This is a genomic window from Nocardia sp. NPDC005366 (genome assembly GCF_040606855.1).
In the GTDB taxonomy this organism is placed as follows: Bacteria; Actinomycetota; Actinomycetes; order Mycobacteriales; family Mycobacteriaceae; genus Nocardia.
Map to the genome: position 1 here is coordinate 1 of NZ_JBEXFQ010000003.1, position 57671 is coordinate 57671.

53 protein-coding genes and 4 tRNA genes (1 of these 57 running past the window's edge) are annotated in these 57671 nt (G+C 67.1%); 23 read left to right on the top strand and 34 right to left on the bottom strand.

Annotation, left to right across the window (positions count from 1 at the left end; all coding sequences use genetic code 11):
• Positions 1–127 precede the first annotated feature (127 nt).
• From ABZS43_RS04360 to pdxH, 4 genes are all read right to left on the bottom strand, one after another.
• Positions 128–487, bottom strand: a complete 360-nt coding sequence (locus ABZS43_RS04360; RefSeq protein ID WP_355034387.1) for an FKBP-type peptidyl-prolyl cis-trans isomerase — start codon at positions 485–487, stop codon at positions 128–130.
• A 63-nt stretch (positions 488–550) separates the two neighbouring features.
• Positions 551–1855, bottom strand: coding sequence for a citrate synthase (locus ABZS43_RS04365; protein ID WP_355034388.1), 1305 nt, complete (start codon positions 1853–1855; stop codon positions 551–553).
• Between the two features lie 211 nt (positions 1856–2066).
• Positions 2067–3362 (bottom strand): MFS transporter, encoded by a 1296-nt coding sequence (locus ABZS43_RS04370; protein ID WP_355034389.1) that lies wholly within the window; start codon positions 3360–3362, stop codon positions 2067–2069.
• An 87-nt stretch (positions 3363–3449) separates the two neighbouring features.
• Complete coding sequence (gene pdxH / locus ABZS43_RS04375) at positions 3450–4178, bottom strand: pyridoxamine 5'-phosphate oxidase (protein WP_355034390.1); 729 nt, start codon at positions 4176–4178, stop codon at positions 3450–3452.
• Between the two features lie 120 nt (positions 4179–4298).
• Here pdxH and ABZS43_RS04380 point away from each other — a divergent pair, with 120 nt between their 5' ends.
• Entirely contained in the window at positions 4299–5447 is a 1149-nt protein-coding gene (locus ABZS43_RS04380) for a citrate synthase 2 (protein WP_355034391.1), read from the top strand.
• 151 nt (positions 5448–5598) lie between these two features.
• On the opposite strand, the gene ABZS43_RS04385 is transcribed toward ABZS43_RS04380, so the two are convergent.
• Positions 5599–6276, bottom strand: coding sequence for a hypothetical protein (locus tag ABZS43_RS04385; protein ID WP_355034392.1), 678 nt, complete (start codon positions 6274–6276; stop codon positions 5599–5601).
• 427 nt (positions 6277–6703) lie between these two features.
• On the opposite strand from ABZS43_RS04385, the gene serC reads away from it, so the two are divergent.
• The 3 genes from serC to ABZS43_RS04400 all read left to right on the top strand — a co-directional run bounded on the left by serC (position 6704) and on the right by ABZS43_RS04400 (position 10402).
• Positions 6704–7828: a phosphoserine transaminase gene (gene serC / locus ABZS43_RS04390; RefSeq protein ID WP_355034393.1), complete on the top strand. Its 1125-nt coding sequence runs from the start codon at positions 6704–6706 to the stop codon at positions 7826–7828.
• A gap of 343 nt (positions 7829–8171) precedes the next feature.
• Entirely contained in the window at positions 8172–9344 is a 1173-nt protein-coding gene (sepH, locus tag ABZS43_RS04395) for a septation protein SepH (protein ID WP_355034394.1), read from the top strand.
• 311 nt (positions 9345–9655) lie between these two features.
• Positions 9656–10402, top strand: a complete 747-nt coding sequence (locus tag ABZS43_RS04400; RefSeq protein ID WP_355034395.1) for a hypothetical protein — start codon at positions 9656–9658, stop codon at positions 10400–10402.
• Between the two features lie 49 nt (positions 10403–10451).
• Here ABZS43_RS04400 and ABZS43_RS04405 read toward each other — a convergent pair whose 3' ends face one another.
• Positions 10452–10769: a DUF2537 domain-containing protein gene (locus ABZS43_RS04405; protein ID WP_355034396.1), complete on the bottom strand. Its 318-nt coding sequence runs from the start codon at positions 10767–10769 to the stop codon at positions 10452–10454.
• A 31-nt stretch (positions 10770–10800) separates the two neighbouring features.
• A complete protein-coding gene (locus ABZS43_RS04410; protein ID WP_355034397.1) occupies positions 10801–11604 on the bottom strand; it encodes an RNA methyltransferase in 804 nt (267 codons plus the stop codon).
• Between the two features lie 128 nt (positions 11605–11732).
• Here ABZS43_RS04410 and ABZS43_RS04415 point away from each other — a divergent pair, with 128 nt between their 5' ends.
• Together ABZS43_RS04415 and ABZS43_RS04420 are read left to right on the top strand one after the other, a co-directional pair.
• Positions 11733–12938 carry a GNAT family N-acetyltransferase gene (locus tag ABZS43_RS04415; protein ID WP_355034398.1) on the top strand — a complete coding sequence of 402 codons (1206 nt, stop codon included), beginning with the start codon at positions 11733–11735 and terminating at the stop codon, positions 12936–12938.
• Positions 12939–13018: 80 nt separating this feature from the next.
• Positions 13019–13429, top strand: coding sequence for a YccF domain-containing protein (locus ABZS43_RS04420; RefSeq protein WP_355034399.1), 411 nt, complete (start codon positions 13019–13021; stop codon positions 13427–13429).
• Between the two features lie 15 nt (positions 13430–13444).
• Here ABZS43_RS04420 and ABZS43_RS04425 read toward each other — a convergent pair whose 3' ends face one another.
• The gene (locus tag ABZS43_RS04425; protein ID WP_355034400.1) at positions 13445–13882 is read right to left on the bottom strand and encodes a MarR family transcriptional regulator; all 438 of its coding nucleotides are present in this window, start codon (positions 13880–13882) and stop codon (positions 13445–13447) included.
• A 63-nt stretch (positions 13883–13945) separates the two neighbouring features.
• On the opposite strand from ABZS43_RS04425, the gene ABZS43_RS04430 reads away from it, so the two are divergent.
• Positions 13946–14185: a DUF2530 domain-containing protein gene (locus tag ABZS43_RS04430; protein ID WP_355034401.1), complete on the top strand. Its 240-nt coding sequence runs from the start codon at positions 13946–13948 to the stop codon at positions 14183–14185.
• Positions 14186–14197: 12 nt separating this feature from the next.
• Here the strand turns inward: ABZS43_RS04430 and ABZS43_RS04435 are convergent, their stop codons facing one another.
• Entirely contained in the window at positions 14198–16255 is a 2058-nt protein-coding gene (locus tag ABZS43_RS04435; protein ID WP_355034402.1) for a neutral/alkaline ceramidase, read from the bottom strand.
• A gap of 125 nt (positions 16256–16380) precedes the next feature.
• Between ABZS43_RS04435 and ABZS43_RS04440 the strand changes: the two genes are divergently transcribed.
• Positions 16381–16998, top strand: a complete 618-nt coding sequence (locus ABZS43_RS04440; RefSeq protein WP_355034403.1) for a TetR/AcrR family transcriptional regulator — start codon at positions 16381–16383, stop codon at positions 16996–16998.
• Here the strand turns inward: ABZS43_RS04440 and ABZS43_RS04445 are convergent.
• The gene (locus ABZS43_RS04445) at positions 16983–19922 is read right to left on the bottom strand and encodes an ATP-binding protein (RefSeq protein WP_355034687.1); all 2940 of its coding nucleotides are present in this window, start codon (positions 19920–19922) and stop codon (positions 16983–16985) included. The two genes, ABZS43_RS04440 and ABZS43_RS04445, sit on opposite strands and share 16 nt — an antisense overlap.
• Before the next feature lie 5 nt (positions 19923–19927).
• On the bottom strand, positions 19928–20980 hold the full coding sequence (locus ABZS43_RS04450) for a DUF3027 domain-containing protein (protein ID WP_355034404.1): 1053 nt from the start codon (positions 20978–20980) through the stop codon (positions 19928–19930).
• Positions 20981–20997: 17 nt separating this feature from the next.
• On the opposite strand from ABZS43_RS04450, the gene ABZS43_RS04455 reads away from it, so the two are divergent.
• From ABZS43_RS04455 to ABZS43_RS04465, 3 genes are all read left to right on the top strand, one after another.
• Positions 20998–21771: a glutaminyl-peptide cyclotransferase gene (locus ABZS43_RS04455; protein WP_355034405.1), complete on the top strand. Its 774-nt coding sequence runs from the start codon at positions 20998–21000 to the stop codon at positions 21769–21771.
• 144 nt (positions 21772–21915) lie between these two features.
• A complete protein-coding gene (locus tag ABZS43_RS04460; protein WP_355034406.1) occupies positions 21916–23817 on the top strand; it encodes an MFS transporter in 1902 nt (633 codons plus the stop codon).
• A gap of 51 nt (positions 23818–23868) precedes the next feature.
• A complete protein-coding gene (locus ABZS43_RS04465) occupies positions 23869–24456 on the top strand; it encodes a DUF2771 domain-containing protein (protein WP_355034407.1) in 588 nt (195 codons plus the stop codon).
• A gap of 187 nt (positions 24457–24643) precedes the next feature.
• Here ABZS43_RS04465 and ABZS43_RS04470 read toward each other — a convergent pair whose 3' ends face one another.
• Positions 24644–25069: a cold-shock protein gene (locus tag ABZS43_RS04470; RefSeq protein ID WP_355034688.1), complete on the bottom strand. Its 426-nt coding sequence runs from the start codon at positions 25067–25069 to the stop codon at positions 24644–24646.
• Between the two features lie 200 nt (positions 25070–25269).
• Between ABZS43_RS04470 and ABZS43_RS04475 the strand changes: the two genes are divergently transcribed.
• Both ABZS43_RS04475 and ABZS43_RS04480 read left to right on the top strand, forming a co-directional pair.
• Positions 25270–25512 carry a hypothetical protein gene (locus ABZS43_RS04475; RefSeq protein ID WP_355034408.1) on the top strand — a complete coding sequence of 81 codons (243 nt, stop codon included), beginning with the start codon at positions 25270–25272 and terminating at the stop codon, positions 25510–25512.
• 402 nt (positions 25513–25914) lie between these two features.
• Positions 25915–26535 carry a transglycosylase family protein gene (locus tag ABZS43_RS04480; protein ID WP_355034409.1) on the top strand — a complete coding sequence of 207 codons (621 nt, stop codon included), beginning with the start codon at positions 25915–25917 and terminating at the stop codon, positions 26533–26535.
• Positions 26536–26614: 79 nt separating this feature from the next.
• Here ABZS43_RS04480 and ABZS43_RS04485 read toward each other — a convergent pair whose 3' ends face one another.
• The gene (locus tag ABZS43_RS04485; protein WP_355034410.1) at positions 26615–26803 is read right to left on the bottom strand and encodes a hypothetical protein; all 189 of its coding nucleotides are present in this window, start codon (positions 26801–26803) and stop codon (positions 26615–26617) included.
• 117 nt (positions 26804–26920) lie between these two features.
• On the opposite strand from ABZS43_RS04485, the gene ABZS43_RS04490 reads away from it, so the two are divergent.
• A complete protein-coding gene (locus tag ABZS43_RS04490; protein ID WP_355034411.1) occupies positions 26921–29320 on the top strand; it encodes a helicase-associated domain-containing protein in 2400 nt (799 codons plus the stop codon).
• 17 nt (positions 29321–29337) lie between these two features.
• Here ABZS43_RS04490 and ABZS43_RS04495 read toward each other — a convergent pair whose 3' ends face one another.
• Entirely contained in the window at positions 29338–29859 is a 522-nt protein-coding gene (locus tag ABZS43_RS04495) for a hypothetical protein (protein WP_355034412.1), read from the bottom strand.
• Between the two features lie 289 nt (positions 29860–30148).
• Between ABZS43_RS04495 and ABZS43_RS04500 the strand changes: the two genes are divergently transcribed.
• On the top strand, positions 30149–30982 hold the full coding sequence (locus ABZS43_RS04500) for a hypothetical protein (protein ID WP_355034413.1): 834 nt from the start codon (positions 30149–30151) through the stop codon (positions 30980–30982).
• Here the strand turns inward: ABZS43_RS04500 and ABZS43_RS04505 are convergent.
• The 4 genes from ABZS43_RS04505 to ABZS43_RS04520 form a co-directional block, all read right to left on the bottom strand.
• A complete protein-coding gene (locus ABZS43_RS04505) occupies positions 30979–32373 on the bottom strand; it encodes a M1 family metallopeptidase (protein WP_355034414.1) in 1395 nt (464 codons plus the stop codon). The genes ABZS43_RS04500 and ABZS43_RS04505 overlap by 4 nt on opposite strands.
• Before the next feature lie 89 nt (positions 32374–32462).
• Positions 32463–33119, bottom strand: coding sequence for a LysE family translocator (locus ABZS43_RS04510; protein WP_355034415.1), 657 nt, complete (start codon positions 33117–33119; stop codon positions 32463–32465).
• A gap of 74 nt (positions 33120–33193) precedes the next feature.
• Positions 33194–33862, bottom strand: coding sequence for a DUF3239 domain-containing protein (locus ABZS43_RS04515; protein WP_355034416.1), 669 nt, complete (start codon positions 33860–33862; stop codon positions 33194–33196).
• A 40-nt stretch (positions 33863–33902) separates the two neighbouring features.
• A complete protein-coding gene (locus ABZS43_RS04520) occupies positions 33903–35561 on the bottom strand; it encodes a DNA repair helicase XPB (RefSeq protein WP_355034417.1) in 1659 nt (552 codons plus the stop codon).
• A 291-nt stretch (positions 35562–35852) separates the two neighbouring features.
• On the opposite strand from ABZS43_RS04520, the gene ABZS43_RS04525 reads away from it, so the two are divergent.
• On the top strand, positions 35853–36497 hold the full coding sequence (locus ABZS43_RS04525; RefSeq protein WP_355034418.1) for a LysE family translocator: 645 nt from the start codon (positions 35853–35855) through the stop codon (positions 36495–36497).
• A gap of 76 nt (positions 36498–36573) precedes the next feature.
• Here ABZS43_RS04525 and ABZS43_RS04530 read toward each other — a convergent pair whose 3' ends face one another.
• Both ABZS43_RS04530 and ABZS43_RS04535 read right to left on the bottom strand, forming a co-directional pair.
• The gene (locus ABZS43_RS04530; RefSeq protein WP_355034419.1) at positions 36574–37122 is read right to left on the bottom strand and encodes a dihydrofolate reductase family protein; all 549 of its coding nucleotides are present in this window, start codon (positions 37120–37122) and stop codon (positions 36574–36576) included.
• A 45-nt stretch (positions 37123–37167) separates the two neighbouring features.
• The gene (locus ABZS43_RS04535) at positions 37168–38346 is read right to left on the bottom strand and encodes a pyridoxal phosphate-dependent aminotransferase (RefSeq protein ID WP_355034420.1); all 1179 of its coding nucleotides are present in this window, start codon (positions 38344–38346) and stop codon (positions 37168–37170) included.
• Between the two features lie 176 nt (positions 38347–38522).
• Here ABZS43_RS04535 and ABZS43_RS04540 point away from each other — a divergent pair, with 176 nt between their 5' ends.
• Complete coding sequence (locus tag ABZS43_RS04540; RefSeq protein ID WP_355034421.1) at positions 38523–38738, top strand: hypothetical protein; 216 nt, start codon at positions 38523–38525, stop codon at positions 38736–38738.
• A gap of 57 nt (positions 38739–38795) precedes the next feature.
• Here ABZS43_RS04540 and sigJ read toward each other — a convergent pair whose 3' ends face one another.
• The 5 genes from sigJ to ABZS43_RS04565 all read right to left on the bottom strand — a co-directional run bounded on the left by sigJ (position 38796) and on the right by ABZS43_RS04565 (position 42716).
• Positions 38796–39713 carry an RNA polymerase sigma factor SigJ gene (gene sigJ / locus ABZS43_RS04545; RefSeq protein WP_355034422.1) on the bottom strand — a complete coding sequence of 306 codons (918 nt, stop codon included), beginning with the start codon at positions 39711–39713 and terminating at the stop codon, positions 38796–38798.
• 173 nt (positions 39714–39886) lie between these two features.
• Positions 39887–40978, bottom strand: a complete 1092-nt coding sequence (locus ABZS43_RS04550; protein WP_355034423.1) for a 3-deoxy-7-phosphoheptulonate synthase — start codon at positions 40976–40978, stop codon at positions 39887–39889.
• 85 nt (positions 40979–41063) lie between these two features.
• Complete coding sequence (locus ABZS43_RS04555; RefSeq protein WP_355034424.1) at positions 41064–41246, bottom strand: hypothetical protein; 183 nt, start codon at positions 41244–41246, stop codon at positions 41064–41066.
• 16 nt (positions 41247–41262) lie between these two features.
• Positions 41263–41736, bottom strand: a complete 474-nt coding sequence (locus tag ABZS43_RS04560) for a carboxymuconolactone decarboxylase family protein (RefSeq protein ID WP_355034425.1) — start codon at positions 41734–41736, stop codon at positions 41263–41265.
• A gap of 101 nt (positions 41737–41837) precedes the next feature.
• Positions 41838–42716, bottom strand: a complete 879-nt coding sequence (locus ABZS43_RS04565) for an oxidoreductase (RefSeq protein WP_355034426.1) — start codon at positions 42714–42716, stop codon at positions 41838–41840.
• Between the two features lie 126 nt (positions 42717–42842).
• Here ABZS43_RS04565 and ABZS43_RS04570 point away from each other — a divergent pair, with 126 nt between their 5' ends.
• The gene (locus tag ABZS43_RS04570; RefSeq protein WP_355034689.1) at positions 42843–44480 is read left to right on the top strand and encodes an AMP-binding protein; all 1638 of its coding nucleotides are present in this window, start codon (positions 42843–42845) and stop codon (positions 44478–44480) included.
• Between the two features lie 42 nt (positions 44481–44522).
• Here ABZS43_RS04570 and nbtS read toward each other — a convergent pair whose 3' ends face one another.
• Entirely contained in the window at positions 44523–45836 is a 1314-nt protein-coding gene (gene nbtS / locus ABZS43_RS04575; RefSeq protein WP_355034427.1) for a nocobactin biosynthesis salicylate synthase NbtS, read from the bottom strand.
• A gap of 273 nt (positions 45837–46109) precedes the next feature.
• Here nbtS and ABZS43_RS04580 point away from each other — a divergent pair, with 273 nt between their 5' ends.
• From ABZS43_RS04580 to ABZS43_RS04590, 3 genes are all read left to right on the top strand, one after another.
• A complete protein-coding gene (locus tag ABZS43_RS04580) occupies positions 46110–48569 on the top strand; it encodes a glycerol-3-phosphate 1-O-acyltransferase (protein WP_355034428.1) in 2460 nt (819 codons plus the stop codon).
• Complete coding sequence (locus ABZS43_RS04585; RefSeq protein ID WP_355034429.1) at positions 48566–50050, top strand: HAD-IB family hydrolase; 1485 nt, start codon at positions 48566–48568, stop codon at positions 50048–50050. The genes ABZS43_RS04580 and ABZS43_RS04585 overlap by 4 nt, the downstream gene beginning before the upstream one ends.
• Positions 50051–50187: 137 nt before the next feature.
• Entirely contained in the window at positions 50188–50625 is a 438-nt protein-coding gene (locus tag ABZS43_RS04590; protein WP_355034430.1) for a DUF6069 family protein, read from the top strand.
• 70 nt (positions 50626–50695) lie between these two features.
• On the opposite strand, the gene ABZS43_RS04595 is transcribed toward ABZS43_RS04590, so the two are convergent.
• From ABZS43_RS04595 to ABZS43_RS04630, 8 genes are all read right to left on the bottom strand, one after another.
• The gene (locus ABZS43_RS04595) at positions 50696–51415 is read right to left on the bottom strand and encodes a polyprenol monophosphomannose synthase (protein ID WP_355034431.1); all 720 of its coding nucleotides are present in this window, start codon (positions 51413–51415) and stop codon (positions 50696–50698) included.
• Between the two features lie 137 nt (positions 51416–51552).
• Positions 51553–51735: a hypothetical protein gene (locus ABZS43_RS04600; protein ID WP_355034432.1), complete on the bottom strand. Its 183-nt coding sequence runs from the start codon at positions 51733–51735 to the stop codon at positions 51553–51555.
• A gap of 171 nt (positions 51736–51906) precedes the next feature.
• Entirely contained in the window at positions 51907–52743 is an 837-nt protein-coding gene (locus tag ABZS43_RS04605; RefSeq protein ID WP_355034433.1) for a DUF3626 domain-containing protein, read from the bottom strand.
• A gap of 830 nt (positions 52744–53573) precedes the next feature.
• Positions 53574–53647: transfer RNA gene (locus tag ABZS43_RS04610), tRNA-Phe, on the bottom strand.
• A 58-nt stretch (positions 53648–53705) separates the two neighbouring features.
• Positions 53706–53779, bottom strand: a tRNA-Asp gene (locus tag ABZS43_RS04615).
• Positions 53780–53807: 28 nt separating this feature from the next.
• Positions 53808–53880, bottom strand: a tRNA-Glu gene (locus ABZS43_RS04620).
• Between the two features lie 114 nt (positions 53881–53994).
• Positions 53995–54660 (bottom strand): TetR family transcriptional regulator, encoded by a 666-nt coding sequence (locus tag ABZS43_RS04625; protein WP_355034434.1) that lies wholly within the window; start codon positions 54658–54660, stop codon positions 53995–53997.
• Between the two features lie 925 nt (positions 54661–55585).
• Positions 55586–55658: transfer RNA gene (locus tag ABZS43_RS04630), tRNA-Lys, on the bottom strand.
• Positions 55659–56541: 883 nt separating this feature from the next.
• Between ABZS43_RS04630 and ABZS43_RS04635 the strand changes: the two genes are divergently transcribed.
• Positions 56542–57507, top strand: a complete 966-nt coding sequence (locus tag ABZS43_RS04635) for an acyl-ACP desaturase (RefSeq protein ID WP_355034435.1) — start codon at positions 56542–56544, stop codon at positions 57505–57507.
• Between the two features lie 148 nt (positions 57508–57655).
• On the top strand, positions 57656–57671 hold the beginning of the coding sequence (gene dusB, locus ABZS43_RS04640) for a tRNA dihydrouridine synthase DusB (RefSeq protein ID WP_355034690.1). 1127 nt of this gene lie beyond the right edge of the window; 16 of the gene's 1143 nt are visible here — the first part of the coding sequence; it begins with the start codon at positions 57656–57658; its stop codon lies beyond the right edge, outside the window.

A 57671-nucleotide genomic window follows, 5' to 3' on the forward strand; every position in this document is an offset into this window, starting at 1 on the left:
CGCAAAACGCTCGACTGGGATACCCCAGCCGAGCGTCTGCGTGATCTACTGACCACCTAACACCAAGCGGTGTTGCGACGACCCCTAGAAACCGCTCTCGGGAGCACGGGCCGTTCAGATATCCGTATCAGGCCGCGTTGATCAGATCGATCACGAAGACCAGGGTCTTACCGGAGAGGTGGTGTCCCGCACCGGCTGCGCCGTAGGCGAGCTCCGGCGGGATGGTGAGCTGGCGGCGTCCGCCGACCTTCATGCCCGGAATGCCGTCCTGCCAGCCCTGGATGAGGCCGCGCAGCGGGAAGCTGATGGATTCACCGCGCTTCCACGACGAGTCGAATTCCTCGCCGGACTCGAATTCGACGCCGACGTAGTGCACCTCGACGGTGCCGCCGGGTACGGCTTCCTTGCCCTCGCCCTCGATGATGTCCTTGATCACGAGCTCGGTGGGCGCGGGGCCCGCCTGGAATTCGATCTCCGGCTTGGTCATTCGGCTATCTCCTTCGATAGATGATGATGTGCGGTCTTGAATCGTTGTTCGCCGCTTGGATTTTCAGCGGTTGTCGATACCGGCGTAATCGCGCGCGCCGTATCCGGTGTAGATCTGGCGCGGGCGGCCGATCTTCAGCGGCTCGCTGTGCATTTCCCGCCAGTGCGCGATCCAGCCGGGGAGCCTGCCCATCGCGAACAGCACGGTGAACATGCGGGTCGGGAAGCCCATCGCCTTGTAGATGACGCCGGTGTAGAAGTCGACGTTCGGGTACAGCTGACGGGAGACGAAATACTCGTCGGTGAGCGCGGCCTCTTCGAGCGCCTGGGCGATATCGAAGAGCTGATCGTCGCCGCCGAGCTTCTGCAGGATCGCGTCGGCGTGCTTCTTGGCGATCGCGGCGCGCGGGTCGTAGTTGCGGTAGACGCGGTGTCCGAAGCCCATGAGCTTCACGCCGTCTTCCTTGTTCTTGACCTTGCGGATGAACTCCTTGACGTCGCCGCCCTGGGCTTTGATGTCATCGAGCATTTCCAGCACGGCCTGGTTGGCGCCGCCGTGCAGCGGGCCCCACAGCGCGTTGATGCCGCCCGAAACCGAGGTGAACAGGTTGGCGTCCGAGGAGCCGACCAGGCGCACGGTCGAGGTGGAGCAGTTCTGCTCGTGATCGGCGTGCAGGATGAGCAGCATGTCCAGAGCGGCGGCGATCTCCGGGTCGACCTCGTACGGCTCGGCAGGGAACCCGAAGGTCATCCGCAGGAAGTTCTCCACCAGGCTCAGCGAGTTGTCCGGGTAGAGGAACGGCTGGCCGACCGACTTCTTGTACGAGTAGGCCGCGATGGTCGGCAGCTTGGCCAGCAGGCGGATGGTCGACAGTTCGACCTGTTCCGGATCGCGCGGGTCGAGCGAGTCCTGGTAGTACGCCGACAGGGCGTTCACCGCGGAGGAGAGCACCGGCATCGGGTGCGCGTTGCGGGGGAAGCCGTCGAAGAACCGCTTGAGATCCTCGTGCAGCAGGGTGTGCCTGCGGATCCGGTCGGTGAAATCGTCCAGCTGGGCCTGCGTCGGTAGCTCACCGTAGATCAATAAGTAGCTGACCTCGATGAAGGTCGATGTTCCCGCGAGCTGCTCGATCGGGTAGCCGCGGTAGCGCAGGATGCCCGCGTCGCCGTCGATATAGGTGATCGCCGACTTGGTGGGCGCGGTGTTCATGAAACCGGGGTCGTAGGTCACGTACCCGGTGCTGGCCAGCATTTTGCCGAGATCGACGCCGTCGCTTCCTTCGGAGGCTTCGGCGATCGTCATGGCGTATTCGCCACCGGGGTAACTCAGCACCGGTTTGGCATCGTTGATGTGGTCTTTTTCGGGCACGGAAGGATCCCTCTCAGGCTAGGACCGTCGGCATCGGAGTGCGGTCGGCACGGCGGTGCGATTACCTAGACGCTAGTCGCTGTCCACGCGGCCCGACCACGAGGGTGCCCACCGGAGAACCTCACAAACCCACTTTCGTCACGTGAGCATGTCGCGCACCACCGAGGGGCTCGGTTCGTGGATGAGGCAGGGCGTCACGGCTTCTCGGTTTTCACTCGACACGCGAAACGGCCGGCTTGTGCCGAGGTGAGCGCGTCACCGTGTATCGAATGAAGGCAGGGAAGGCGAGGGCCGCGAGGACCACGCCGATGACGACGAGCATTCCGCCACCCGCCGCCGCGACGGCGGTACCCAGGCTCGCGGCGGCGAAACCGTGGGCAACATCACCGATGCGCGGGCCGCCCGCGACGATGACGATGAAAACTCCCTGAAGTCGCCCGCGCATCTCGTCCGTCGTCACCGCCTGCAGCATCGCGATGCGCAGCGCCGCCGACACCATGTCGACCGCGCCGCCGAAAGCCGAGCACGCCAACGCGATCCACAGTCCGAGGCCGATCCCGAGCCCGTGCCCGGTGTAGCCGACGGCGACGCCGAACCCGATCATGGCCACACCCCAGAGCGCGATACAGACCACGACGGCCAGGCCCTGACGTCGCACGTGGGAGATCCACCCGGAGAACACCCCGCCGATCACCGCCCCCGCGGACATGGACGCGAACAGCAGGCCCAAGGCGACGCCGCCGGTGGCCGGGTCGTGGAAGGTCTCCTGCGCGATCTGTGGGAACAGCGCCCTCGGCATACCGAACACCATCGCGATCACGTCGACGACGAAGGAAGCCAGCAGAACGCGCTGGGTGGCCAGGTAGACGAAACCGTCGAGCACGGTGCGGAACCCGGCCCTGCGCGCGTCACCGGTCGGCGGGATGGCAGGCAGTTTCCATACCGCCCAGATGGTGACCAGCAGCGCGATCGCGTCGATCAGATAGAGCGTGGACAGGCCGACCACCGGAATCAACACACCCGCGAGCACCGGCCCCGCGATGGCGCCGACCTGCTGCACCGTCATGCTCAGGGCGCTGGCGGCGGCCAGATGTTCGGTCGGCAGCAGGCGCGGGATGGCGGCGCTGCGGGTGGGCTGGTTCACCGCGAACAGCGCCTGCTGGGCAGCGAAGAGTCCGAGGACGACCCAGACGTTGTCCCATCCGGCCGCCGCCTGGACCCAGAAAGCCAGCGCGGTCAGGCCGGTGCCGGTATTGGTGATGAGCATCAGCGTGCGCCGGTCCATCACATCGGCGAGCGCACCGCCCCACAGCCCGAAAATAATCAGCGGGACCAGGCCGAACAGTCCGGCAAGGCCCACGTAGCCGGAGCTGCCGGTGATATCGAAGATCTGCTGCGGCACCGCCACCACCGCCAGCTGCGACCCTATGACGGTGACGATATTGCTTGTCCACAGTCGCCGGAATTCCGGATAGCGCAGCGGAGTGGTGTCGGCGAGCAGTTTCACCGGCGGCAGCGTAGTGAAGCCGGCACCCGTGCAGAAGGGTTGAGATCGTCACAATCCGAAGACATCCTCGGTTCGCGACGACCCCGGTCAGGGCTGTAGCCGGTCGACGGTCTGCTGGCCCCCGGCGACGCGCACCCTGATCCGGTTGTGCAACCGGCCGCGCCTGCCCTGCCAGAACTCCACTTCGTCGGGGCGCAGCAGGTAGCCGCCCCAGTGCGGGGGTACGGGAATATCGTCGACGTCGGCGAAACGGGCGGTCGTCTCGGCCAGCATGCGATCCAGGTCGGCCCGCGCGCCGATCGGCCGGGATTGGTTCGAGGCCCACGCGCTGAGCTGGGAGTCGCGCGGACGCGAGCGCCAGTACACGCCGGTCACCTCGATCGGGACTTGCTCCACGGGCCCGCGCACATGGATCTGCCTGCCGAGCGCGGGCCACAGGAAAGTGGCCGCGGCGAACGGAACCTCGGTCAGCTGGTTGCCTTTGGCCGAGTCGTAATTCGTGTAGAAAGTCACACCCTCCGGCGAGAGCCCTTTACACAGGACGGTCCGCGAGACCGGGCGAGGCGACCCGCTCGCGAGGGAGACGGTGGCGAGCACCATGGCATTCGGTTCGGCGACACCGACGGCCGTCGCCTGTTCGATCCAATGACGCAGCAACGGTTCCCACCCGCCTGCCACCCAGGTTTCGTCCAGGTCGGTGTCCTCGCCGCTGCCCGAATGGGCAACGCCGTAGTCCACACGCATCGCGGCCAGATCCGTGGTCGCGGCATACTCGGCGGCCTCCTGGCCGAGCGATGAATTGTCCAGGTCACGCATAGGCCAGACGTTACTCCGCGGTAGCAGGGAGCTAAGGTTTTGGTGATCGGCATGTGCTCGGCGAACAGCACCCTTATCGGCGAGAAACCATGCGACCCGAAGTGCAAGGAGAGTCACAACATGACTACCAGCCCCGCGGTTTCCGGCGGTCAGACCGCCGTACCCAGCGATTTCGTCAGCGGCCTCGAGGGCGTGGTGGCATTCACCACCGATATCGCGGAGCCGGACAAGGACGGCGGCGCACTGCGCTACCGCGGCGTCGACATCGAAGATCTGGTCGGCGGCCAGGTGACCTTCGGCGATGTATGGGCACTGCTCGTCGACGGCGAATTCGGTCGCGGACTGCCGCCCGCCGAGCCCTTCCCGCTGCCGGTGCACACCGGTGACGTGCGCGTCGACGTCCAGGCCGGATTGGCCATGCTCGCCCCCATATGGGGATACCAGCCATTACTCGATATCGATGACGAGACCGCCCGTGAGAATCTGGCCCGCGGCTCGGTGATGGCGCTGAGCTATGTCGCGCAGTCCGCGCGCGGTATCTACCAGCCCGCGGTTCCGCAGAAGAAGATCGACGAGTGCACGACGGTCACCGAGCGGTTCATGACGCGGTGGAAGGGCGATCCGGACCCCAAGCACACCGAGGCGATCGACGCATACTGGGTCTCCGCCGCCGAACACGGCATGAACGCCTCCACCTTCACCGCCCGGGTCATCGCCTCGACCGGCGCCGATGTCGCGGCCGCGCTCTCCGGCGCGATCGGCGCCATGTCCGGCCCGCTGCACGGCGGTGCGCCGGCCCGCGTGCTCCCGATGATCGAAGAGGTCGAGAAGTCGGGTGACGCCAGAGCGCTGGTCAAAGGCATCCTCGACCGCAAGGAAAAGTTGATGGGCTTCGGTCACCGGGTGTACCGGGCCGAGGATCCGCGCGCCCGCGTGCTGCGCGCCACCGCCAAGCGACTGGACGCCCCGCGCTTCGAGGTGGCCGCGGCCCTGGAGCAGGCTGCGCTGGCGGAACTGCGTGAGCGTCGTCCCGACCGCGCCATCGAGACCAACGTCGAATTCTGGGCCGCGGTGATCCTGGACTTCGCCGAGGTGCCCGCCCACATGATGCCCGCCATGTTCACCTGCGGACGGACCGCGGGCTGGTGCGCGCACATCCTCGAGCAGAAGCAGCTGGGCAAACTGGTGCGCCCCGCGGCGATCTACACCGGTCCCGCGCCGCGACGCCCGGAAGATGTCACGGGCTGGGCGAGTATCACCCACGCCTGAGGTTCGAATCCGGCCGTCGATTTCGACAGCACAGTGTGAGCCGGGCGTCCGGCGGGGACCGTAATCCTCGCCGCGATGTCCGGCTCGCGCCGTTTCCGCCGGCCTCGAGCGGGCGGGTTCGCGATCATCGAATGCCGCCGGTGCGACCGCACTACTGCTCGCCCAGCGACGCGGCCCAGTCCACGGCGACGGATTCGCCGTGGTCGACGGTGAAGAAAGCGACCTCGAGATGTTGCCCCAGGTCGACGAGACCGATGGCGGCCAGCGGGACCGGTTGGACGAACCGCACCCGCCACGGCGTCGGCTCGTCCCACGCCCGCAATTCCAGATCGAGCCGGAGCATCGGTTCGTCGTGGCCCGAATAGCCGGCGGCAACGGGGGCCGCGGCGAGCACCGTGGCCTCGGCGCGACGGCCGTCGGCGAGGATCTTGGCGATGCTCACCCGGTCGGCCTCATCGATATCGGGCAGGTAGAGCACCAGCCGGTCCCGATCGCCTGGATCGACGCGACAGCACACCACATCGCCGGGCTGCGCCCGTTCCAGATCCTCGGCGCGCATCCGCTGCCTGACGCGGGTCTCGTAGGGCTCGGCCCCGTCGATCCGCACGCGGACCAAGAACACCTGGCCCGCTTCGTCGTTTCCCGCGTCCGCGCCGGATAACCCGAAACCCGCGAGCATCGGACTCCGGCGAACGCCGAGGATGGTCGCCACCCCCTCGGTGCCGCGCAACAGAAGTTCGCGGCGTGCCGCGCCCGAGAGCGTTCCGGCCCTGAGCCCCAGATTCCGCGACCGCGCGCGCCACCCCGAGCCCATCGACGCGATACTCATGCCCGCACCCGGCCCACCCTGTGCTCGCTCATGACGGCTGACGCTAGACGCACTGTGGCATGAGACACGCCGATACCGGCCCGGATTGATCCGGCCGCGTGCGCGCCGGTGCGGCGACCGGCGTCGGCTCTACGACACCACCGGCGCTTCGGCGCGAGTTTTCGAATGTGAAAACAAACGACTGTGAAAACAAACACAGACGCGGGCCGCGATCGTCGCGGCGCCACCCACTCACGCGCGACGAGGACGCGAGGGGCGCACCACGGGCAAACCCATCGGACGTGGGGAACTCGCCGACCTCGCACACTATTCGGGGCCGAGACAGGCGAAGGCAACAAAACCAACCCATCGGTTTGCCACAGCAACGCGTCCGCAACCATCGCACCCGCTCCAACCCGCAGGTCCGGCACGCTTTACGCTTGTCCCCATGACCACTGCGTTCCCGACGATCCCCGACGACATCAAACCCGCCGACGGACGGTTCGGCTGCGGCCCCTCCAAGGTGCGCCCTGAGCAGTTGCAGTCCCTGGTGAATGTCGGCGCCTCGGTGTTCGGCACCTCGCATCGGCAGAAGCCGGTGAAAGACGTGGTAGCGCGGGTACGCGGCGGCCTGCGCGAGCTGTTCTCGCTCCCCGACGGCTACGAGGTGGTGCTCGGCAACGGCGGCACGACCGCGTTCTGGGATGCCGCCGCGTTCGGCCTGATCCGCGAGCGTTCACTGCACCTCACCAACGGTGAGTTCTCCAGCAAATTCGCCGCCGTCGCCAAGGGCAATCCGTTCATCGGCGATCCGATCGTGGTGTCGTCGGAGCCGGGTAGCGCGCCGGAGCCGGTCTCGGATCCGTCGGCCGATCTCATCGGCTGGGCGCACAACGAAACCTCGACCGGCGTCGCCATTCCGGTGCAGCGTCCCGCGGGTTCGGGCGACGCGCTGATCGCGATCGACGCCACCTCCGGCGCGGGCGGTCTCCCCGTCACCATCACCGATGCCGACGTCTATTACTTCGCCCCGCAGAAATGCTTCGCCTCCGACGGCGGCCTGTGGGTCGCGTTGATGAGCCCGGCCGCGCTGGCCCGCGTCGAGGAGATCAAGTCCTCGGGTCGATGGACCCCGGAATTCCTGTCGCTACCGATCGCGATCGACAACAGCAGCAAAGATCAGACCTACAACACGCCCGCGCTGGCGACCCTGCTGCTTTTCGCCGATCAGATCGAATGGCTCAATGGCAACGGCGGCCTGGATTGGGCGGTCAAACGCACCTTGGATTCCTCGTCGCGGCTGTATTCCTGGGCCGAATCGAGTGAATACGCCACGCCGTACGTCGCGGATCCGGCACACCGTTCCCAGGTGGTCGGAACGATCGATTTCGCCGATTCCGTCGACGCCGCCGCGGTCGCGAAGGTGCTGCGCGCCAACGGGATCGTCGACACCGAGCCCTATCGCAAACTGGGTCGTAACCAGCTCCGCATCGGCATGTTCCCCGCGATCGATCCCGAAGACGTCAGTTTGCTGACGCGTAGCATCGACTGGGTCGTCGAGAAATTGGCCTGATAGCCGGAATAAGAAAATCCGGTAACCGCAACAAACGAGCAACCCCCGGGCCACGACGACAACTCCGGATTCGAATCCACACCGGACCGAAGTTCGCGAGTGTCGTTCGTGGCCCGGTTTTCACATTTTCCGGTCTACCGCGGTGACGAAACACGCTCGCTTCGAACGAAATCGGAGGGTCGCGCGCAGTCGCGGCAAACCGAGACGAACAGAGCAGATTAGCGGTTGTGTAGGCCTGTCCGCAGATTTTCGGCCCGCGTGTCTTGCCTCGAGATCATCGACTGTGCACTACTGTTTCGAAACAGTGGGCGGTGTCGCGAGCCGACGCGATAAGGAGGTAGTGGTGCGTGAACTTCGAGTGATCGGGGTGACGCCCGACTCCACCCACATCGTGTGCATCGATACCGAGTCCGGAACCAAGTACCGGCTGCCCGCCGACGACAAACTTCGAGCCGCGGCACGCGGCGACCTCGCCCGATTCGGCCAGATCGAGATCGAAATGGAAGCTACTATGCGTCCTCGCGATATCCAGGCCCGTATCCGCGCCGGCGCCTCGGTCGAACAAGTCACCGAGGAATCCGGCATGCCGTCGAGCCGGGTGGAGCGTTTCGCGTATCCGGTATTGCTGGAGCGGGCCCGTGCGGCCGAATTGGCGCAGAAGGCGCATCCGGTGCGCGCCGACGGTCCGGCCGTGGAAACCCTCATCGATATCGTCACCGCCGCCTTCACCGAACGCGGGCATACCCTCGAGAATGCCGAATGGGATGCCTGGAAGGACGAAAAGGGGGTCTGGGTCGCCCAGTTGCAGTGGCAGAACGGACGTTCCGAAATCGCCGCGCACTGGCGCTACCAGCCCGACGCGCACGGCGGTTCGGTCTCCCCGCTCGATGATCCCGCCTCGGATCTGATCGACCCGGATTTCGGTCGCGCGCTACGCGGTCTCGCGTCCATCCTGCCCTCGCAGGCCGAGATCGAGGCGCCTCCCGCGCCCGAACCTGTCGTCGAAGCGCCGAGGCCGCCCCGCGAAACCACTCCCGCGCCCGCACGTCCGGCGGCCCGGCAGACCCAGCCCACCGTCGACGAGTACTACGAGCAGCGCGCCGTCGCCGCCGGTGGCGCGCCCGCCGCGATTCCCGCGGCGAATGGTTCCGGTCCCGCGGCTCCGGCGACCGGCTCCCCCGCTGCCATCCCGGCGGCGAACGGTTCCGGTCCGAAGATCCCCGCGGGCAGCGCACCCGTCCCGAACGGTTCCGGCCCCGCGGTTCCCGCGGCCGGTGCCCCCGCCGCGATTCCGGCCGCGGCGTCGACCCCGGTCGCACCCGCCGCGAGCGCGACCGCACCGGCTCCGCCCGCCGCCCCGGCCGCGTCCGCGACGCCGCAGCCGTCCGTCGAAGAACCCGCGAAGCCGTCCAACGCCAAACCCGCACCGGCGAAAACCAATCGGAGCAAGCGGGGCAAGGCGCCGATGCCCTCTTGGGAAGACGTCCTGCTCGGGGTCCGCAGCTCCGGCCACTGACACGCGGCGCGCCGATTTCCCGGCCGGGGCCACAAGGCTGGGTTCGGTCGCACCCTCCGTGCATCATGATCGAGTTTGCTGGCTGCCGACATCCGGTTGCTGGGAGCCTCCGAATCATGAAATTCTGGAGCCCGCTGGCGTGTTCGGGAGCGGAAGCCATGCGGCCGAGCCATTCCTGCGCGTAGATTTTATGGGGTAGTCGACGCATTACGTCGGCGAAGGGCAGATCCCGGTGACAGAGGATGCGCTGCGCCATCGCGGTTTTGCTCGAAGTTCGCGGAGCTATTCGTGCAACTCGGGAGGTGCCGGAAATGCTGTCCAAAGCTTCTTCCCTCTGGTACGTCGACGCGTCGGATCCGACGGCGGTGCTCCGCGCGAACCACGACCCGGACCCGGATGCCGCACTGGCACTGGCCACGCAGCTCTACGCCGATCACGACGTGACGCCGGTCATGGTGGGCACCCTCGGCGGCTGCGCCGGTCCGGATCGCGACGAGGTGTACATCGGCTGCTATCCCGGTCTCACCGTGGTGTGCTCCACCCAAGCCGCGCAAGTACACCCGACCGCGCTGCCGGAACTACTCATCCGGCCATTGGCCTCGGAGCACACCTATCTGGTCGCCTTCGACACCACGCACGGCTGGGGCGCGTTCGCGCATTGGGAGCGTGGCGAATTCCGTCGCGCCTTCAGTGCGACCAGGGTGAATATCCTCGAAGACGAGGGCCTGCCCCTGGTGTGGGAACGTTCGTATTGGGCGGGCGAACATCCGGTGTGCTGGCAGCCGGGAGAATTGCCCGACGCCAACGCATTACCCTTCGATCCCCCCGATTTCGCGGATGCGGCGAACGACGAATGGCTGGGATTCCACTACCGCGCCCCCGCTGCCGATGGGACGCTCGGCCCCGGGGATATCTCGGTGTGCGGTTTCACCCTGATGCCGAAGGGCCATATGCCGGATCCCGCCGAAGTGATACCGGCGCCGCAGCGCCACCTCAACGGCGTGGCAAGGCGGCGCGGACTTTTCGGCTGGCTGGGCGGCGGTGACCGGGTGTCGTGAGGCGAGCAGCCGGTCTACGACGTCCGGCCCCACCGACCGTATCGGGCCGTTACAGGGACGACAGGCCCGCGATGATCAGTGCCGACCACGCCAGGACGACACCGGACGCGACTCCCGCGAGCACCCAGCGGGCCACCGGCGTTGTGCGCCAACGCCACGCGGAGGGCGTTGCTCCCCCGGCCGCGATCAGGTTGACCAGCACCGCGAGCACAGGATGCACTCGGGCCAGTGCCTCGCCGAAGGAGTAGACCGCGGCGGCCATCAGCAGGGCGACCATGACCGCGACCGTGATCCCCGCGGCCCACGGCGTCGGATCTCGATACTCCGGGTATGGCCGATAAGGCTCGTACGCTCCGTTGTCTTTCACGATCGCACCTCGCCTTCCACATCCCGGAGGTTCACGACATCCTCACCCGTTCATAGAACGCCATCGCCGCGGCCGTCGCCACATTGAGCGAATCGGTACCGGGTGACATCGGAATCCTGGCTCGGATATCGGTGGCCGCCATCGCTTCCTCGGTCAGTCCCGGCCCCTCCGCGCCGAGCAGCAGGGCGACCCGCGGGCCTGTCATCGCGGTGGCGAGGTTCGTCGCAGACCGGTCCGGGGTGAGCGCGATGATCTGGAAACCCCTGTCACGCAGCAGTTCCAGTCCACCGGGCCAGGTCGGCAATTGCGCGAACGGCACGCGCAACACATGTCCCATCGAGACCCGAACCGCGCGCCGGTACAGCGGGTCGGCGCACCGATCGCCGAACAGGATCGCGTCCGCCCCCAGTCCTGCGGCGTTCCGGAACATCGAGCCGAGATTCTCGTGGTCGTTGATGCCTTCCAGCACCGCGACCGTATTCGCCGCGCGCAACACCTCGTCGACACTCGTTTCGGGGGGCCGCGGCGCGACCGCGAGCACTCCGCGATTCAGATGGAATCCGACCACCTCGGCCATGACCTCGGCATCGGCCCGGTAGTACGGCACATCGACATCGGCCAGATCCTCGGCCAGTTGTTCGTAGCGCTTCCCGACTCCGAGCAGCGCACTCGGACGAAATCTCGAATCGAGCATCCGCTGCACGACCACCACGCCCTCGGCGATGACCAACCCCTTGCGGCCCGGCAGATCGGGCCTGCGGTCGGCGGAGGACAGATCGCGGAAATCGTCCACTCTGCTGTCGGCGGGGTCCTCGATATCGATCACTTCGGCCACCGCTACATCCTGCCGGGCGGGTCGGGCGGGACGTCCCGGCAGGTCGCCGCGCGACCGTTCGACGCGGGCGGTCCGCCGACCCGGATATTCGCGTGCCTGGTCAGGCCGGACATGGCATGGTCGTTGGCATGACTCTGGTTTCCGGAATCACCATCCGATCGGCAACCGAGAACGATGTGGCCGGGATCGGTCTACTCGGCTCGATCTCGTTCGGATTCGGCTACGAGCCGCCGGAGCGACGGACAGTGGAACCGATTTTCCCCGTGGACGGCGCCCTCGTCGCCGTCGACGGTGATCGGGTGGTCGGGCATAGCGCGTCGATGGCGATGACGCTGACGGTGCCGGGCGCGCGGACCGTGCGGGCCTGCGGGATCTCCGCGGTCGGGGTGGCGCCGACGCATCGGCGGCGCGGCATTCTGCGGGCCATGTACACCGAACAACATCGGCGGACCGAGGCGGACGGGGTGCCCGTCACCATTTTCACCGCCAGTCGCGCCACCATCTACGGGCGTTTCGGCTACGCGCCGACCATCCAGCGGAACGCGGTCAGCATCGACCGGCGCTTCGCCCAGTTCTTGCCGAGCGCACCGGATCCGGGCGGGGTCACGGTCGAGGTGCCGAACGATGTCACCGATCGGATCAAGGCGGTCTACGACCGGTGGCGCAGGCAGACGCCGGGCGCGCAGGTTCGCCCGGAATCGAGTTGGGCGCAGCGGTTCGCCGATCCACCGCAATGGCGCGCAGGCGAGACGACCCTGCTCGCGCTCACACACCCGGACGGGTATGTGCTGTATCGGTACCGCCACGACAACCAGGATCCGATTGTGCGGGTGGTCGAGTTCCGGGCGGTCACCACCGACGCGCACGCCGCGCTGTGGCGCGCGCTGCTCGGATTGGATCTCGTCGTCCGTATCGAGGCGGAAGTGCCCGACAACGACCCGCTGCCGTATCTGCTCACCGATTCGCGGCTGATGACGACCCATGATCGTTCCGACAGCCTGTGGCTGCGGATCATGGACGTTCCCGCCGCGCTCATGGCCCGCGCCTACCGGCGTGATCTGGATGTGGTCCTCGCGGTCACCGATCCGTTCCGGGACGCGGGCGGCGTCTTCGCGCTGCGCGTGCGCGACGGCGATGCCGAATGCGCGCCGACCACCCGCGCACCCGATCTCGAACTCGGCATCGATGTCCTCGGCGGGATCTACCTCGGGGCCTACCCGGCGCGCGCCTTCGCCGCGGCGAATCGATTGCGGGCCAAGGATATCGGTCAGGTGCGGGCGCTGGACGAAGCTTTCGCCTCCGAGCGCGACGCCGAACTCGGCTGGTTCTTCTGAGCGCTCCGGCGGCGGGGCCGTCCACGCCGAACCGGAAAACCTTCGGAGCCGTCGGTGGATTTCGCCGTACCCTGGTCGACATGAAGCCGATTCAGCTGGTCCTCAACATCCTCTGGCTCATTTTCGCCGGGTTCTGGATGGCACTGGGCTACATCGTGGCAGGAATCATCTGCTTCGTGCTGTTCTTCCTGGTCGTGCCCATTCCCTTCGGCGTCGCCTCGTTCCGGATCGCCGCGTACGTGCTGTGGCCGTTCGGGCGGACGACGGTCGACAAACCGGGCGCGGGCACCGGCTCGATGCTCGGCAACATCATCTGGTTCATCTTCGCCGGGTGGTGGCTGGCGCTGGGGCACCTGCTCACCAGCATCCCGCTGTTCCTGTCGATCATCGGGATCCCGTTCGGCTGGGCGAATCTGAAATTCATCCCGCTGTCGCTGTTCCCGCTCGGCAAGGACATCGTCGAGAGCGACCAGGCTTTCGGCGGTCGCTGAATACGACCGCGTCCGCTACTCGGATTCGGCGACGATCTGCTTCATGATGCCGACCGCGCGGGTCAGCACCACCAGCTGATCCTCGGTGAGGGCGGACAGCTGTTCGGTCATCCACTCTTCGCGCGCGCTCGCCTCGTCGGCGAGGAGCGCATGGCCCGCGGGTGAGAGCGAGACGATGATCTGGCGTCCATCGGTCGGATGCGGATTGCGCACGACCAGATCCAGATCCGTCAGCGAGGCGATAACCCTGGTCATCGACGGCGGCTGGACACGTTCTTTGGCGGCGAGCGCCCCCGGTGTCATGGCGCCCTCCCGATTCAGGGTGGCGAGCGCGGACAGCTGGGTCAGTGAAATCTGTGAGTCGGCGCGCCGACCCCGCAGATGTCGCGTCAGCCGAACCACTGCCAGTGAGAGTTCACCGGCGAGCGCTCGAACATCCGATGGCGTTGTCACAGAGCGAAACGATACGGGACCGGCCGACCGCGGGACGGGGGTTCCCACCGCTACGCTGAGGCGGTGACCCAGAAAGTCCCGCAGATCCCGCCGCGCCTGACCGACCCGCGTCCGGTCCTCGCGATCGGTAGCCTCCTGTGGTCGATCGCCACGGTGGTGGTGTGGGCAGGCGGTGAGCGGTGGGAAACAGCGCGGCCGGTCTGCCTGATGGGGCTGGCGGTGGGGCTGCTCGGCACCACGATCTTCCTGATTCAGCGCCGCGGCGCCCGCCGCGGCGACAAGGGCGCGCAGACGGGCCTGTAGTATCCGGACGGGTCAGCCGATCTCGAATTCGTCGCTGGTTCCGGTGAAAGGACGCAGTGCGCCGTCCGCGCCGAGAGCGTCGGCGTAATGCACGAACCGGTAGTGTCCCGGCTCCACGTCACCGGGGATGTCCCAGGTGAACCCGGCCACCGATTCAGCGGCGCCGCGCCTGCTCCAGTGATAGCGCACCGCCCACTCCCCCTCGTTCGCGACGCGCGTCCACGCACCGGACGCGGTGCGCCGCTGCACTTCGAGGAAGGTGCCGTTGCGGCGCGGGTTGTGTTTCGGATGGGCGGAGACGAATTCGGCCGCCGCGCGCTCGCCCGGCGCGTACGTGGGGGCCGGTTGGCTCAGCACGTCACCGAAGGCGCGTCCGGGCGGGGTGGCGTCGGGACCGGGTGCGGGCACGAAATTCGGCTGGAGCTGCGAGATGTCGCGCGGCGCCGGGCCGCGGCGAATCGACTGGCGGGCGGCGAAAGCTGAAGCCAGACGGGTGAATTCCTGGAGATAGGCGGGAAGGGTGTAGCGGCCGAACAGGGTCGACCCGCCTTCGTACTGCTGTGCGTCGTATTCCTCAGGGGTGGTGACATATTCGTGGTAGGCATTCGCGTAGCCCTGCATGAGCACCTGCTCCACGTCGACGCCGAGCGCCGCCGCGACCGCGCGGCGGATACGCAGGCCGGAGACGATGGTGAATTCGCCGCCGCCTCCGGCCAGGTAGAGCTCACCGATGCGCACGATCTGGATCGGCACGATATTCGGCACCCAGGGCGCGGGGGGCATCAGCCCCAGCGGTGCGACGATCGCCTTGGGGGCCTGGGCGTCAGCGAGCCACGCGGGCGCGGGAGCGGTCGGGTCGCCGAGGGCTTCGAGGAACGGATTGCGCACGCCCTCGGGAATGGGCAGGCCAGGCAGGCCGGGCCCGTCCTCGACACTGCCCGCGATCAGGGCGACGCCCGCGGCGGCAGGCGCGGTGTGGCGCGGTTGGCCGTCCGGGGTGAAACGGCCGTCGACGGCGATATCGGCGAGGTCGATGTAGCACAGCAGCGCGTCCACCGGGCCCTCGATCGACCGCGCCTGCGCGAGCGCGGCTTTCGATGCCGCGTACTGCCGCTCGCCGATGATGCGGGTGTTCTCGAACTCGTCCTCGGTCGGACCCGACGTCGGGCGCAGGTTGAGATTCGGGGACATGTCGCCCGCGTTGGTCTGGGCGAAGGCCGCGATGAAATCCGGTCGGCCGTCGAGATATCGGACGTCGTGCTCGATGTGTTCGTGCGCGAAAGAGGCGTAACCCTTGTTGTCCGAACTGATCAGGCGATTGGAGTTGCTCATCGACGTGTTGTGCGTGGCATACCAGGTGATGGCGCCGACCTGCTTGCCGCCCTTGACAATCGACAGTGCCGTCACAGCCGGATCGATGGCATCGGGGAAGTGCCCCTTATCCGTTTCCGGGTTGCGTTCGAAGGCGACGCGGGATCGGTTCACACTCGCGTCGTGCAGTTCGGTACGCCCCAGTGCCAAGGTCGCGGGGCCGAGATCGTCGTGGGCGGCCTCGATCGCCTCGACGATGCCGTTCACCTCGGCGTCGTAGACCTGTTGCTGGAAACCGAGTATGGAAAGGTTGTAGGCGTAGTCGTGGCTGGAACCGCCGCAGGTGGCATGCGAATGCGTCGAGGTGAGCATGACGTTCTGCTCGGTATACAGACCGCCGAAGCGGCGCGCGAGTTCCAGCATGACGCCACGGTGCACCGACTGGAAGATCATGCCGTTCTCGGCGACGACGTAGACGATGCGCCGATCGGCTGCCGCGAAGACGAACGCGCGAGCGCGCGGGCGCAAATGGATACCGGCGGTGGTCTGCTCCAGCTGCGAATAGCCCATCATTCCGCATTCGGCGGCCGGACCCGTGAGATCCGAAATACCGAGGCCGATCCGATAACCGCCCGACGCGGGTGCCGCGGCGGCGGTCGCGCCGAACGTCTCGGTCGCGGCGGGAAGCGCGGCCGCCGCGGCCAGGGTAGCCGACCCCGCGGCGGCGCGGGCCAGAACGGTTCTGCGTGACACAGGCATACGCGTCTCCTTCATCCGGATGGCAGCGAACCACATAACTGGACAAACGTCCAGTGCAGATTTTTCGTCACGGCGAATTGACTGCGCGCGCGGCGGGCGCTTAACTCGCTGAGGTGTCCTCCCGATTGAGCGTCGAAGAACGACGGGCCCACCTTATCGAGGCGGCGATCGGCCTAGCCGAGAAAAAGGGCGTTGCCGGTGTGACCACGCGCGATGTGGCTCAGGCGGCGGGCGTTTCGCTCGGTGTGGTGCATTACTGTTTCGAAAACAAGGACGCGCTGATGACCGAGCTGGTCAAAGCGCTCGCGATGGAATTACGCGATTCCGTCGATGCCAATGAAACGGTATGGCAGGACGTCGGAACTGGAAAAGAAGCGCTTCAAAGATTGGTGCGCGCCGGACTCGAACTCATGTGGCTCAACATCGAAGCCACGCCCGAACGACAACTACTCACCTACGAAACCACCACTTACGCATTGCGCGAAGGAGAACAGACCCCCGCGAAAATCGCGATCGCGCGCGAACAGTACACATTCAACGATTCCACGGTGGCCGACATACTCGACCACGCGCGCGACGCCACCGCCACCCAGTGGTCGGTCCCGGTGCCGATACTGAGCCGGTTCACCCTCAATGTCATCGACGGGGTGGTGCTGCGCTGGCTGGTCGACAACGACAGCGAAGCGGTGCGCGAGCAGTTGGATCTGCTCAGCGGAATGCTCGCGGGTTATTCGACGGCATAGGGGATTTCGCGCGCCGGAACACTCGCTCGGTCGACGGCGCGCGGGACGCTCACGTGGGTTGTCGCACCATCGCGCCACCAGGGCACCGAGATCGTCGCGGTCACCGCGCCGGACAACCGCACGCGCAACTCGTCGTGAATCACCAGATCACCGTCCTGCGGCGGAAGTGCGAAGATCCGACGCCACACGACACCGAGCGGTTCCGCCGACCAGGTGGTGCGGCGGCCGGAACCGATCACCTCCGCGGTGACGGAATCGGAGACCAGAGGCAGATCCAGCAATCGCGCCAGGGCGGGCGCGCACTCCTCGTCACCGAGCACAAGGCGCTGCGCGGGCACGACAAGGCCGAACCAGGGCCGGTCCAGCACCATGACACCGGCCGGGTCGGCGGCCTCGCCGGACAGGACGCGGACATGTTCGGGTAGATCGAGGTCGGCCAGATCGAGGCGTTCGTCGGCGACCGCGCTCGCGAGCAATCGATGCGCGCGGGCGACCACCTCGGGAGCGGGGGTCTTCGACGCGTCGGCGAGCGCGTCCAGCAATGCCTCGGCCAGATCCACTGTCATGGCGTCCGGGTTCACGAAAACCGCGCGCAGGCCGTCGAGATCGGACCGGGTGAATCCGTCGAAGGTGAATTCCGGTAGCAGCCCCACGAATTCGGGATCCTCTGGATGCCGGTAGAGGCCGAGTCGGCTGCCGTCGATACGGGCGTGTCGGCGCAGCCACCACGCGGTGTAGCCGTCCGGGTCAGCCACCAGGCGACGGGTCGCCGGCTCGGACACCAACTGGAGCAACGCATCCGGCCAGGCGATCTCGTCCACCAGATCCAGATCGCGGACCGCGGCGAACTCTCGCGGCTCCTCCGTCAGTCCCGCCCACCAGGATTGCTCGTCGTCCAGATCGTGATCGGGTCCGGTCGGATCGGATTCGGCGACAACGGCGAAATCCCAGCCGACGCCGATCGCGCGCAGGGCATCCGCGCCGTAGCGGTCGACGACCTCCTCGGCCAGGGTGCCCAGCGGCGTATCCTCGGCCATCAGCGGATACAGCGGCGCACCCGGTAGCAGCAGTTCGTCGGCGGGACGTAATTCTCCTGCGGTATCGGGTAATTCGAGCCGCCCGAGCCACGAGGGCAGCAGCCGGGGCTCGGCGCGCGTCGCGAGTCGCAGAATCGCGTCGGCGATCTCGGGATCGTCGGGGTGATCCTCTAGTTCGGCGCGCAGTCCCGGATCGTTCAGCAGATCCTCCGGGGTGGCACTGCGCGCTCCCAGCCGCGCGAGCAGTGGATGCGCCGCATCGGGATGCACCAGACGTGCCCAGTGCAGCGGAATCGCGATATCGAGCCGGTCGCCGAGCACCACGGTGCGCGGGCCGGTGACCACCCGGCCGTCGGCAAGCGGCACGGCCAGCGCCCCCAGCTCCTCGGCCGCCAAGGGATCGACGACGAACGGCTCGAGCGCCTCGTAGAGCCGGTGCCACCAGAGCGGGGTTCGCTCCAGCCCGCCCGAGAGCTCGGCCAGCCGCGCCAATCCGAGCCGATGCACATCCAGCACCGCGAGCGCCTCGGTATGCGCGGGTGCGGACAGCTCGGGAACCACCAGCGGACCGATCATGTCATCGAGCAGATCCGCCAATTCCGCACTCAGCCCGGTCAATACACTCGCGCGGGTGGGGATGGCGGTGAAGTCTTCGGTCGTCGGGCCGACGCCGGTTCCGGAACCGGCCGGGTCCGCCGCTCCGGTTCGGTTCTCCGGAGCGGGCGCGTCGAGCGGATCCCAGTCGAATGCGGTCACGGCGGGCCGACCGGTCGCGACGACCGGGAGCCACGGGTGGGTGCGCAGTTCGCGAAGGATGGCCTCGCGCAGGATGGCATCGGTCTCGCCGCGGGCGAAACGGGGGGCTGGGACGAGGACGAGGCGGTCCAGGCGCGGCAGTGCGCGGGCGAATTCCGCGTATCCGGTCGCCAATTCGGCGATACGGGCGCCCGGCAGCAATCGCCTGCGATCCGGTTGCATGGGAATGTCGGCGATCAGCAGCGCGGGCAGGGACAGCTCCTCATCGGAGCGGGTCGGTGCGCGCAACACGTCCTCGGCGGCCGGAACCGGCCTGCCTTTGCGGACGGGGACGAGCCACCGGGCGCGTGCCGTACGGAACTGCCACCAGACCCGCGGTTGTTCACCCCGAACCGTGACCCGCAGCTCCTGCAATCCGTGGTCGAGATCTACCACCGCACTGGTGATCTCGTCGTCACCGATCCGAATACTCTGCAACGCGGGAAGTTCGAGCAGCAGATCGACGGCTTCGGCGCGCATGGATTCGAGCAGGGCTCGCTCGTCCACGTCGTCGCGCAGCCGCAGGACGACCTCGGTATCCGCGCCCGCCGCGGGCGGATCGGGCAGCGGCCACGTCAAACGCAGGACGGGCGGGACGAATCCGGTATCCGCCGCCCCGGCACCGGGCGTCGCCTCGTCTGGGACGCGGATCGCGTTGTCGCGCAGCGCGGCTCGGGTTCGGTCACGCGAGAAATGCAGGGAGCCGGAGGTGGAGCGCAATTCGATATCGTCGCTGACCGACAGGACCGCGGTGAAACCCACACCGAACTGACCGACCGATACGTCGGGGTCGAGTTTGCCCGACACGCGCAACGCGGTCAGCGAATGCACACCGTCGATATCCATGGGCGCACCGGTATTGGCGATCCGGAGAATCCGCCCGTCCAGTCGCACCGACATGCGGCCGGGCACCCCGGCCTTCGCCGCGGCGTCGGCGGCGTTCTGCGCCAGTTCCGTCAGCAACCGGTCGCGGTATCCGGAGCGGACCAGATCCGCCTCGGTCGCGGCGTCCTCCCGCAGCCTGGTCGGCGAATCCCGCCACGCGGCGAGCACCCCGGACCGCAGCCGCTCCGAGCCGAACGGATCGGCCACCTCGCTCAACTCTGCGACGCTGATCGGAACTCCGCCGAACCCGTATCTCGTGCACCGTCGTCGGAAGGTGCGTCACCGGCCTCCGACTCCGATGCCGCGGAGTCGGCCGATGCCACCGATGCCACCGATGCCACCGATGCCGTCGATGCCGTCGATGCCTCTGCCGCCTCTGCCTCGGTATCCGTCACGGGTGGGGTTTCCACCGCGCCCGCGTCCGGTGCCGCCGCCGTGCTGGTCTCGTCTGCCACGGCGAGATCGGGGGCCTGCGCCGCGTCGGTGGCTACGGCGTCGGTCGGCCCGCTCTCGCGCGCCGGTTCCGGGGGGACAACGTCGTAGGCGGCGTCGTCGTACGCCTCGTAGAGGGGCGACCCGCCGCCGACGGGAGCTTCCACGTCGGAGTGCGCGCCGCAGCCGTACTCGGTGTGGACGACGTGGCCGTCCGCGCCCATCGCGTTGCCGCAGACGCCGAAGGCGGCGCGCAGGGCCCCGGCCAGAGGTACGTAGAAACCACAGCGGCCACAGGTGGACGGGGCCGCTCTGGCCATCTCGGTATCGGGGCCGAAGGCGGCGTACCAGCGCTCGGCCGCTTCTTCGCGGCCTTCGAGCGAGAGCACCTTGGTGCGACCGAGGCCGAGTTCGAGCGCGACCTCGTCGACAACCGGATCGCCGGTGGCGACATAGCCGGGGACGAGGCGCGGATCGCCCGCGGGCGGTGCGAGCAGATCACCCGGCGCGAGATCGCCGGGACGGACCCGCTGCTCCCACGGCACGAATTCGGGGGCGGCCAGGGCGTCCGGGCCCGGCAGCAACGCCGATTCGCTGACGGTCGCGTATTGGGCGCCGGGCGGAGCCGCTACCACGACCGCCCACTGCCAGCCGCGATAGCCGCGCATGGTGGCTTCGAAGCGGTGCGTCGCCGCACTCTCGTCCTCGGCGGTGACGCCGAGGTGTGCGCCGACCGCCGCTGGTTCCAACTCCAGGAGCGCGCGGCGGGCAACGTCCACGGCATCGGCCAGAATCGGCCGGACACCGGGCTCCGAAACAGAAACTGCGCTCACGGCCTACATTTTGCCGTATGGAACGCAATCGGCGTTCGTTGGCCGTCCCAGTCCTCGTCTGCCTGCTCGCGGCGGCAGGATGCGGCGGTGTCGACGAGGAGCCTCCGCAGCTGCGCATCGAGGTCGTCGGCACCCTGCCGCACGATCCGAAGGCGTTCACACAGGGACTCGAAGTGGGCGGCAAAGTGCGGTACGAAAGCACCGGGATGCCGGGCGCGTCGACTGTGCGCGCCACGGATGTGGATTCCGGGGTCGAACTGGCCCGCGTCGATGTGCCCGCCCCGTATTTCGGCGAAGGCATGACCATCGCCGGTGCCACCCTGTGGCAGCTCACCTGGCAGAACCACGTCGCCTTCGCCAGGGATCCCGTCACACTGCAGGCGCGCGGGCAGGTGACCTACGACGGTGAGGGCTGGGGCCTGTGCGCCAGGGCGGACCGCCTGGTCATGAGCAACGGCACCGATACGCTCACCTTCCGCGATCCGGTCACCTTCGAACCTGTCGGCACGGTCACCCTGCGCCGCCGCGGCGGCGCGCACCTCAACGAGCTCGAGTGCGCGCGGGACGGTTCGGTCTATGCCAACGACTACCCCACCGACCGCATCCTTCGCATCGATCCCGACACCGGCGAGGTGCTCGCCGTCATCGACGCCCGTGGTCTGCTCTCCCCTGCCGAGCGCGCGAAAACCGACGTGCTCAACGGCATCGCGCAACTGCCCGGCACCGACCGATTCCTCGTCACCGGCAAGTATTGGCCGACCATCTTCGACGTGCGTTTCGTTCCCGCTTGAATCCGATCGCGTTGCGACACAACGTCGCATCTTCCCGGTGTGTCGGGCGCCGCCGGAATACGCCGGATACCAGGATGCGACTTTCGCGACACTGACGCACACGGCCTGAAGACCACCGTTGGCCGATAGTCCAGAATTGTCAGTGTGACTACTCCCCGCGAACCCTCCGGTCCCGCCCGTGGTCCGTGGGACGGCGAGGAGCCCCCGATCGAACGGCACCCGGGTTTCGACCGGTATCCGCCACCCAACTCCTCCGCGCGCCGCAGACCGCTGCCGCCTTTGGACCCGCAGCGCGAAGCCCCGCGGGCCGATCGCCGCAGGCCGTCCGTCCCGCCGGAGGGTGACCCGCGACGCTCGCCCGATCCTCGTGCGGAGACGCGCCGCATCCCCGGCGCCCGCCGCGAGGACGCTTCCGCGCGCCCGCCCGGCACACCGCGCCATGTCTTTCCCGGTAAACCAGCACCCGCGCGCGAGGAACCACCCCGGCCCGCTCCGACCCGGCCCGCTCCGACCCGGCCCATGGATACCGAGCCGCCGACCGAGGAAAAGGCCGGTACGCGGCGTGTGCCGCGCAAGCTGACGGTCACCCGGGTCGCCGCCATGCGGGGCCGCGAACTCACCGAGAAGGGTTTCGCGACCTTCCAGCGCGCCGCCAAAGCCGACGGCGCGGACAAGTCGGGCCTGACCGCGCTGACCTACGCGACAATGGCCAATTTCGCCCTCGACGCCGCGATCGCCGTGGCCTTGGCCAACACGCTGTTCTTCGCCAGCGCGACCGCGGAGAGCAAATCGAAGGTCGCGCTGTATCTGCTGATCACGATCGCGCCGTTCGCGGTGATCGCACCGGTGATCGGTCCGCTGCTCGATCGTCTGCAGCGTGGCCGCAGGCTGGCGCTGGCGGCCTCGTACGCGATCCGCGCGGTGGTCGCGGTGGTTCTGATCTTCCAGATCGATTCGTGGGCGCTGTATCCGCTCGCGCTGTGCATGATGGTCGGCAGTAAATCGTTCGCGGTCCTCAAGAGCGCGGTGACGCCACGCGTGCTGCCACCGGATATAGATCTGGTGCGCACCAATTCCCGGCTGACCGTCTTCGGTCTGGTCGGCGGCACCATCGGCGCCGGCGCGCTGGCCGCGCTGGCCGCATCGATCGCCGGTTCCACCGGGGCGCTCGTGCTCGCCACGGCCATCGCCGCCACCGGCGCCTATCTGAGCCTGCGCATCCCGCGCTGGGTCGAGGTCACCGAAGGCGAAGTGCCGACCACGCTGAGCTATCACGGCGACGATTCGACGACCGAGGTGCTGGCCACCTCGAACGATCCCTCGGCGGTGCCCCCGCGTAAGCGACGTCAGCCGTTGGGGCGGGCCGTGGTCACCGGTCTGTGGGGTAACAGCGCCATCCGGGTGCTGACCGGATTCCTGACGTTCTACGTGGCATTCGTCGCCAAGGCCACGGGCGACGGCGGCTGGCACCAGGCCGCCATGCTCGGCGTGGTCGGTGTCGCCGCGGCAGTCGGCAATTTCACCGGCAACGCGACCGGGGCCCGGCTCACCTTCGGCAGGCCGCAGCTGATCGTCCTCGGCTGCACCGCGGCGTGCACCGCGGTCGCGCTGTTCGCGGTGTTCACCGACAATCTGCTCGGCGCGGCGGTGGCCACGCTGGTGGGGGCGGGCGCGAGCGCATTGGCGAAGGTGTCGCTCGACGCCTCCATCCAGGACGATCTGCCGCCGGAATCGATCGCCTCCGGCTTCGGCCGCTCCGAAACCGTGCTCCAGCTCAGCTGGGTGATCGGCGGCGCGGCCGGTGTGCTGCTCCCGACGGAGTACTGGAAAGGTTTCGCGGTGGTCACCGGAATACTCGCGCTCGGCCTGATCCAGACCTTCGTCAGCTACCGCGGGCATTCCCTGCTGCCCGGTTTCGGCGGCCACCGTCCGCTGCACGCCGAGCAGGAAGTCCCGGTGGCGCATCATGACGCCAAGGAACCGCGGGCCCAGCGATCGGACATCACACGTATTCAACGAGGGACGGGAGATCCCATCTGTGAGTGAGCGCAGCGAGCTGATCACGCATGCGGCGACGAGCGGCGACGAGGCGCAGTCGTGACCAAGCCGAAAACCCGCATCGTTCTCGCGCTGGTCGCGGCGGCGCTGTTCGTCGTCGTCGCCGCGACGGTGAGCGTACTGGTGGTGGCCGTCCGTGACGCGCCCGAGCACACGCCCGAACTCACCGCCTACGCGAAAGGCACGACCGTCGACGTGGCGCCGTTCGCCTACTGCGCGGTCAGCATGCGTGACTGCAAAGTGCTCCCCGAACGACCGGCGGACGCGGAAGGCACCGTCTTCGCGGGCCTACCCTGCGACCCGAACGTGTCGGAATGCAAGCGGGGCCGCACCGTCGATCTCGAAGTGCCGCCCGATTATCCCCTGCAACTGTCGCTGCCCAAGAAAGTCGCCGACGCCCCCTGGCTGGCGCAACTCGTCTACGTGACCTCGAACGGCGAGAAGGTGGACCAGGTCGTCAGCCGACACGACTACCCCGAAGGCGCACTGGCGATCACCATAGATTCGCACCCGACACCGGAACTGCGCCTCATCGGCGTAGAACTCCAATTGCCGATCCTCGCCCGCGACGAAACCGGCCGCGAGTTCTACGTCCCCCATGCGGCCTGGTCGATCAGCACGGTCTGAGAATCGTTCGAAGGGGAACGAATTCGACACTGGCAAGCGCGGAACCCGTGCAGGACAAGACATTCCCCACGAGGAAACAGGGCCGGACGTTCCCGCTGGCAGTCCCGAAAGAGCGACGAGACCCTCCCCGCCCCGCCCGGAGCGAGTCTTACGAGCGACCGTTCGCGGCCCCCTGGCCGCCGAAACCTCAGTGATCGAGTTCGCGCGCGACGGCGCGGACGACCTCCGAAATACGTTGCGTCATCTTGCGATCCGGGTATTTTCCCCGGCGCAGGTCCGGCTGGACCTTCGTTTCCAGCAGCGTGATCATGTCTTCGACCAGGCCGTGCAGTTCGTCGGGGCTCTTACGCGGCTGGGTGGATTCCTTGCGGGCGCCGCGCTCGCGTTCCTGCCCGGCGCGCACCGACGGCGGGGCCTCGAGCAACTTCAGGCTGAGGGCCTGCGGTCCACGACGTCCCGCGGCCATGCCGAATTCGACGCGCTGGCCCGGTTTGAGACCTTCGATGCCGTCGGGCAGCGCGGACGAACGGACGTAGACGTCCTCCCCCTCGTCCTGGGAAAGGAAGCCGAAGCCCTTTTCGACGTCGTACCACTTAACCCTGCCGGTCGGCACTGTGCTCACCCGTTCATCATCGAAACCCGGGCCCCATCGGCCCGAGCACATCCGTCTGCCCGGAACTGTTGCGACGTCTACCGTCGCGAACGTTCTGTCAGTTTGCGTAAAGAACGCGCCCCACAAGCCTGTAGGACGCGATCGCACTCGAGTCTACCCCGGTGGCGATTGCCGAAGCACATCAGTTTTACGGTCATCGAGTGACGAACCCATCCGCGCCACCGCCGCCGAGCGGCCCGCCGCGTCGCGCGAGCGACCGGCTCCTGTATGCCGCGCTCGCGTTGTTCGCTATCGGACTGCTCGCCATCGTCGCCATCTTCCTCACGCCGATCCTGAGCGACTCCGATCCGGCGCTGTGGCTCTACCTGACGGCGATGCTGACGCCGGTCGGTTTCATCCTCGGCGTGTTCTACGCGCTGTGGTCCGGCCGCCGATCCCGATGACCCGTCATGAATCACCCGTCGCGGCACGACGGTGATTACCCGGGTCGACGAAGGCTGAATCAATATGTGATCCTCATCACATAACGGTCCGGTCACGAGGGTCACGCGTCGCGCGAACCAACGATTCTGAACGCTTCTAGCTGCGCGGAAGCGTTTTCCCGCGCGTCGATACCGTGTCGAGACCTGTTCGTACACGCCGGTTATCAAATAGTGATTTTTCGCGGCGATCGTCGTACCGTCTATCTCAGCCGGGCAATCCCGGCACCACCGGCCCGCCGCACCGAACCTCACCCCGCGGGTACCGGACCCCGACGGAAACAGGGGTGGGGGCGGGACGGACGACCTCTCAGTCCGAACCCGAGCGAGACTCTCGCAGGTGCGGACGAGAGGAAGACACCCGATATGAGTGGACGCCATCGCAAGCCGACTTCCACCGGTCGCACCGTTGCCAAGGTCGCCGTCACCGGCGCCATCATCGGCACCGCAGGTGTGGCCCTCGCTGGAAACGCCAGCGCGGCACCCGACTCCGACTGGGATCGCCTCGCACAGTGCGAAGCCGGCGGCAACTGGGGCATCAACACCGGTAATGGTTTCCAGGGCGGTCTGCAGTTCTCGCCCAGCACCTGGAAAGCCCACGGTGGCCAGGAATACGCCGCCAGCGCCAATCAGGCATCCCGTGAAGAGCAGATCGTTGTCGCCGAAAAGGTTCTGGCCTCCCAAGGCTGGGGCGCTTGGCCCTCCTGCTCCTCCTCGCTCGGCCTGAGCAGCAGCCCCTCCCAGCGCTCCGCCCCCGCCGCCGAATCGCCGCGCTGGAACCCGACACCGTCCGCGCCGCAGGTCCAGGCCGCCGATGCCAACCAGGAGATCTTCCAGGCCGTGGATCGCGCCATCGCCGTGGTGCAGCAGCAGGGCGTGCAGATTCCGCAGCAGGCTCTCGATTTCCTCAACGCCAGCAAGGGCGCGCAGCTCGACCCGCACGTCGTGGACTTCTTCGCGGCCAACAAGGGCTTCCTGCCCCAGTAGACCTCATCACGAATAAGGCCCCCGCATCAACGAGGATGCGGGGGCCTTATTCGTATCTGCGGACCTTCCGGCCCGGAGATCAGCGGTTGATCACCGTCTGCGGATGCACATAGGGCAGCTGATCGGCCGGGAGCGGAAATTCGGTGTCCTCGCCGTAGGGGGAGAGATTACCGGAACGAGTCGACGAGAGTTCGGTGACGGCGTGGTCACCATCGGCCAGTTTCGGCCATCCATTGTCGACATAGGGTTTCTTCGATTTGTTCACCACAGCCCTATTCTGACATGCGCGGCAACCCCGGCGACTTCGTCCTCACGCTCCGACGGACAGACAGGTTCCATTAGTCTCGAAATCGAATGGTGATACGACGACCGATCTCGGGAGCACATGGGCAACTCGTCCGGCACGCCCGGTACCACACGGGGCATCGCGCCGCAGCACAGCGACACCGGGCGCGAGGAAGGGACGGCAGCGGATCGAAAACCCGCGCGCCGCGCTACCGACTCGCTGGCCGGGTGGTTGAGCGCGCGCACCGACGCTCAACTGGTCGCCCTGCTGCACGTGCGGCCCGATCTGGCTGTGCCGCTTCCTTCCTCGATGACGGTGCTCGCGGCGCGCGCCGAACAGCGCGCCTCGGTGCTGAGGGCCACCGATGATCTCGACACTCTCGAATTCGCCATCGTGGAGATGCTCACGGTCCACAGCGCCGCACGTCCCGCGGGAGACGCCACGCCGCTGAGCCGCAAGGCGTTGCGGGACGCGCTCACGGGCCGGGTGACCAAGGTGGCGCTGGACGCCGCCCTGGAGCGGCTGACGGCCCGCGCCCTCGTCTGGCTCGACGGTGACGATCTGCACCTGGTGCCTGCCACCGCCGAGGCCCTGCCGTGGCCGCTCGGCAGCACCACCGAGATCCCGGACGCGCTGACCGAACCCGAGATCGTGGCATCGCTGGCCGAACTCGCCCCGCCCGAACGCGCGCTGCTGGACAAACTCGCCACCACCGGCCCGCGCGGACGCACGAGGGATGCCGCGCCGGGCACGCCGGCGGATCGTCCCATCCAGCGGCTCCTGACCCGACGACTGCTGCACCGCATCGATGACGAGACGGTGGAGCTGCCCGTCACGGTCGGCCAGGTACTGCGCCGCGAGCCGGTGACGCATCCGCACAATCTCACGCCGCCGAAGCCCGATCCGGGTAAGCACACGCCCGCGGAGGTGAATGCCGTCGCGGCGGGTGAGGTGGGCGAGCTGCTGCGCCATTGTGCCGACATCGTGGAATCGCTCGGTCAGCTTCCCGCCCCCGCGCTGCGCGCGGGCGGGCTCGGCGTGCGGGAGTTGCGGCGCATCGCCAAGCAGATCGGCGTCGAGGAGAACCGCGCGGGGTTGCTGGTCGAATTGCTCGCCGCCGCCAGTCTGATCGAGAAGGGTTTGCCAGAACCCGCTCCCGCGATCGACTCCACCGACGACTTCTGGGCGCCGACCCCGGCCGCCGACAGCTGGCTGGAGGCGCCGCCCGCCCGTCGCTGGGTGACCCTCGCGCTGGCCTGGCTGGATATGGACCGGATGCCGTGGATGATCGGCATGCGCGACGCGAATGACAAACCGCTGGCCGCGCTCTCGATCGAATTGCGCAATCCGCACGCGCCACGGGATCGCCGCGACATCCTCGGCCTGCTCGCGGAATATCCTTCCGGCACATCGCTGGAGCCCGCCGATATCGGCCGGGTGTTGGCCTGGCGGCAACCGCGCAGGCGCAGGCATTTCCGCAACGAAGCGGTGACACATACGCTGCGCGAGGCCGCGGAACTGGGATTCGTCGGCCGTGGTGCGCTCGGGTCGCCCGCACGGGCCCTGCTGCACAGCGCGACCACCAACGCCGCCGACGCCGAGACCGCCATGGCGGCGGCGCTGCCCGAGCCGGTGGATCATGTACTCGTACAGGCCGACCTGACGGTGATCGCCCCCGGCCCGCTCGTTCCCGAGCTGGGCAGGCGGATAGCCCTCGTGGCCGACGTCGAATCCGCGGGCGCGGCCACCGTGTACCGGATCGGGGAAACCTCGGTGCGGCGCGCGCTCGACGCGGGGATGACCGCGGCGGAACTGCACGCGCTGTTCGGAACGTATTCACGCACGCCGGTACCGCAAGCACTGACATATCTGATCGATGATGTGGCGCGACGACACGGCCGCCTTCGAGTCGGGATGGCGCAATCCTTCCTTCGCAGCGACGACCCAGCGCTGCTGGCCCAGGTACTGGCCGCCCCGGTGGCGAGTGAACTGGCGCTACGGGCCATCGCGGAGACGGTCGCCATCGCCCAGGCCCCGCTCGCCGAAGTGCTCGAGCGGCTGCGGGCGGCGGGTTTCGCGCCGGTCGGCGAGGATTCGGCCGGTGTCATCGTCGATCTGCGTCCACGTGGCACGCGGATCTCGGTGCGGCCCCTGGCGCGCAGGCCCTACCGGCCTTCCGCGCCGAATACCGGACAACTCGAATTGCTCGTCGCCGAGTTACGGGCAGGCGAGCGCGCGGCGGGCGCTCGCTCCGGACAGGAGGTGCGCGCCGACGGCACCCGCACCAGCACCGCCGCGACCCTGGCATTGCTGCAGTTGGCTGCCAAGGTGCGGCGGTCGGTGAATATCGGCTACGTCGACGCGTCGGGCGTCGCGATCCAGCGTGTGGTCGAACCACTGAAGGTGGGTAACGGGCAACTGGACGCGCTGGACCCGGTGACCGGCACGGTCCGGCATTTCACCCTGCACCGGATCGCCTCGGTGGCCATGCTCGACTGACCGGCCGATCGCGCGTACTACGGCTTGGCCACGCAGAAAAGGGTTTTGGGGTCGGGAACGGTGAGGAATTGTTGCGCGTTGTCGCACAGCAGCTCGTCGGTTTCCCCGTCGATGCGCTGGAGGACCTTGAAAGTCGCGTCGGGAGAAGCGCAATCGGCCCACTTGTAGGGAGAGGTGCTCACGTCGTTGTAGCAGGCGCCCTGCGCGAAATTCGGTGCGAGGCACATGAACGTTGTCCGGCCACTCACCGATTTCTCTGTGTAGCTGGTGTATTCGTTCGACGGGCATTCGGTTTTGGTGCCGAAGGTCTGGAAGACCTTGTAGACGGCCTTCGGTGACGAACAGTCGATCGGCTCGCCTTCGGTGGCGGTCGGGGAATTGTTGGTGATGTTGATGCAGTCGCCGACCTCGGTCTTGGCCACATCGGACTTCGTCGCATCGTCGACGGCCGAACAACCGGTCACCGCCGCCGCGAGGGCGGCCACCGCCAGGAGGCCCGGCGCGACGCGCACCGACAGCCTCACACCTGGGAACTTCACGTGAAAACCTCTCTCACCGGGAAAGTTCACGTTGCTCGTGAACGCGGTGAGGATACCTGCACGATCGCGGTGGCCGCATCCGATCCCCGGCCGGACGGACCAGCCTCAGAGGGTCAGGCCGTACATCCCCAACGTGGAATATCCGAGAATCCTCGGCACCAGACCGAACAGCAGCAGAAGTCCAGAATTATTCACTCACAATACCTTCCATAAGCGCCCACCACGTGGACGTTCGCCCAACTCGTGTGATGTGTCGCACCGAGTGGACCCATCGTTACGCTTGGACAGTATGGCCCTAGAAGACGCCGCCCGCGACCTGTACGGGCTCGATCCCACGGAATTCGTCGCGGCGCGCGCCGGTCTCGTCGCCGCGGCCAAGGCGGCGGGCGACCGGGATCTCGCGGACGCCATCGGCCGCCTGCGCAAACCGACCGTCAGCGCGTGGACGGCCAACCTGCTTGCCCGCTCGGCCCCCGCCGAGGTGGACGCGTTGCTCCGGCTCGGAGCCGCCCTGCGCAAGGCCCAGCGGGAATTGTCCGGCGATCGCCTCCGCGCCTTGGGAACCCAACGTCAGCAGGTCGTCACTGCGATGGCCGAGCGGGCAGGCGCACTCGCCGCCGACCACGGCCGCCCGGTCAGCGACACCGTCGTGCGCGAGGTCGGCCGGACGCTGACCGCGGCACTGGCGGATTCCGATGTCGCCGCGCGGCTCAGCGCGGGCACGCTCGCGACCGCGGCCGATTACGAGGGTTTCGGCCCCGCGGGCCCCGCGCTGGCCACGGCGCCGACCGCGCCGGCACCCGAGGAACCCGCGTCCGCGACCGACGAGACGAGCGCGGACCCGGCCCGCGCGGAACTGGACGAGGCCCTCGCCGAACTCGAATCAGCGCGCGCCGCGGCCGATTCCGCCCGCACCGAAGCGGAGCTGACGGCCGATCGGCTCGCCGAGGCGGAGCAACGCCTCACCACCGTTCGCGCCGAACTCTCCCATGCCGAACAGCAGCGGCAATTCGCCCGAACCGCCGAACACGACGCGCGGGAACGGCTTCGGCTCGCCCAGCGGCATCTGGACCGCGCCGAACGCCGTGCGGGCCGGGCACGCGAACGCGTCGACGGCGACTAACCGCGCAGCGCGCCGGGAAAGAGGTACTCCCGCGGCGGCGGCACGGTGTCATCGAGCCAGGCACGGAGGAAGCCGGACAGATCCGTCGGCGATTTCGTCTGCACGAAGGTGCGGAACTCCGGCATCGAGGCGTTCCCGTAGACGTGCGCGGCGATGAATTCGCGTACCGCGCCGAAGAACACGTCGTCACCGAGTCGCTTGCGCAAAGCGTGCAGGAACAGTGGGCCCCGGTAGTACACCGAGGTGAACTCCCGTCCCGCACCGGGATTTCCCAGCGGGATATCCCAATATTTCTGATCGTTCAGATGTCGGGTGACGGTGTCGCGGTAGTCCGCGTCCACGTCGACGCCTTCCATGCGTTCGGGCCACAGATAGTCGGCGGTATAGCTGGCGAAACATTCGTTCAGGCAGATATCGGACCACTGGCGCACCGACACCGAATCGCCCCACCACTGATGGGCGATTTCGTGGACGACGGTCGGCAGATCGGTCCAGGGCGCGTAGATCGGCCGCGTCTGGGTCTCCAGCGAGAATTCGATATCGGCGTCGACGTAGATACCGCCCGCGGCTTCGAAGGGATACGGCCCGTAGAGCGCCTCGGCGAAATCCAGGATCTCGGGAAGCCGCTGCTCGGTCTCCCGATTTCCCTCCGACTCCGGGGCGAAGGCGCTCAACAGGGGCGTCCCGTCGGCACGGCGCTGCTCCAGAAAGCCGAAGCGGTCGATGGCGACGGTGGTCAGGTAGCCGAGCACCGGTCGACGCGACTCCCAGTCGACGATCCGCTTATCGCCCCGCACCGTGTCTGCGGTGCGCGTTCCGTTGGAGACCACCTCCCATTCGGCGGGCACGGTGGCGTGCAGGGCGAACGTCGCCTTGTCCAGCGGAGTGTCGTTGAGCGGGTACCAGGTGGTGGCCGAATGCGGTTCTCCCGCGACGAAGGCGCCGCCGCTCGGCGAGATCGTCCAGCCCTCGCCCTCGCTGTCGGATGCCTGGCCCGCGTACTCGACCTGGACGGTGAAGGGCAGGCCGGGCAGCAGCGGGAGCAGCGGGGTCACGGTCAGTTCGTGCTCGCCGTTGCGATCGAAGGCGGCGGGCAGATTGTTCACCGACACCATGCGCACGGCGGGGCCGTCGAAATCCAGGTTGAACGCGCGCAGCGCCTGGGTTGCCGTCGCGTCGACGCGGGTCCGGCCGACGAGTTCGCGACTCGGCGGGTCGTAATCGATGGTCACGTCGTAATGGCGGACGTCGTAGCCGCCGTTGCCGTCCTCCGGGTAGTACGGATCACCGAGGCCGGGAGACCCGACGCACGAATCGGCAAGGGCGAGCGCGGGTTGCGCCACGACCAGTACCGCCGCCACTGCCGCGGCCCCGAGGCCGGACAACCTCACTCGACCACCGCCCTTTCGATAACCGCCCTTTCGACAACCGCCCCTTTCGACAACCACCCCTGACTCGGCACCGCTGGATGGTAGCTGGTTCAGTCGACGCTGCCGCCGATCGCCACCGACGCGCCGAGACCGACGATCATCACGCCGCCCGCGCCCCCGACCGCCTCCAACCTACGCGGCGACCGCGCGAACCAGGTTCGCGCCGAGACCGCCAGCATCGCCCACACGCTGTCGCTGACCAGCGCGATCGCGATGAATACGGTGCCAAGGATCAGCAATTGCCAGGGCAGCCGCCCGGCCGAGGGCTCCGCGAAATGCGGAAGCACGGCGGCGAAGAAGACGATCGCCTTCGGATTCGTCACCCCGACCACGAGGCTCTGGCGCAACACCCTCGCATCGGCATCGGCATCGGCATCGGGCGCGGGGTCGACCCGCGCGCCGAACGCCTCGCGCAACGATTTTCGCTCCCGGATGGCCTGCACGCCGAGGTACATCAGATACAGCGCCCCGGCGAGTCTGACCACGGTGAGCGCGAGCGACGACGCCATGAGCAGAGTCCCGAGCCCCAGCGCGACGACCACGAGGGCCGCGTAGACCCCCGCCGCGTGACCGACCACCGAGAGCAGGGCGGCGCGCCGCCCGAGGGTGAGCGCCCGGCCGATCGTGAAAAGCACACCCGGACCGGGCACGACGATGAGGACGAACGCTGCCGCGACGAATGCCAGCAGATTGGAAGCTGGAACCATGCAACGAGTCTAGACAGGCGCGCAAGGCGTTTTCGCGGGTTCGCCGCGCCAGTACGGGCCCGGCGCAGGCGGTTTCACGACCCCAGGTCGCCAGGGAGTTGCTGCGGATCGAGCAACAGGCGTTTGGCCGATGTGTCGCGCACCTTGGCGGCGAGGGCGAGATTATCGGTGAGCAGCCGCCACTCCGCCTCGCTGATCGCGGCGCGGGCCCGATCGATGACGGATCCGTCCCTCGTGCCCCACGCGATCGGCATCGCGCTCACCGTCTGCCAGCGTTCTCCGACCTGGCGCGGGGCCCGGTCGGTGCGGATCGCGACCGACGGCACCCGCTCACCGGCCCGCTTGTGATGGCCGGGCAGATCGCGAACCTTCCGGGTGACCAGGGCGTAGCGGTGGTCGGGAGTGTCCGGTCTCGAGATATCGACGAGGGCGAGCAGCACCACACCGGACGGATGCGTTTCCGAGACCACCGCGGGCACCAGTTCACCGTCGGCGTACAACTTGTCGATACTCGACCGATGCGGGGCCCACAGCGCGACCCACAGCGCGACGACCGCGCCGAGGACAAAAGCGACGGCGAGCAGATAGGACCACGGATGGTCCAACCAGATCAGGTAGGCCGCGGCGGCGGCGGCGAGCGCCGCCGCCGCGATCGCCATGATGCGCAACCGGCGTAGGTCGGCGAATACCTCGTTCACCGCATGGGCGTGGCTGCGGTCCACCGGGAATTCGAAGCGTCGCACGTTTTCTTCCTAGCACACGTTTCGGAGGAATCGCCTCCGCTTATCCGATGGCCGGCCCCAGCAAGTCGTCGGCGTCCGTAATGCGATAGGCGTACCCCTGTTCGGCCAGGAAACGCTGCCGGTGGGCGGCGTATTCGGCGTCCAGCGTGTCACGTGCGACCACCGAATAGAAGTGGGCTTGGCCACCGTCGTGTTTCGGTCGCAACAACCGCCCGAGCCGCTGTGCCTCCTCCTGGCGCGAACCGAACGTTCCCGAAACCTGCACCGCGACAGAGGCTTCGGGTAGATCGATGGAGAAATTCGCGACCTTGCTGACCACGAGCACCTGGATCTCGCCGCGCCGGAAGGCCTCGAAGAGTTCCTCGCGCTCTTTGGTTTTGGTCGACCCCTGGATCACCGGCGCGTTCAGTTCGACGCCCAATTCGTCGAGCTGATCGAGGTAGGCGCCGATCACCAGGGTCGGCGCGTCCTTGTGCTTGGCCAGGATCGATTGGACCACGGGCATTTTCGTGCGCGCCGTCGAGCACAACTTGTAGCGCTCCTCCGGCTCCGCGACGGCGTAGGCCATCCGCTCGGCATCGGTGAGCGTGACCCGGACCTCGACGCAGTCGGCCGGGGCGATCCAGCCCTGCGCCTCGATATCCTTCCACGGGGCGTCGTAGCGTTTCGGGCCGATCAGCGAGAACACGTCGCCCTCCCGGCCGTCCTCGCGCACGAGCGTCGCGGTCAATCCGAGTCTGCGCCGCGACTGGAGATCGGCGGTCATCCGGAAGACCGGCGCGGGCAGCAGATGCACCTCGTCGTAGATGACAAGACCCCAATCGCGGCTGTCGAAGAGTTCGAGGTGCTTGTATTCGCCCTTGGTGCGGCGGGTGATCACCTGGTAGGTCGCGATGGTGACCGGGCGGACCTCTTTGCGTTCACCGGAGTACTCGCCGATCTCGTCCTCGGTCAGCGAGGTGCGCGCCAGCAGTTCGCGCCGCCACTGCCTGCCCGCGACGGTATTGGTGACCAGGATCAGCGTCGTCGCCTTGGCCCGCGCCATCGCGGCGGCGCCGACCATCGTCTTGCCCGCGCCGCACGGCAGCACGACCACGCCGGAGCCGCCCGCCCAGAACGAATCGGCGGCCATCCGCTGGTAATCGCGCAACTCCCAATGGCCGCCCTCGTAATCGAGGTCGATGGGATGGGCCTCACCGTCGACGTAACCCGCCAGATCCTCCGCGGGCCAGCCGATCTTCAGCAGCATCTGCTTGATCCGGCCGCGTTCGGAGGGATGCACCTGCACGGTGTCGTCATCGATGCGGGCACCGAGCATGGGCGCGATCTTCTTATGCCGCAGCACCTCCTCCAGCACCGCGCGATCGAGGCTGACCAGCATCAACCCGTGCGCGGGATGTTTGACCAACTGCAACCGGCCGTATCTGGCCATGGTGTCGACGATGTCGACGAGCAGCGGCTGCGGCACCGCGTACCTCGAATAGGTGACCAGGGCGTCCACCACCTGTTCGGCGTCGTGACCCGCCGCCCGCGCGTTCCACAGCGCCAGCGGGGTCACCCGATAGGTGTGCACATGTTCGGGCGCGCGCTCCAACTCGGCGAACGGCGCGATGGCCTGGCGTGCCAGGTCGGACGACTCGTGGTCGACCTCCAGCAACAGCGTTTTGTCGCTCTGCACAATCAGCGGACCGTCGGTCACAGTCTCTCCTCGTATCTGGCGGTCGGACGCCCATCCCCCGGCGGCGGGCCGGTTCGCCCACCCGATCACGCCGATCGGGGCCCATTCTCCCCGAAACCACCGACAATCAGTGCCCCGGCGCCGATGCGACCCGCGCCCGATAGCGCGGCACATCGATCAACTCCGGAACTACAGCGTTTCACCCGCCCGATTTGTTCCGGCGGCCCCCGCCGACCGGTCGAGATCACAGCAGGTCCACCGGTCCTCGAGTGGACCGAGACAGGTCCCCCGGACGTGCGCGACGATCGCATCATGATCGGAACTGCGGCGATTGTCGGGGTGGCGGCGGCGGCATTGGGCATGGTGCTCACGCCGGGGCCGAACATGATGTATCTGGTGTCACGCACGGTGTCGCAGGGTCGCGGAGCGGGACTGATATCGCTGACCGGGGTGGCAGCGGGGTTCGGCGTCTACCTCGCGGCAGCGACAGCGGGGATCACCACGGTGTTCGCGGTGGTGCCCGGGTTGTATCTGGCGCTGAAAATGGCCGGGGCGGCCTACCTGCTGTGGCTTGCGTGGCGGGCCGTGCGCCCCGGCGGTGTGTCGGTGTTCACCCCGAGCGCGATGCCGGCCGATCCGGCCCGGCGGCTGTTCACGATGGGTCTGGTGACGAATCTGCTGAATCCGAAGATCGCGATCATGTACATGGCGCTGATCCCGCAGTTCGTCGCGCCGGAGCGCGGACACCTGTGGTGGCAGAGTCTGTGCCTCGGCTCGGTGCAGATCGCGGTGGCGCTGACGGTGAACGGGCTGATCGTGCTCGGAGCGGGCGGTATCTCGAACTTCCTGACCGGGCGACCGCTATGGCTGCGGGCCCAACGCTGGCTGATGGGCTCGATGCTCGGGGCGATCGCGGTGATGGTGGCGACCGATCGAGCGCGACCGGTGCCCGCGTAAGCGGGCGAGCACGGCACAGCACGGTCCACCGGGACGAGGCCTCCGATCGACCTCGCCGGTTGTGAGCCCCCGATGCCTATCTGCCCAATCGGTAAGTGAGCTGGGCGAATCGACCGATCTGCTCGACCTTCGTCAGCGTCATGCGTTCGGCGAGGACGCGCCGCGGCAGCAGCGGCGCGCCCGCTCCCAGCGTCACCGGCGCGACGGTCGCGATGATCTCGTCCAGCAGGCCCGCGTCGGCGAACTCGCCCGCCAGGCCGCCGCCGCCGATGATCCAGATATCCTTCTCGCCCGCGGCCTCCGTCATCTCCCGGTGCACCGGTTCGACCCCACCGGAGACGAAGCGAAGGTTCGCACCGGCCACGGCGGGCAGATCGCGGTGGGTGAAAACCCAGGTCGGCAGGTCGCCATAGGTGCTCTGCCAGGATTCGGCCGAATCGTTCGCGAGTATCCATTCGTAGGTGGTCGCACCCATGCACATGGCTCCGATTCCAGCGAAGAAGCGTGCGAAATCGGCGTCCGTCTCACCGCCGTTCTCCACCTCGAACAGCCAGGTGAGCGAGTTGTCCTGATCGGCGATGAAACCGTCGAGGCTGGTGGCCGTGTAGTACCGCGTCGTCGTCATATCGATGATCGTGTCAGCGATACCTGACATCTGCTGTCAGGGTTTTCAGCCGACCGCGACATCCGCTCGCAACCGCCGCACTCCCTCATCGAGGGTCTGCGCGCGCTTACAGAAGGTGAAACGGACCAATCGATTCCAGGCGAGCTTGTCATCGGCGAATACGCTGACCGGCACAGCGGCGACGCCGAGACGTTCCGGTAGCGCGCGGCAGAATTCGAGGCCGTCGGTGGCGCCGAGCGGACCGATATCGGCGCACACGAAATACCCTCCGGCACTGGATTTCACATCGAAACCGGTTTCGGCCAGAGCAGCGGAGAGCCGTAACCTTTTATCCGAGAGGGTATTTCGCAGATCGACTACCCAGTCGATCTCCTTGTTCAGCGCGTAGGCGACCGCGGGCTGGAACGGACCGCCCGCGACGAAACTCATGAACTGTTTGGCCGCGAGCACGCCGTCGATCAGATTCGCCGGACCGCACGCCCAGCCGGTCTTCCACCCGGTGACGCTGAAAGTCTTTGCCGCACTGGAGATAACCACGGTTCGCTCGGCCATGCCGGGCAGGGTGGCCAGGCTGATGTGTTCGATGCCGTCGAAGACCAGGTGCTCGTACACCTCGTCGGTGAGCACCAGCAGATCGTGCTCACAAGCGATTTCGGCGATCGCGAGCAGATCCGCCCTACCCAGCACGGTTCCGGTGGGATTGTGCGGGGAATTGACCACGAGCATCCTGGTCGCCGGGGTGATCGCCGCCCGCAGACTGTCCAGGTCGAGGACGAATCCGGCGCCATCGGCGACCAGTCGGGCGGTGCGCCTGGTCGCGCCGGCCAACGCGACGGCCGCGGCGTAGGAATCGTAATACGGTTCGATCAGCACCACTTCGCTGCCGGGTTCCACCAGGCCGAGCAATGCCGCGCTGATCGCCTCGGTCGCACCGACGGTGACGAGCACCTCCGTATCCGGGTCGTATCGGGTGCCGTAGCGGCGGTCCCGATCCTCGGCGATGGCGTTGCGCAGCACCGGCATTCCGCGACCGGGCGGGTACTGGTTCATCCCGTCGGCGATCGCCTGCCTGGCGACCTCGAGCATGCGCGCCGGGCCGTCGGAATCCGGAAAGCCCTGCCCCAGATTCACCGCGTCGTGCCGGAGGGCGAGTTCGGTCATCTCGGCGAAGATCGTCGAGGCGAAAGGGCGCAAACGGGCGACGGTGGCGGATTCCGAAGACATACCCGGAGAGTAGCCCAACAGTCGCCATCGTTGCCATCAGATAGCGAATGGCTATGTTTCACATTGAATTCAGCCGCTCTACCTGCATGGTTGTGAGTTTTCCAAGAGGCCGCTAGCCTCGCCGTGTTCTACCTCACAAATCCGTCGCTTCCGACGGAATCTCGAAAGGGGCACTCATGGCCTCGTATCTGGACCTCGTACTGCAACCGGCCGCGTCGGAGGTCGCCGGATCAGTACTCGGTTTCCTTCGGCACATAGCCAACGACCTCATCGCGGGCGGCAACTGGTTTACCGGATCGTCCACGGGCGATTGGTTCACCGGGTCGACGTCGGGCAGCGGGGGCGCGGGATCCTCGACCGGTAACTGGTTCACCGGATCCTCCATCCCGTAACGACACCGATCACGCGGGGCCGGGCCGGGCCGATGAGAATACGGCCCGGCTTCCGATTCAGATCCGCACGCCCGTCAGCTTGGCCGGATTCGCGTGATCGTAAGCGCCCGAGACCAATCCATCGCGCACCGTGAAACCGACGACGCGGGCTGGATGCCAGAGCTGTTCGTCGGTCTCCGAATCCAGATTCATCACAAGACCCAATTGTCCGTTCACCGTGGCGAATTCGTATCGCGTCGCGGCATCCGTGGAATCACCGATACCGTAGGTGCGCACCAGATCCAGCATGCTGCGGGCGATCCTTGCCGCGCCGCCGACGATATTCACGGCGGTGGACGTGGTGCCGTTGGCATCGCCGATCAGCACCGAATCCGGATGCAGCGATGCCGCCACCGTGTCGGCGTCACCGGTGGCGAGGGCCGCGAGCAACGACCGCACCGCGGACTCGTGCTCGGCATCCGAGACCGGTCCGGGAATTGCGCCGACCGCCGTACCAGCTTGCTCCGCCGACTGCCGCGCCACGTCCACGGGAATGTCGAGTATTTCGGCGATCTCGTCGAAGGACACCGAAAGCCATTCGTGCAGAACGAATGCCACTCGCTGGGGTGCGGTCAAGGTATCGAGTGCGACCATCATCGCCATGCGGCATTCCGGACGTCGCACCGCCGCCTCCAGCGGGTCCGGCGCACTCGACGGCCGCACACCGGTCACCACCGGCTCCGGCAACCACTGCCCCACGTAGGTTTCTCGCCGCGACGCGGCACTGCGCAGATGTTCCAGGCAGATTCGGCTCACCACGGTCGTCAGCCAGGCCCGCAGATCATCGATCTCGGATTGATGCACGCCCCCGAGCCGCAGAAAGCTCTCCTGAACCGCGTCCTCGGCGTCGCCGACGCTGCCCGTCAACCGGTAGGCAACAGAAAGCAAGTGCGCCCGATGCGATTCGAACAATTCAGCGAGAAGAGCGGCAACCATCGAGATGATTGTACGGTCCGCGCGATCTCCGCCCGACCGCGGTGCCGCACGGGTCGGATATCACGAATACGGCGGTTTCTCGCCGCCACCCGGTGTCGACGACCGGGCGCGGCGTCGAACTCACACCCGAACGTCCGCGGGCCCGAGTTGGCCCGCGGAGACGTTCGCCCGGATCAGCGCTCGCGCCGCCGACGCACGGCGTCCGCGAGCCGGTCGAGCTGGCGTGCGGTGGTGTCCCAGTCCAGGCACGCGTCGGTGATGGACTGGCCGTAGGTCAGCTCGTCCGCGTGGCCGAGCGTCAGATCCTGGCGACCCGCTACGAGGAAGCTCTCCAGCATCACACCGACCACGCCCTGCTCACCGCCCGCCAGCCGCTCGGAGATATCGGTGACCACATCGACCTGCTTGTTGTGGTCCTTATTGCTGTTGCCGTGGCTGGCGTCGACCACGATCCGCTGCGGCAGCGCAGCCTTGTCCAGGCGGATGCACGCTTCGGCCACCGAGGCCGCGTCGTAATTCGGTCCGGTGCTGCCGCCGCGCAGGATGACGTGGCAGTCCTCGTTGCCGCTGGTCCGGATGAGCGCCGAACGACCGTCGAGATCGGTACCGGGGAAGACATGGCTGGCCGCGGCCGCACGCACGCCGTCCACCGCGACCTGTACGTCGCCGTCGGTGCCGTTCTTGATGCCGACCGGCATCGACAGCGCGCTACTCAACTGACGGTGCACCTGGCTGGCCGCGGTGCGCGCGCCGATCGCACCGTAGGAGACCAGATCGGCGATGTACTGCGGGGTGATCGGGTCGAGGAATTCACAGGCCACGGGCAACCCGAGCGCGGTGATGTCGACGAGCAGCTTGCGGCCGAACCCGAGTCCGGTGTTGACGTCGAAGGAGCCGTTCAGGTGCGGGTCATTGATCAGACCCTTCCACCCGAGGGTGGTGCGTGGCTTCTCGAAGTAGACCCGCATCACCACGTGCAGCCGATCGTCCAGCTCGGCCGCCTTGGCGGCGAGGCGCCGCGCGTAGTCCATGGCGGCGGCGGGATCGTGCACCGAACACGGGCCGACGATCACCATCAGGCGGTCGTCGTCACCGTTCAGCACGTCGATGGTGGCCTTGCGGCCCGCACGGACGGTGTCGGCGAGATCATCGGTGATCGGGTGCACCCGTCGCACCTCGGCGGGCGAGCGCAGGGGGCTCACGCTCAGCGTGCGTTGGTCGTCGAGATCGGAATGCCGCGCGTCGACGTCAGCTGCGGTTGTCATGTGTGGGTTCCTTTTCTTCAGGCCGACCCACGGAATCGTGCTAACCCGTCGAGCCGGTCAGTATCCGGCTCGGGGTGGAGGAGAGTCAGCGCAGGAATGTGGCGCAGACCAGCCCACCCGGGGCCGGCTTGCTAAACCAGAAATACGCGCGCTGCACGAGGGTGACAGTACCAGTACCGATCAACAGATAACCGCGGGGATGACATCGCGCCCCGCGGAAGGTGCCGGAGATCACCACCGACGCGACGTGGCTATCGGGGGCGATCACCGGCGATCCGCGACGCTCAGGACCACTGCCCCGGTTCGTAGGAACCGGCGGGCGTGCCCGCGATGACATTGATCCGGTTGTAGGTGTTGATCAGGGCGATCAGCGAGATGAGCGCCGCGATCTGGTCGGCGTCGTAATGCTTCTCGACCTGGGCCCAGGTGTCATCGCTGACGCCGTGATGGGCGTCGGCCAGGCGGGTGCCCTCCTCGGTGAGCGCGAGCGCGGCGCGCTCGGCCTCGGTGAATACGGTGGCTTCGCGCCAGGCCGCGACCAGATTCAGTCGGACCTGCGTCTCCCCGGCGTGCAAGGCGTCCTTGGAATGCATATCGGTGCAGAATCCGCACCCGTTGATCTGGCTGGCACGCAGCTTGACCAGCTCCTGGGTCGGCTTGGGCAGGGTGGAGCCGTCCACGACCAGTCCCGCGTTGCCGATGCGCTTGATGAACTTGGCGCCGTTGTCGTTGCCGATGTAGTCGAATCGCGCGTTCACGGTGTCCTTCTTTCTCGGTGGGGCGATTGCCTTTCACAGAGAGGACGACGCGGCCCGCCGAAGTGTGACAGGGCGGGCGGCGCTGGTTTTCGGCGACGCCCCTACGTGCCGAAGGTGTAGGTGACGCCGGTCAGTTTCTCCGACAGATCCCACAACTCGGCCGCGACCTTCTCGTCTTTCGACGCCTTGCTCGAACCCGACCGACCCGGATATCCGCGCATGCCGCCGAGCGAGGTAGGACCGTAGTACGCGCCGGGCTCGACCGACGCGGTGGCGGCGTACAGCTCCGGCAGCGCCCCCATCTCCGCGCTCTGCGCGAACAGCCGATTACCCACCGACATCAGCGGATCGAAGAAGGATTCGGTATGCGACTGCAATTCGGTGGCGGCATAGCCGGGATGCGCGGCCACCGACAGTTTCGACGATCCCGCGGCGGTGAGTTTGCGCTGCAATTCGTAGGCGAACATCAGGTTGGCCAATTTCGCCTGCCCGTAGGCATTCCAGCGTTGATACTTGCGGCGTTCCCAGTTCAGGTCGTCGAGGTCGATGCGGCCCATCGCGTGCGCGCCACTGGACACCGTGACCACGCGGTCCGAGATCTTGTCCAGCAGCAGGCCGGTGAGCGCGAAATGGCCGAGATGATTGGTGCCGACCTGGCTTTCGAAACCGTCGGCGGTGCGGCCGAGGGGGACGGCCATCACGCCCGCGTTGTTGATGAGCACATCGGCCCCGTCCACCGACGAGGCGAATTCGCGGATCGAGGCGAGGTCGGCGAGATCGAGCCGGGCCACGCGCGCACGCGCGCCGATCCGCGAGGCCACCTGCGCGCCTTTGGATACGTTCCGGCAGGCCAGCACGACATCGGCCCCCGCCGCAGCAAGGGCCTGGACGGCCACCGCGCCGAGTCCGCTGTTCGCGCCCGTGACGATGAACGTCCGGCCGGTCTGATCGGGGATGTTCGAAGCGTCCCAACGGGTCATATGGCGAGTCTAGTTCCCGACGGCACGCCCGCGACGGATTTCGCCCGGCGACTCAGATAGGGTTGCCTAACCTTCCTTGAACCGCGAACCGCCATTTCCCCGCACGAGACCCCTGTGAGGCAGACCGTGACCTCGACCTCCCCCGCGTCGACCGACCATCGCGACGGCTATGTCCCCTTCCCCGCCGACGCGGCCGAGTCCTATCGCGCCGCGGGTTACTGGACCGGACGCCCCCTCGGTGAACTGCTGCGCGACACCGCGCGGCGGCACCCGCGCCGGCCCGCCCTGCTCGACGGCGCGTCGGTACGCAGCTACACGCGGGTCGACGCCGACGCCGACCGGATGGCGCGCGGACTGCTCGCGCTCGGCATCGCGCCGGGCGACCGGGTCGTCGTGCAACTGCCGAATGTGCCGGAATTCCTGACCGTCCTGTTCGGCCTGCTACGCGCGGGCGCGATCCCGGTACTGACACTGCCCGCGCATCGCAGGGCCGAAATCGAACATCTGGCGGCACTTTCGGAGGCCGTCGCCTACGTCATCGCCGACCGGCAGGGCGATTTCGACTACCGGGAGTTGGCCGCGACGGTCATGGACGCGGTACCGACACTGCGTCATGTCCTGGTGCACGGCGATCCCGGCCCGTTCACCGATCTGGCCTCGGTGCCGCGTGAAGCCGACACCGAGCTGCCGGAGATCGATGCGAGCGATATCGCGCTGATGCTGGTGTCCGGCGGCACCACCGGTCTGCCGAAGCTGATCGCGCGCACCCACGACGACTACGCCTACAACGCGGGCGCGAGCGCCGAGATCTGCGCGCTCACCGAGGACGACGTCTACCTCGCGACATTGCCCGCCGCGCACAACTTCCCGCTGGCCTGCCCCGGCATCCTCGGCACTGTCGGGGTGGGCGGCGCGCTGGCCTTCGTCACCGATCCCAGCCCCGAGAACGCCTTCGCCGCGATCGAACGCCACCGGGTGAGCGTCACCGCCGTGGTGCCGCCGCTGGCCCAATTATGGTGTGCGGCGGTGGAATGGGAGCAGGCCGACCTGGGTTCGTTGCGACTGCTGCAGGTCGGAGGCGCGAAACTGGTCGAGGTCAACGCCAGGGACGTCGAACCCGCGCTCGGCGCGAGACTACAGCAGGTCTTCGGCATGGCCGAGGGACTGCTGAACTACACCCGCCTCGATGATCCGGCCGATCTCGTCCGCACCACCCAGGGCAGGCCGCTGTCCCCGGCCGACGAGGTGCGCGTCGTCGACGGCGAGGGTCACGATGTCGAGCCGGGCGAGGAGGGCGAACTGCTCACCAGGGGCCCGTACACGATTCGCGGCTATTACCGCGCGCCCGAACACAATGCGCGCGCGTTCACCCCGGACGGCTTCTACCGCAGCGGGGATCTGGTGCGCCGGCTGCCCTCTGGTCACCTCGTGGTCTCCGGCCGCATCAAGGATGTCATCAACCGCGGCGGCGAGAACATCTCCTGCGACGAGTTGGAGGAGCATCTGCTCGCCTACCCCGCGGTTCGCCACGCGGCGGCCGTCGGACTGCCCGACGCGGCACTCGGCGAGAAGGTCTGCGCCGTCCTCGTCGTCGACGGCGAGATGCCCACCCTGGTCGAGATCAAGGCTTTCCTCACCGAGCGGGGTCTGGCGACCTACAAGCTGCCCGATCTGCTCCGCCGGTCGGACCGTCTTCCCGTCACCGCCGTCGGCAAGGTCGATAAGAAGGCGCTGCGCGCCGAAGGCTGCCCGGGCAGGCCATAAGGCCGGGCGGCACAGGCCGCCCGGCCTTTCTCCTGGCCGGGATCAGGCTTCGACCAGGTACGGCGCGATGCTGGCGAGTTTTTCGCAGGTCTCCTCGAACTCCCGGTCCGGACGCGACTGTCCGACGATGCCCGCGCCCGCGCGCAGCCACGCGCCCTCGGTGGTCTGGTAGACCGCGCGCAGCACCAACGTCGCCTCCAGCGCGCCGGTAGGCGAAATCGTCACCACCGCACCGGAGTACAGGCCGCGCGCAGCGCCATCGAGCCGGAAGACCGAGTCGACGCCCTCGCGCTTGGGGATTCCCGAGGCGGTGACCGACGGGAACAGCACCTCCAGCGCGTCCCAGCTGGAACGGCCCGCGGCGAGCGTGCCGCGCACCGTCGAGGCCAGATGCTGGACGCTGCCGCGTTCGCGGACCGCCATGAAGTCCGACACGGCGGGGGTACCGGGATCGGCGACCGAGACGATCTCGGCGAAGGAGGTCTGTACCGAAATCGCGTGCTCAACGATTTCTTTCGGGTCGCCCACCAGATCCGCGCGGGCCACGCTGTCGATCTCGGCGCCGAGGCCGAAGGCGCGGGTACCCGCCAGCGGCTCGGTGGTCACCACGCGGTCGTCGTCCACCGACGCCACCAGCTCGGGGCTGAAACCCGCCGCTTCCAATCCGCCGAGGCGGAGCAGGAAGGATCGGGCCGGCGTGTTGTGCGCGCGTCCGAGCCGATAGGTGGCGGGGACGTCGACCGCGAAGGGCAGCTCCACCTTTCGCGACAGAATCACTTTCTGATAGCGGCCGGAACGGATTTCGGCGACCGCCGCGGCGACCCGGTCCCGGTAGCCGGTCGGATCGACGCGGATATCGGCGGGATGCGGCTGGGGCAGCGCGCTGTCCCGCGAGTCCGCGATCAGGTCGTGGATATCCTCGACCTCGACGGGGGCGGCGCCGGAGATCCTGACGCCGGATTCGTCGACGCGGACCTCGATGCGCGGAATCATCAGATGCGCGAGCGGCGCACGTGGATCCACATGCGCGGTGGCGTCGAGCGCCCACGCGCAGAATTCGAATCCGATCCAGCCGTAGGCATTGCGGCCGTCCAGCGGCAGTGCGCCGAGCGACTCGTCGAGTACGCGCGCCGGGGTTCCCTCCCATTTCGACGTCGTGGTCCGACCGTCCCAGGTCACCCGCAATTCGTGCACATCGAGTTCGACACTGCCGATCGGGTCGGCGGCGAACACCCATTCCCCCGGACGCTCGTACATGACGTATTCGCCGAACCGATCGGCCGAAGCCAAGCGCGACATCGCTGCCGCCGGATCGGTCACATACCCCACGCGCGAGCGCTCATCCGTGGTCGACAACGGTCCTCCAAAGGTTATGCTGGCCTAACTCGAGAGGTAAGGTTAGCATTACCTGACCATGCAGCGTGGCGCGCTCGCCTCCGCGCCACCGCCGCAACGTGGGGTCATTTGTGCTGTGTATCAGCTATTTCGATGACCTCACCGAATTGCCGTCACATCGCCGACGAAAGGCTGGGCGACCCCGCGCCCGGCAAACTCACCCGCCGGAGTTCCTGCGCAAACGGCCGTCGAGGGATTGAATAAGGGGATCGTCAGTTTGCGGAGGGACCACCGATGATCGATCACAACGGCGGCGCGCCCGCACCGGCTGCGCGGACCGCGGCACCCGGTTCGGTGGTGGCCCTGGTCGATGCCTCCTCACCGGTGGAACGCGATCTCATCGGCACCTGGCTGGCCGAGGGCGGCCTCGCGACGGAGTTCGGCGCCGACGTGCCCGTCACCCAGTTGGACCTCGACGCGGGAGCCATCGCCACGCGCCTGGTCGGCAGGCGCGACGACCCCCTCGTCGTCCCGGTCCGGGTGCTGTGGCTGCCACCGGAACGCGACGGCGTCCGTCGCATCACCTTCGCGGATCTGGCTCTGCTGACCAACCCGCGCAAGCCCAACCGGCTCGCGCAACGCAGGCTGATCCGCCAATCACCGGACCGGCACGTTGTGCTCACCGGACAACCCGCGCTCCTGAGCGAGCTGCGGCTGAACAATCCCGAGGCGTCGGCCATGTTCGCCACCGGCTCCGCCGAGCCGTTCGCCCGCGCGATCGTGCGCGCGGCGGTTTTCGCCTTGGAACGCGCCGAACGCACCGTCATCGGCGACCGGTACAAGGTGCCGCGACTGGTGGCGGAGGAAATCCTGGACACCCCGGAATTCCTGCGCAGACTCGAACTCGTCGCCGATCGGATCGGCGCCGACCCGCAGGAGGTCTACCGGCGCGCGGAGAAGGCGCTCAACGAACTGGTCGCCGCGCAGAGCAGGCTGGTCTCGGACCTGTTCACCCAGGCCATGCGCCCCGTGCACGCCTCGACATGGAAGGTCGAGACGGAGGAGTCCGGACTCGACGCGCTGCGCACGCTGAACCGCCGCTACCCGCTGGTCTTCCTGCCTTCGCACCGCTCCTACGTGGACGCGTTCGTCCTCGGCGATGTCCTCGCCCGCAACGATTTCCCGCCGAACCACGTCATCGGCGGGGCCAACCTGAGTTTCTGGCCGATGGGCCCGATCGCCCGGCGCACCGGCACCATCTTCATCCGGCGCAGTTTCGGCGACGACGAGGTCTACAAGGCGGTGGTCGAGGAGTACTTCGCCTACCTGCTGGCCAAACGATTCAATCTGGAGTGGTACTTCGAAGGCGGACGGACCCGCACCGGAAAACTCCGGCCGCCGCGTTACGGCCTGCTGAACTATCTCGCCGCCGCGGTGCGCGCGGACCGGATCGACGACGTGATGCTGGTTCCGGTCTCGATCACCTACGAACGACTCAACGAACTCGGCGCGATCGCCACCGAACAGGCCGGCGGGAAGAAGAAGCCGGAAGGTCTCGCCTGGCTCGCACGGTATGTGCGCAGTCAGCAGCATTCGGCGGGCCACGTCTACGTCCGATTCGGCGCGCCGCTCTCGGCGCGCGAACGACTCGCCGCGTACGGCGATCCGCTCCGCACACCGCAGGTCACCATTCCGCTGCACCGTACCGATGCCGCGCAGATCGAAGCCGTTCCGACCGCGACCGACGAGGAGACCGCGGAACTGGAGCGAAAGGCGGTCCAGCGACTTGCCTTCGAGATCGCGGTCGGCATCAACGCGGTCACCCCGATCACCGTCAACGCGCTGGCCACCCTCGCCCTGCTCGGCGTCCACGAACGCGCCCTCACCCTGAGCGAGGTGCGCACCCTGCTCGCCCCCGTCCTCGGCTATATCGACAAACGCGGACTGCCGAGCGGCGAACTGGCCGCGCTGCGCGACGAACAGAGCCTGGCGGTGGTCTTGGAACAGTTGTCGCTGGCCAGGGTGGTCACGGTGTACCGCGGCGGGCTGGAGCCGGTCTACTCGATCGAATCCGGCGCGCATCTGGAAGCCGCGTTCTACCGCAACAGCGCCGTGCACTGGTTCATCAATCGCGCCATCCTCGAACTGGGGATCATCGCGGCGGTGGAACTGCCGGAGCGCGACCAGCTGAGCACCGGTTGGGAGGAGGCGTACCGACTGCGCGATCTGCTGAAATTCGACTTCTTCTTCCCCGAACGCTCCGAATTCGAAGCCCAGTTGACCGCCGAGATGCTGCTGGTCGATCCCGAATGGCACAGTCACACCCGGCGCGACACCTTCGGCAACGACATCCTCGACAAACTGACCGCCTCCGGATTCATGATGGCCCACCGGGTACTGCGCTCCTTCGTCGACGCGCAGATCGTGGTGGCCGAACGACTCGCCTCCCGCGATCCCGCGCTCGAGATAGACCGCAAACAATTCCTCGAGGAATGCGTCGCGGTCGGCAAACAGATGCTGCTACAACATCGACTACGCAGCCCCGAATCGATATCCACCGAACTGTTCACCAGCGCGCTCAAACTCGCGGACAACTACGGCCTGCTCGTACCCGCCGACCCGGACTCCGACGAACAGCGTGCCGAATCTCGTCGCCGCAGAAACGAATTCGCCGACGAGCTGCGCACCATCGGCGCTCGGATCTCGCACGCCGCTGCCCTCGATCCCTCGAATCGACTGGAGCAGAGGCGTTGACGAGTGAGCCGCACGCGGCCCGGATATCGGACGCGGCGCTCTCGCACCGCCCCGAGGCCACCCCGCCACATGATCTCTCGACGCTGCTGGCCGCGATCCGGTCCGGACCGCACGGCCCGGATATCGCCGCGATCTTCGACCTCGGCGCGGTACTGACCGGCGGTTTCGCGCGGACGCGGTGGTACAGGCGCCGCGGCGGTGACCCGAGCGCCGTCCTGCTGGACGGTATTCGCAACGGTCTCACCGACGGGGAGTACAGCCGGTTCCTCCAGCAGTCCTCACATGCGCTCGCGGGCCGCACGGAGGCCGAACTCGACGAACTCGGTGTGCGCTTGTTCCGGCACACCATCTACGGGTATCTGTACCCCGAAGCGTGGCAATTGATCCAGACGCACCGGGCCGCCGGACATACCGTGGTGCTCGCCAGTTCGCTGACCCGATTCCAGGTGGTCCCCGTCGCGACCGCGCTCGGCATCGACACGGTGCTCTACACCGCGATGGCCGCCCACGACGGCGTGCTCACCGGATATGTGGACGGAAAGACGCTGTGGCGCAATGGCAAAGCCGACGCGGTACGCACCCTCGCCACCTCAGGCGGTATCGATATGAGCCGCAGCTACGCCTACGCCGACACCTCCGCCGACCTGCCGCTACTGGCCGCCGTCGGACATCCGGTGGCCGTGAACTCCGAGCGCAAGCTGAATGTGTCCGCCGCCGAGAACAATTGGCTCGCCCTGAGTTTTCCTCGCCGCCGCACCCCCGGACCGGGGGATTACCTGCGTACCATCGCCGGGATCGTGGCGCTACTGGGCGGCGCGCTGTTCGGGGTGCTCTCGAAATCCTTCACCGGGCAGCGGCGCAAGATGGCCGACGCGCTGATGGCCTGCGGTACCGGAGCCACCCTGCGGGTGCTCGGCGTGCGATTGCGGGTCACCGGCGCCGAGCACGTGCGAGCCCCCCGGCCCGCGGTATTCCTGTTCAACCACCAGAGCCAATTCGACGTGATCATCGTGCCCAAGGTGCTCGAAGGCGGGGTCACCGGAATCGGCAAGAAGGAACTGACCCGCAATCCGATTTTCGGCCCGCTCATGCGATTCGTCGGCGTGACCTTCATCGATCGATCCGATACGTCGACGGCGAAGGCGCAGTTGGCCCCGGTGGTCGAGACTTTGCGCGGTGGCCTTTCCATCGGTATCGCACCCGAGGGAACCCGCTCCTACACACCGGAAGTCGGGCGGTTCAAGAAGGGCGCGTTCCATATCGCGCATCAGGCCGGAGTACCGGTGATTCCGGTGGTGGTCCGCAATGCGGGCGAGATCTCCTGGCGCAATTCGATGATCGCGCGCAAGGGCACCGTTGACGTCGCGATCCTGCCCCCCATCGATGTCTCCGGATGGGACCCGAACGATATGGACGATGAGGTCGAGCAGGTCAGGCAGCAGTTCCTCGCGACATTGCTGAATTGGCCCGCGCCGGACTGACAGTGGGGGCATGCGTCCGCGCACGCGAGTGTGACCGGTGACATCGCGTTCACAAAAGGCTTGACCTGAATGGCCATTGAGGTTTCACCATGGGGACTCACAGGAGATTCACAGCTCTCACACAGGAGAACGCCACCATGTCCATCGCACAGCCTGCCACTCGCGTCCTGCCCATACCGGCACTGAACCGTCCGGTCGCCGTCTTCGGCGCCGTCCTCGTCGCCCTGGCGGTGAATCTGATCATCTGGCTGATCGGCGCCGCGGCGGGCGGCGACTTCGTCACGGTCGACGGAGCCGAATCACAGGATGTGGCCCCCGGCGGCGTCATCGTGATGTCGACCGTCCCGTTGCTCATCGGTCTCGGGGCCGCCGCCCTGATCTCCTACCGGTGGGTATCGGTGCTGCGGGTCGCCGCGGTGGTCGGTTCGGTACTCGCCCTGGCCACCATCGCGTTGACCATCGCCGCCGATTTCGACGCCGCGTCCACGGTGGCGCTGTCGACCATGCACGTGATGCTCGTACCCGTCATCGTCGTCAGCACCGAAGGACTGCGCAGGCGACTGACCCAACCCTGACCCGTGCGCTCGATACGACGCGGGGCCGCGCATCCCGGGATGCGCGGCCCCGCGTCGGTCGGCCGCGTGGTCACACCGAGCGGCCGAACAACAACTTCCACGGCATCAACGCCGACTCCAACTGCACCTTCAGACTCATCTTGGACGCGCCAACGGTGCGCTCCTCGAAGCGGATGGGCACCTCGGCGATCGGGATGCCCTTCTTGACGGTGCGGTAGTTCATCTCGACCTGGAACGAATAGCCGTTGCTCTGGATCGATGCCACATCGATGGCACGCAGCGTATCGGCCTTCCACGCCTTGAATCCGGCGGTCGCGTCCTTCACGCTCAGACGCAGGATCAGGTTCACGTAGAAGTTGGCCCACGCGGACAGCGCCTTGCGGTACCACTTCCACTCCTCAGCGGTGGATCCGCCGGGCACATACCGGGAACCGAGCACCACACCCGCGTCGGTGGTCTGCAACTTCTCCAGCATCGCTGGAATCACCTCGGCCGGATGCGACAGATCCGCGTCCATCTGGATCACCACGTCCGCGCCCTCGTCCAGCGCCCGCGTGATGCCCGCGATGTAGGCGCGGCCGAGGCCGTTCTTCTCGGTGCGATGCAGCACGCCGATAGTATTCGGCGATTCGGCGACCAACTTGTCGGCGACTTCACCGGTTCCGTCCGGAGAATTGTCATCGACTACGAGTACATGCAGGTCGGGCACCGGCAGCGCGGTCAGCCGCTCCACCGCAACCGGCAGATTTTCCCGCTCGTTGTAGGTCGGCACAACAACGGTAACCCTCAAGGGTCGCCCTCCCTGCTCACCTGGTCCAGCCCCGCAGCCCACGCGGGACCACCGAGCATTCGGTTGATTTCTGAGAAACCCTAGTTGATGGACCTGAGAGGCGCCCGAGGGGTATTACGCAGTGTGATCAGTCACTATCACTCACCATCGCGCCACGATCGATCTCGCGCGTCCTCACGCTCGTTGCGCGCCCGCGCGATATCCAGCGCCCGCTCGGCCGTCGCCTGATCCGGATACGGCCCCATCCGATCCTGGAACCAGCACCGCTTTCCCTGCTCCGCCTGCTGATGCTTCAAGCAGTAGTACCACTTCTCCGCCATCTCTCCAGCATCGCACCGATCGCGGACCGCATCCCGTATTTCGCCGCGATCACGGTCGTCATCACCGACCGGACGGGGGCCCGTCGATCGCCCGCGCCGAACCGCTGCCTCACCCGCACCGGACGGCAGGCACGCTCGGACCGGACCGTCGATCCCACTCGCACGAGCCGATCAACCCCGGCCGTACCGGGCCAGGTAGTGCCACACCTTCTTCAGCTCGCCCGGCTCGAATCCGGCACCGCGGGCGACTCCGAGAATTCGCGCATTCAGCACATCCCGATCGGCCACCGCGCGGGCGACCTCGACGATATATTCGCCGCGATAGCCGGAGTGCTGTGCCACCTTGTCCATGTCGACGACGAAGCCCGGATGCCAGCGCACCGGACATGCCAGGTCCGCTGCCGCGTCCTCGATCGGCGTTCCCCGATAGGAGCGGTCGAGGACGAGCGCTTCGACGTCGGTCGCGATATCGACCGGTCCGTGCACGTGCGCCTCGATATAGGCGTCGAGCGGATCATCGACCACCGACTCCCGCGCCAACCGGATCAGATCCATCGCCCGTGCCGTGCCGAAGGACACCGGTTCGAAAAAACTGTCCGGATAGCAGAACGTCGTCCGCCGCAGCGTCGCCTCGTTGACCACGAAATACGACGAGCCGAATCGCGGCGAACTGCCGTAGGGGTCGGCGCGATAGTTCAGCGACCCGTATTTCGGCCGGTGCGCCGGCGCCGAGTCGTCGTAGGCGCCACCGAATATGCGGCTCTCCCAACGCCACCGATCACCTCCGGGATAGGCGGTGAGTCCGCCGTTGCCCGTCCCGGTCTCGAACTGTGACCGGTAGACCCCCTCGGCCGCAATGGCTTCCAGTGTCGTCCGTGTCCCAACGGGCATATCGGGATGGAAATGCAGATTCACCCGTGCCGAACGCGGTAGCGGCGAGCCGAGCGCGAAACGCTCCACATGCGAAATCGCCACCGCGGCCGGTGTTTTCCCGGCGAAACCCTTCATCTGACTCCCTTCGCCGGAGCAGCGCGACATCTGCCCATGCACCCCTGCGAAGAGCATGCCCCCGGGGTCGCCACGGTGAGTGTGGCATGTGTCGAGCAGTCCGGTGGCACAGCCGCGCGACATCCACTACCCGCTGTTCGACAGTATCGAGTAATACCGTGCGACCGTATCCGGCAACCCGCGTGATGGGCGGCGAGCGGCGGTCCGCAATTCCGGTGCCGAATCATTCACAAGGGACCGATTGCTTCGAGCGCGAAGGCCTGGCCACATGTTTCGAAATGAATGCACTGTCATCAGCGGTCACCGATTCGGCCGCACTCTCCTACGCAATTACCGCCACGTGAGCAGATTTCTTTCGAAGAGCCGAATACGCGACTCATCACCGCACACATCGCCATCGATAGAAACATGACATTTCATCCACTTCCGCCGCGCCACACCTGCGCGCGCGACGAGCTTTTCATCCGGTGGACGGATGGCGCCGCCGCACCGATCTACCATTCCCCGCGCGCCGCGGTCCGGCATCCCTCCTCGCGCGCGAAAGGAAGCCAGACCCGATAATTCGGCCACAGAACGACATGATCGTTTCCGATGAAAGTGATGGCACGAGAAACACATCATTCGGTCACGGTGAGCCGAACCGTGACGTGTACCGCGTGCGCCCGCGGGCAAAGGGCGACCGGGCCGCGCACCGATGGCCTCGGTCCGGATCTCGGCGGCCGACGTCTGCCGTTCGCGGTACCCGACGTCCCTCCCGACGTCCCTGCCGACGTCTCTGCCGAGAAACGCGAAATCCCCCTCGACCAGATGAGCGTCAAGGGGGATCGGAGTGGCCAGGGCCGGGATCGAACCGGCGACCTTCCGCTTTTCAGGCGGACGCTCGTACCAACTGAGCTACCTGGCCGCAGGCACCCGTTCCGAATGCCATACGCGAAACGCCGGATTTCTCCGGCGCTTACTTGCGACCCTGACGGGACTCGAACCCGCGACCTCCGCCGTGACAGGGCGGCGCGCTAACCAACTGCGCCACAGGGCCTTGCGTGCTACCAACGGTCCAGAGACCGTACCCCCTACGGGATTCGAACCCGCGCTACCGCCTTGAAAGGGCGGCGTCCTAGGCCGCTAGACGAAGGGGGCTCGTCCCGGATTTCTCCGGACCGGCTTTCAACGGTTGTCCGTTGGGAGCTCGCATAGCTTATGACAGCTGCGCCGCGTTTCCCAAATCGGCTGGTCAGAGCACTCGAACCGCGTCTACAGCACGAGTCCGAGCTCTTCGAGCCTTGCGGTGGCCCGCCAACCGTTCGCCCGGAACTTCTCGGTCCACTCCGGGGTGGCCATGGACTCGATCACCACCTCGAGCGCCTCGCCGAATCGCGACCGCAGATCGACCGCACCGCCCATCAAGTCCACCATGTACCGCTGACCGGCCAGCGCCGCCGTCAGCGTGCGCGTGAACCGGTCGGGATCGGCATCGAGGCGCAGCTGGCCGTGTTCGATCGCCCGGACGGCGAGTACGCGGGTCGCGCGACCGAGGATCCGGCCGCCACCCGCCTGGACGTCGCGATAGAAGTCCGGCTCGATGATGAGCCGGTACTCGGCCTGCACGATGATGTCGTGCTCGAGACGTAGCGCTATCTCGTCGATCATCCCGTGCAGGGCGTCGAGCGGTCCGAGATCCGTTCGCGCCAGCCACCGCTCGGCGGAGGAGCGGTAGCGTTCGATCGCCGTCTCCAGCACCGCGCGCGCCAGGTCTTCCTTGGAATCGAAATGGAAGTACATGGCGCCCTTGGTTGCGCGCGAACCTTCCAATATGCGGTTGAGCGATGCAGCGGCATAGCCGCTCTTCCCGAACTCAACGGCGGCGGACCTGATAATCGCCGCGCGTGTCCGGCGGGCCCGCTCTTGCTGCCGTGCCATGCTCGAAACGCCTCCGAAGCCTACTCGCCGCCAATCGGTACCCCACAAGAAAGGAAACCCTTGGCGCGAAGTTATGAGTTTTATCAATACTTCAAACCGGGTTTTCGCCCAGTTTCAAACTTTCGGTACGAAAACTTGCGAAAAACCTGAAACACACCAGCTGGTATAGTTTTCCTGCCCGGGTGCGCCGCAGGGGGTGCGCACCCGGGCTTTACTTCTTCTCGAATGAGCCTCCTGCGGCATCGAGTCCGGGTTTGCCACGAACGGCCGCACCGTTCGCGACACGGTCGGACACAACAACGATAAGCCGAATTCCAGATCCCCGGGCGATTCGCAGATTCCTCCGGAATTCACCCAGGCGTCACCGTACCCGTAATCGTCTTCCGACATGCGGCAAACCGAAGAGTCAGTTAGCCAGCGCGGATCCCACTCCAATACAGCAAACATCTCGCAACCAAGAATCACCCGGGCGGAACACCGAATTCCGCAGCGGCGCAGCAGTGTTCACCGGACTCGACAGACATGCCGCACCGCCCGACATCGGCCGCGCGGCACCCGCTGACGGCGCCACACTCCCCCGAGCTCGGTACCGACTCCCCCCGAATACCCAAAGACTCTGCCACACAACATGATTCGATGATATCCACGTTCGACGGAAATGAACAAAGCTGGGCAGCAGATGGTTACCGAGATCATCGTGACGCTTGTGGCCCTTGTTACCCAGTGCGACATCGCAACTCGCACCACCGACGCCGGTCCACCCTCGGCGCGGCACGCGCGGACGCCGGATGTTTCACTCGCCGCCGCGGCCGACGCTCGATCGGGTGCGGCCAGCGGATTTCTCATACCGGCGGAAACGCCGGGTGATCGGGCAAACGTGGGTGACTCCAACCCCGCGGCCTCTCGGCCTCTCGGCCTCTGCGAGTGCCCCCTGTAGGACTCGAACCTACGACCTAGTGATTAAAAGTCACCAGCTCTACCAACTGAGCTAAAGGGGCTCGGCTCGAGAGCCTACCCGACGGTGGGCGCCAACGCCGAATGCGGGGGCGCGCCGCATCGGACCTTGCCGAGCCGTCGGCGAGCCGCCCGAACCCGCGCCCGGGGCAGGGACGCGGAGCCGGACCGATCGGTACGCGGATCGTCATTCGACGCGCCGACATCACCGTGCCGCACACGACATTCCCGGTAATCGGGCCTTCCGGCGAGCGCGGCGGAACCCCCGGGAACAGCGAAGTGTCGGCAATCACCGAATCACTCGACGGACAGGACGCATCGGCGATCGAGTTACCGCGCGGCACCGGCTGCCGGGTCCGCGGCGGTCTGCGGTGGAGCCGCGTTCGGAAGGGATTGTGTTCTCGCTCACTGACCGCGTGCTGGCTGCCGCGCAGCCGATGCGGCAGTCAGCGACGTTATCGTCGGCGGCGTGCCACGGCGCGGGGTGTCGCGGCGATACCGCCCCAGCGCGCGAACCGTCCGAGGCATCCGAGGCATCCGAGGCATCCGAGGCATCCGAGGCGTCGATCGGACCGCCAGTGGGTAGTCGAAGCGGTATGCGGTGGGCCGTTGGGCGGTGCGCCCCGACGAGACCGCCGTGATCGGCTAACAACTTCGGCCCGGCAGCGATAGACCACGAGCCACGGACCGAAACGCATCCGATCCTGTGGGAATTCACAGCACGCCGAAGGAGGCAGGACTTGCGAAACCACCTAGACTCGGATGCGGCGGCGAACGTCGATGGCGACGTATGAACTGCATCACCGTGCGATTCTTCTCCGGCGGATGCGTTTCGCATCACACCTACGGTGCCGTAAGGTATGGCCGCATCAGCACGACACCGGGGGGACGACCTGTCAGCGTGCACGCACTCAGAAGGGCTATTACATGGCAAGGGATCTGACTCAACTCGAGCTTCTTACGGAGTTGGAGCCGGTTGCCGAGGAAAACGTCAACCGGCACCTCTCCCTCGCGAAGGAATGGCATCCGCACGACTACGTCCCGTGGGACGAGGGCCGCAATTTCGCTGCGCTCGGCGGGGTCGACTGGGCTCCCGAGCAGTCTCGTCTGAACGAGGTCGCGAAGGCGGCCATGGTCACGAACCTGCTCACCGAGGACAACCTGCCCTCCTACCACCGCGAGATCGCCGAGAACTTCTCGCAGGACGGCGCGTGGGGTACCTGGGTCGGTCGCTGGACCGCTGAGGAGAACCGGCACGGCATCGTGATGCGCGACTACCTGGTGGTCACCCGCGGCGTCGATCCGGTGGCGCTCGAAGAGGCCCGCATGATCCACATGACCAACGGTTTCGCCTCCCCCACCGAGGCCGACGCGGGTTTCCTGCATTCGGTCGCGTATGTCACCTTCCAAGAGTTGGCCACCCGTGTCAGCCATCGCAATACCGGCAAGGTGTGTGACGACCCCATCGCCGACCGCATGCTGCAGCGCGTCGCGGCCGACGAGAACCTGCACATGATCTTCTACCGCAATATGTGCGGCGCGGCCCTCGACCTGTGCCCCGACCAGGCTCTCGAGGCGATCACGCTGATCCTGGAGAACTTCCAGATGCCGGGCGCGGGCATGCCCAACTTCCGCCGCAACGGCGTGCTGATGGCCAAGCACGGCATCTACGACCTGCGCCAGCACCTCGAGGAAGTGGTGCAGCCGGTGCTCAAGAAGTGGGATCTTTTCGAGCGCACCGATTTCACCCCGCGTGGCGAGGCTGTCCGCGATCGTCTCGCCGTCTTCCTGGAGAAACTCGGCCAGGACGTCCTCAAATTCGAAGAGCAGCGTGATCGCATGCTGGCTCGCGAGGCCAAGAAGCGCGAGCTGGCCGGCGCCAACGCGGGCTGACCACCACCGCGAAGCCCCGAGACACGAGCGCGCCGGCACCGGAGAATCCGGTGCCGGCGCGTTGTCGTCGCCGTACCGCGTTTCTACTGCCGCACCGCCCGTGTCAGCGGTCACATCGAACGGAAATGAGACACTGATGGGCGTGACGATGACTACCGAGGCGA

What these genes read in the sequence shown, in the direction of transcription:
- ABZS43_RS04360 (WP_355034387.1), bottom strand. Translation starts at nt 487, where the DNA reads ATGACCAAGCCGGAGATCGAATTCCAGGCGGGCCCCGCGCCCACCGAG.
- pdxH (WP_355034390.1), bottom strand. Translation starts at nt 4,178, where the DNA reads ATGCGTGACCTGGACAATTCATCGCTCGGCCAGGAGGCCGCCGAGTAT.
- ABZS43_RS04380 (WP_355034391.1), top strand. Translation starts at nt 4,299, where the DNA reads ATGACTACCAGCCCCGCGGTTTCCGGCGGTCAGACCGCCGTACCCAGC.
- ABZS43_RS04385 (WP_355034392.1), bottom strand. Translation starts at nt 6,276, where the DNA reads ATGAGTATCGCGTCGATGGGCTCGGGGTGGCGCGCGCGGTCGCGGAAT.
- serC (WP_355034393.1), top strand. Translation starts at nt 6,704, where the DNA reads ATGACCACTGCGTTCCCGACGATCCCCGACGACATCAAACCCGCCGAC.
- ABZS43_RS04400 (WP_355034395.1), top strand. Translation starts at nt 9,656, where the DNA reads ATGCTGTCCAAAGCTTCTTCCCTCTGGTACGTCGACGCGTCGGATCCG.
- ABZS43_RS04415 (WP_355034398.1), top strand. Translation starts at nt 11,733, where the DNA reads ATGACTCTGGTTTCCGGAATCACCATCCGATCGGCAACCGAGAACGAT.
- ABZS43_RS04420 (WP_355034399.1), top strand. Translation starts at nt 13,019, where the DNA reads ATGAAGCCGATTCAGCTGGTCCTCAACATCCTCTGGCTCATTTTCGCC.
- ABZS43_RS04435 (WP_355034402.1), bottom strand. Translation starts at nt 16,255, where the DNA reads ATGCCTGTGTCACGCAGAACCGTTCTGGCCCGCGCCGCCGCGGGGTCG.
- ABZS43_RS04455 (WP_355034405.1), top strand. Translation starts at nt 20,998, where the DNA reads ATGGAACGCAATCGGCGTTCGTTGGCCGTCCCAGTCCTCGTCTGCCTG.
- ABZS43_RS04480 (WP_355034409.1), top strand. Translation starts at nt 25,915, where the DNA reads ATGAGTGGACGCCATCGCAAGCCGACTTCCACCGGTCGCACCGTTGCC.
- ABZS43_RS04490 (WP_355034411.1), top strand. Translation starts at nt 26,921, where the DNA reads ATGGGCAACTCGTCCGGCACGCCCGGTACCACACGGGGCATCGCGCCG.
- ABZS43_RS04500 (WP_355034413.1), top strand. Translation starts at nt 30,149, where the DNA reads ATGGCCCTAGAAGACGCCGCCCGCGACCTGTACGGGCTCGATCCCACG.
- ABZS43_RS04510 (WP_355034415.1), bottom strand. Translation starts at nt 33,119, where the DNA reads ATGGTTCCAGCTTCCAATCTGCTGGCATTCGTCGCGGCAGCGTTCGTC.
- ABZS43_RS04525 (WP_355034418.1), top strand. Translation starts at nt 35,853, where the DNA reads ATGATCGGAACTGCGGCGATTGTCGGGGTGGCGGCGGCGGCATTGGGC.
- ABZS43_RS04530 (WP_355034419.1), bottom strand. Translation starts at nt 37,122, where the DNA reads ATGACGACGACGCGGTACTACACGGCCACCAGCCTCGACGGTTTCATC.
- ABZS43_RS04535 (WP_355034420.1), bottom strand. Translation starts at nt 38,346, where the DNA reads ATGTCTTCGGAATCCGCCACCGTCGCCCGTTTGCGCCCTTTCGCCTCG.
- ABZS43_RS04540 (WP_355034421.1), top strand. Translation starts at nt 38,523, where the DNA reads ATGGCCTCGTATCTGGACCTCGTACTGCAACCGGCCGCGTCGGAGGTC.
- sigJ (WP_355034422.1), bottom strand. Translation starts at nt 39,713, where the DNA reads ATGGTTGCCGCTCTTCTCGCTGAATTGTTCGAATCGCATCGGGCGCAC.
- ABZS43_RS04550 (WP_355034423.1), bottom strand. Translation starts at nt 40,978, where the DNA reads ATGACAACCGCAGCTGACGTCGACGCGCGGCATTCCGATCTCGACGAC.
- ABZS43_RS04565 (WP_355034426.1), bottom strand. Translation starts at nt 42,716, where the DNA reads ATGACCCGTTGGGACGCTTCGAACATCCCCGATCAGACCGGCCGGACG.
- ABZS43_RS04580 (WP_355034428.1), top strand. Translation starts at nt 46,110, where the DNA reads ATGATCGATCACAACGGCGGCGCGCCCGCACCGGCTGCGCGGACCGCG.
- ABZS43_RS04590 (WP_355034430.1), top strand. Translation starts at nt 50,188, where the DNA reads ATGTCCATCGCACAGCCTGCCACTCGCGTCCTGCCCATACCGGCACTG.
- ABZS43_RS04600 (WP_355034432.1), bottom strand. Translation starts at nt 51,735, where the DNA reads ATGGCGGAGAAGTGGTACTACTGCTTGAAGCATCAGCAGGCGGAGCAG.
- ABZS43_RS04605 (WP_355034433.1), bottom strand. Translation starts at nt 52,743, where the DNA reads ATGAAGGGTTTCGCCGGGAAAACACCGGCCGCGGTGGCGATTTCGCAT.
- ABZS43_RS04625 (WP_355034434.1), bottom strand. Translation starts at nt 54,660, where the DNA reads ATGGCACGGCAGCAAGAGCGGGCCCGCCGGACACGCGCGGCGATTATC.
- ABZS43_RS04635 (WP_355034435.1), top strand. Translation starts at nt 56,542, where the DNA reads ATGGCAAGGGATCTGACTCAACTCGAGCTTCTTACGGAGTTGGAGCCG.